The following is a 57,671-nucleotide window of genomic DNA, read 5'->3' on the forward strand; positions in this document are numbered from 1 at the left end:
ACCGACGTATTTTATGGTATTCTTCATAGTAACAGCTCCTTTCGCATGTAGCTCTGAAATGGTGGTTTTCACTTCCATTTTAACCTACGATGTGCGAACAGGGGCTGCCTTTCGTTCATCATAACTTCATGCTGTTTAGGGAGCCGAAAAAGCTTCGATTAGTATTACTTTTTCCACTTAGAACCTGGTGCAGGATGGCGCCAGCACTGAAGGCTGACAACCATCAGGTTTTTAGCTTGTCCCCCTCTTCCGCATGATCTTCAGGGCGGCCAATTTGTGCGCAGTTGACCTTCTATAACGAGTGTAAGTACCCGTTAGGAGCTCCCGTTCATGCTGGATGCTGTTCTCAATCCACTCCCGCAGCCAGCCAAGCCTAGCCCAATTGCTCCCGCAGCCAGGCGAACGCCGGACCGCCATGAATCTCATGGCCGCCGTCAAAGAGATCGGCAGTAACAGCGCTTACGCCCGCCGGATGGCTCCGGGCCGCGGCCGCATAAATCTCCTGCAATCTGGCATAAGCCCCGCGGGCCGCTTCCGGCGGGAACAGATGGTCCTTGTCCCCAACTTCAAGAAACAGTCCCCTTGGCGCGATCAGCCCCAGCAGGTCCGGCATTTCCGCATCATTCAGGAGGCCCGGAATATAATTGTCCAGGCAGTGGCTGCGCGACAGGATGCTTGCGGCAAAGGTGCTCGTATAGCCGCTGACCACCGCGCAGCGGAACCGCTCATCCAGCGCCGCTGCAAATCCGGCCACCAGCCCGCCGCCGGAGATTCCCATGATCCCGGTCCGCTCCGGAGCCGCATCCGTCCGCGACTGCAGATAATCCAGTACCCGGAGTGTCTCATACACCCGGAAGCCCGCCATGGTCTCCCCGGTCATCAGCAGCTGAGCGGACAGGCGGAAGCAGGAATTCCGCCCCGGCTCTCCGGCAAGCTTATCCTCAATGAGACGCCGGTCCCCGAAGCCGAACATCTCCGGGGCGGCGACCACAAAGCCCCTGCGGACCAGTGAAACCGCAAAGTCCTTATGCAGGCCCGGGGTATCCGTCCGCTCCGCGCCGTCCGGAGTCAGACCTACAATCTCGCGGCTGCCATAGCCATGCCCGTGAACCGCCACTACTGCCGGAGCAGGAAAACTAAGCGGCTGCTTCGGTATCATAAGATAGACCGGCATGCGAAGTCCTTCGTAGGTCGTAATCTCTAGCCGCTCCCGGATATAATCCGGACGCTCTGTCCGTTCGAGCAGCACCGGTGCCAGAGAAGCACGTACCGGCGGAAATCCGCCCAGACGCTGCAGGAACCGGCCTGACAGCGCTTGTCTCCACGCTGCGAAATCGCCTCCACTATGAAAGGCCAAGCTCCGGGGCGCGCCATTCAGCCTTCTTAGCATATAATTCTCAATTTCGCCGGTCATGCCAATCCCTCCATCATCGATATTGTAATGAATCACCTGATTAAAGTTGAGTGCTTATGCCGATAGGGAGCTCCGTAAATAGAGGTTCAGAGTATCCCGTTGCACTTTATGCAGCAGATATCCCCTAAATTAGCTGAATCACAGAAGCTATTGCACTTTGTACATCATAATCTCCCGAGAAAGCTGTTTCTGCCCCCCCATTGCCGAAATCTGTTGCACCGGATACAGCAGAATGCAATTCGTCGCCGAACCCGGACCGTTCTATTGCACAAAGTACAGTCATGCAACAGACCTCTGCTTGATTATCAGACTACAAATCTTTTTTCATTTAGATGTCTGCACACCCGGCAAGCTTTAGACCAGCCTCCTGTTCTCAGGAAGCCTTCGGCTTGCGCCACGCTCTCCTTCTAATGAACAGTGTGACGGCGGCAGCCAGCAGCAGCAGAATTGCACCTCCGGCAATCGCGGTATTTTTGATATTCGGTATGTACAAGACAAGACGCAGCGGTTCGGAGTCGGCCATGGTAATATGCCAGGTCAGCGTATTCCCGTCCTGCTCGGCAGCATTATTGGGACCATACAGATCATAGGGCACCGTGAGCCTGAAATCCAGCGCCAGGCTCTGCAGCAGCAGCCGGACAAGCGATTTCGGCACGCTCAGCGTTCCGAGGCCATCAATAATCTCCTCGGAATAAGCGTTCAGCTTGGGCTGGACCACCACATCATATCGGGTATACAGCCAATTGTTGTCGGTGACTGCCTGTGTGTCCACAATATCCAGGCTTCCCGCATTCAGCTGCAGATCCTCCAGTGAGGCATAGGATTTAAGAAATTGATATTCCGTAGCTTGGCCGACCTTCGTCTTGTGCAGCTCAATGCCTGCTGACTGCAGCCTGCTGCTGAGCAGCTCCTCTATTTTGCCGCCGGCCAGCGAATCCACGCGCGAATTCAGCTGGAGACTGAATGAGATGTCTATGCCCCCGTCCTTCTTCACCGTAACATCCGCCGTCCCACTGGCGCAGCCCGTCAGTAGAATAAGTAGCAACAGCATGCATCCCAAGCTGCCTAATCGCGTTCCCTTCAACACTGTTCCCCCGTTCCTGCAACATACTGCTATTGCTTAACCCGACCATCCGATAGCGAATCGTTTATTATATCCCCCAGGAATCCTATGCCGTCAGGCCCCCTGCTGTCAAGCAGCGGCTTGAACCTCTTGGCAGCCTGGATATCAGGCGCTGATTATGTAGTGCTTAATTTGTTGCATTAATATATTTCCAGCTTACCATACACGGTCTTTCCTTGTGCAGACTAACCTTGCTTTGCCCCTTGGCTGAGCCAGGAAAAGCGGCCGCTGGGTGATCAGACACTCCGGCATCTCGGCATAATGAAGCAGGCCGGGTGTGAAATTGCAGCCGCAGTGGAAGACAGCGGTGACGCTGTCCTTGATGGTGCTGGGAAGCCGGTCAAGGCGACCGCCTTCAGGCGTTCATCCAACACAGCTGCCGCCGGAGAAGCCAGGGATGCCGATACGCTCGGCACCGGGGCGGGCGGACAAATAGCGCCGCAAGCAGCTCGTTACGCGCAACCCGGTCAGCGTCTTGCCTGCGGCAGCTGCGTGGACATGCGGTAGGAGGATGGCGCAGCCCGGTTCTCCGCCAGATCCTTCAGCACCCGCTCGCCGAATCCGACAATATCAGGCGTGTTAACGACCAGCCCCCGCCGCACAAATTGCAGGGGTGAAATGCTGCTGAGACTGAAATTTGTGACGTCGGGAGAAGAGGGCAAGCGGCTCCGATTTCTTTTGATACACAAATCCATAAAATGATTTAAACTTATTTTTTATTTCGAAATAGTGTTAAAATATGGATGAGGCCATTCATGGCTATCCGGCCTGCTTGCGGCCATAAGGGGGAATGCTCTGAAACAGGATGAAAGCTATAAGCGCCGTTTGGCAGAAGCTAGTTCAGCTCCCGTAGAGCACGGGCAATTGTAACCGCATTCAAGTTAAAAGGAGAGTGAATTTTTATGAAAAAATGGACAAGAGTCCTGCTGCTGACCGCAGCGATGTCAATGTTTGGAGCAATTTCAGCCTTTGCCGCCGCTGAGGTCGAACCCAACAATGACCTTGGCTCCGCGAATACGGCCCATTACGGCGGCGATTACAGTCTCGGCTACATTTCTTCCATCTCGGATATGGACTGGTGGGTGCTTACCGCAAACCGGACCGGCAGCCATTCCATTACGTTCAGCCGCAATAACCAGCCCTTCAATCTCAATATCTATTCGCCAGCCGGCACCTTACTCTACAGCGGCGACGGCAGCTCCATCATCACATTGAACCTGGTGGAAGGACAAACCTACCGCTTTTTGGTGTACGCCACATCTGTTCCGACCAACTACTATTATCCTTATTCTATTGTAGTGAACTAATCGGCAACCCTCCGCATTGGCATCGAACCGATTCTTGAAATTAACGGGCTGCTCTCCTTGACAGTAAAATCTGTTTAGGAGGGCAGCCTGGTCCATGTTCAGCCGTTCAGCCGCTGCGCTTTCTCGAAGCCCATATCGGTAAGATGCTGCAAAATCAATTCCCGCCCCGCGATCCCGGCTATCCCCTAATTTCGCGGTTCCTTTTTCAAAACATAACTTATACACAACAAAAGAAATTCATAATTTCCTAAAAAATAAAAAAAGCATCCACATAGCATGCAGGCGCAGCGCGGATGCTCCTAACCTCTGATTATTTTGCCAGGGACAGTATGAAGACGCAGCCTCAAGGATACCCCCTGAAGAGCTGTTCGCTAATCTGAAGTTCATTAATCCGGATCTTCGGGCCTTCTCTTCGAAGACCCCTTAACCACCAGCGTAGATTTCAGCTCAATCAGCCGGTGGCCTGAGCTGACATTGCCGTTCATACGGTCAATCAGCCTCTCTGCGAGCCGGACTCCCATTTCATAGAGCGGCTGCTCCACCGAGCTGATCTTCGGCTCAACATAATGGGTCAGACGGATGTTATCCACACCCACCACTGCCATGGCATCCGGGATGTTAAGGCCCAGCTCTGCGCAGGCCTTGTAGACACCGAGCGCCATCTCGTCATTGGCGGTGAAGACCGCAGTGAACCCGGAAGGCTCCGCATACAGCCGCTTAAATGCTTCGTATCCGCCTTCCTCGCAGAAATCCCCGTTGCCGGTCAGCTGCGGCTGGTATGGCAGCCCCGCTTCCGCCAAGCCTTCACGGTAGCCTTCCAGCCGCTCCCGGCTGTCGGGCGCATTGGCATACCCGCACAGGCAGGCGATCATCCGGTGTCCGTTCTCCACCAGATGCCGCACCACCGTCCGGCCAATCTCCCGGTTGTCGGTGAAGGCGCAGGGGATGTCAGCATGCTCCAGCCTCCGGCCGATCACTCCCAGACTGTAGCCCGCATCGGCAAGTACGGTTATCTCGCCGTCAGGCAGCTGCGGAGCCACCAGAATCATGCCGTCCGCCGTACGGTTCTGCAGCAGAGACAGATACTCCAGCTCCTTGTCCTTCTCGTTCTGCGCATCGCAGATCAGAATCTTGTAGCCCAGCCTGTTGGCGGAATTCTCGATTCCTTTGATAATCTCCGCATTATAGGACACGCGGATATCCGTCACGACAACCCCCAGGGTCATCGTCTTCCGCGAACGCAGCTGCTTGCCCATGGCGTTCGGGGTGTAGTTCAGCTCCCGGATGGCCTGCAGCACCTTCCGGCGCGTCTTCTCCGTAACCAGCGGGCTTTCGTTCAGCACGCGGGAGACGGTGGCGGAAGACACCTGCGCCTTCTGCGCCACATCAATGATTTTACTGTCCCTCATAGACTCACGCTCTCATTAGTTGATAACGCCATTATAAGGGCTATTGTCTTATCCGGTCCATTCCTGCGATATGCTGTTCATGCGCTCCGCTGCCGGTGGAGCATAAACATATACGAAAGGATGTATAGCGGATAGCTATTTCTTCAGATGATAGGGCACCGTTGTAATGATAACATCCCGGCGGTACAGCAGATGTGCGCGGAGCAGCAGGCTGGATTGGTTATGCAGGATATTGTGCCAGCCCTTCTTCGGAATGAACTGCGGCACGACCACCGTGACCTGGTAATGGGATTCGCTTGCCTTGCGCTGGACCGTGTCGATGAACTTGGCCAGCGGGTGAATGATGCTGCGGTACGGCGAATACAGCGTCACCAGCCGGATCTCGGGATGGAATTTTTTCCACTTCTCTTGGAATACCGCATCATCCTCCCGTTCGAACGGGACATGCACGGCAATAATCTGCTCGGCGGACAGCGATTTGGCATACCGGAGCGAATTCTCCACCACATGTGTAATCCCGGCAACCGGCAGGATAATGATATTCCCCTCAATCGCCAGCGGCGGCTCTTCGCAGGTGGAGATCCGAAGCTGGTCAGCGACAGCCTCATAGTGCTTGTGAATCCGGTAGAACAGCAGAATGATCAGCGGCAAGAAGATCAGAACGGGCCAGACCTGCGGAAATTTGGTCAGAAAGAACATCAGCGTAACAATAAAACTGATCAATGCGCCCGCTGTATTAATCATGAACTTGGCAGCCCAGCCCGGAGGCTTCCGGGTAATCCACTTGACCATCATCCCGCTCTGCGAGAGCGTAAACGGAATGAACACGCCAACGGCATACAGCGGGATCAGGTGCTCGGTCCGGCCTTCGAAGGCAATGATCAGCAGAATCGACAGCAGGCCCAGAATCAGAATGCCGTTGGAATATCCCAGCCGGTCTCCCCGGACTGTGAACATTCGCGGAATGAACTTGTCTTTGGCCAGATTTACCGCCAGCAGCGGAAACGCGGAGTAGCCGGTATTCGCTGCCAGCACCAGGATCAGCGCAGTCGTTCCCTGCACAAAAAAATACATGATATTCCGGCCAAAAACCTGCTCGGCAATGATAGAGACCACCGTTGCATCTTCCCTGGGAGTAACTCCAAAGTAATACGCCAGGAACACGATTCCAGTAAATAAGACCGCCAGCAGTGCGCCCATGGCGGCAAGCGTTTTGGCCGCATTGTTCGGCGCAGGCGCCCTGAAGTTGGGAATGGCATTGGAGATCGCCTCCACCCCTGTCAGCGCCGAGCTGCCCGAGGAGAAGGCCTTCAGCAGCAGGAACAGGCTGATTCCCGCAACCGGAGTGCCGATAGGGGCGTGCAGGCCATCCGGGACGCTGCCGCTGAGGATTTTGAACAGGCCCAGACCAATCATGATAAATAATACCAGCACAAACAAATAGACCGGATAAGCGAGGAAGGACGCCGACTCCGTAACGCCGCGCAGATTCAGAGTCGTAATGATCAGAACGAAAATAACGGCAATCAGCACATTAAACGGATGCAGGCCCGGAAAAGCCGAGGTAATCGCGTCGGTTCCGGCCGAAACGCTCACAGCCACGGTCAATATGTAGTCCACCAGCAGCGAGCCGCCGGCCACCAGTCCGGGATACTTTCCCAGGTTCTCTTTGGATACCACATACGCTCCGCCGCCCTGGGGATAGGCAAATATAATCTGCCGGTAGGATAATATCAAGGCCAGCAGCAGAACCAGAACCCCTGCAGCAATGGGAATGGAGTACCAGAACGCCGCCGCGCTGAGAGTAACCAGTACCAACAAAATTTGCTCAGGGCCATAAGCGACCGAGGATAAGGCATCTGAAGAAAGAATCGCCAGCGCTTTGGTTTTGTTCAGTTTCTGGTCGCCGAGCTGATCCGACTTCAGCGGCCGCCCAATCAGGAATCTTTTTACCGAAGACATCATCAGCCTCACCCGTCACTTTTTTAAAGTTATATTACCCTTGGAAGCAAGGAATTATCTCAGTGCCCAGTTCCCTATTATACGCTCCTTAGGCAAATGCGGTTGAGCTTCTTTTCAGTTCATATTCCTCCAAAAAACGGCGTCTGATGCAGATGCATCACTGCACAAGCTCGCTTTTATTCTGAAGCGTGTAATTCCGTTTGTCTTCTGCGGCGGACGGTCCTCCTTCAACCACATTCCACTGCCGGTAAATAAGAGCACGCAGCAGCTCCGCCTGTTCCCCGGTAAGCTCAACCCGCTTCAGACTTGCGCCCTCATGCACGTAATCCTCATTCTCCAGCAGCTTAAACCGGAACCGCAGCAGCTTCTTCAGCCCATTGGCATGCAGAAATCCGAATTCATAGCCTTCAAGGACCGCCTGCTCCCAATTCACATGCATGTCTTCAGCGAGTTGCGCGCGCTCTTCGAGATCCATGCCGGGTTCGGCCAGCAGGCTCTTCAGAGCTGAGAAATTCTTATTTGTCAAAGCTTCAATAACAGCCGTATCCGGCACACCGCTGCTGAGGACGTTCTCAAGCAGCAGCGCGAACGGCAACGGCAGCCGCATCCGTGGCATCATATCACTCACCTCCGGCTAAATATTGCTTGAACCAGGCATTGACTTCCTGCAGGGCCCCTGTGCGGTAAGATGGCTTGCCGAGCTTCAGGAACGTATGGCCTGAGCCCGGATAGCGGAGCAGACGCGCCTTCTTCCCGAGACGCTTCAGTGCGGTATACCATTCATCCGACTGTCCGGGAGGACAGCGGAGGTCCTGCTCCCCATGCATAATCAGCATTGGAATCCCCACCTGCTTAACGTGGGCCAGAGGGGATCTGGACCACAGCAGCTCCGCATGCTCCCAAGGATTTCCCCCGGCGATTCCTTCTGTATAGGTGATGCCAATATCGCTGAGCCCATAGAAGGACAGCCAGTTGGAGATTCCACGCTGGGAGACCGCAGCGCGGAACCGGCTCGTATGCGAAACAATCCAATTCGTCATAAGTCCGCCGTAGCTCCCTCCCATGACTCCAAGACGGTTCACATCAATGCAGCTGCAACCGGCAACCGCCGCATCCACAATATCCATCAGATCCTGATAGTCTCCGTTGCCGAAGTCCCCCCGGCAGGCCCGGGCGAAATCATGGCCGTAGCCGAAGCTGCCCCGGGGATTGGCGAACAATACCGCATAGCCTTCAGCAGCCAGAACCTGCAACTCGTGGCTGTAGGCTGGCGAATACATGGCGTGCGGACCGCCGTGAATCACCAGAATAAGCGGAACCTTGCGGCCCGCCTTCAAGCCCTGCGGCTTCATGATCCAGCCATGGATCTTATAGCCGTCTGCTGTATCTGCGGTTATCGGCTCGGGCCGGCTGAGGCTTAATTTGCCCATCAGCTTCTTGTTCATGCTCGTTAATCTGAGCACCTCCCCCGTCCGGATATCAATACGGATCAGTTCGGCAGGCCCGCTCATATCCATGGCGGCAGCCACGATATAAGAGCCTTCCGGTGCAGCGGATATCTGGTGTACATCCAGCTCACCGGCTGTAACGGCTTCAGGCGCTTCATTCCTGCTGAACCGGCACACATGGGCCTGGCCCCGGAATGTCGCCAGCGCATAAATAACCGGTTCTCCGGCCAAAAATAAAGGTCCGGGTGCTGCCATGCCTGACTTCACATCATTCAATATGAAATTACCGAGCTGCATTTCCGTCTCCGTGTGGAAGACCTCCGGCATCCCGCCTCCGGCCGGGAGTGTGTAGAGGCGGTTCTGCGTTCCGCTCCCATAGGTCCGGTCATCTCCGATAAGCGCAAAGCTGCTGCCGTCAGGAGAATAAGCAAACTGGGCAATATTCAAGGTGGAAGCGGATCTCTTCTTCCCCTTCATATGGGTCAGGTTAATCGTATACAGATCATTGAAGGGAACCAGATCGGGGTCCGGCGCCTCTTCGTCCACAAGCTTTGACAGAAATGCAACCTCCTGTCCATCCGGCGACCATGCAGGCTGTGCGGCATTATATTTCCCGGAGGTTAGCTGGGTAACCGCACCGCTTCCGGTGTAGAGCAGGAAAAGGTGGGAATATAAGCCATCCCACCAGCCTGCGCCCTCGGCCTTGGGAATCGTGCGTTCATATGCTTTGCCGCGGATGTTCTCCAGGGCCTTGGCCTTCTCCGGTGCCAGCGATTCCACATGAGCGTCATTGCTGACCTTGGCTGTATATACAATCATCCCGCTGTCCGGCGACCAGGAGAAGCTGCCGACTCCGCGCCTGGCATGTGTCAGCTGTGCAAGCCCTTGCCCGGAAGGGGACACCGTCCATACCTGCCGGCCATCCCCGGCGATCCGGATAAAGGCAAGCCTGGTCCCGTCAGGCGACCACTGCGGAGCACTGTCCTTGTCGCCCTCCGTAAGCGGAATATCCGACTTTCCGTCCATAGATACCGCCCGAATATAGGTGCGGTAGTCATTGTTCACCGGATTTATCTCTTTTACCATATAAGCAGCAATGAGCCCTGCCGGATGTACCGCCGGATCACTGACCAGCCGGTATTGCATCAGAGTCTCAGGTTTAACCGGTTTTACTCCCATGGGCATGCTCCTCCTTATGCTGTAATTGACCGAGTGCCTGCTCAAGGTCCGCAATGATATCCCCTGCATCCTCCAGTCCCACGGACATGCGGATCAACCCGTCCGTAATGCCGAACTTCAGCCTGTCCGCAGCAGGGATCGAATAGTGGGTCATCGTGGCGGGATGCTGAACCAGCGTCTCCGGATCACCGAGGCTGAATGAAATCATAGCGAGCTTAAGGCTGTCCATGAACTTCTTGCCTGCGGCAAGGCCCCCCTCCACCTCAAAGGAAACGATGCCGCCCATTCCCTTCATTTGCGCTTTTGCCAAGTGATGCTGCGGGTGTCCGGCCAGGCCGGGATAATGAACCTTGCTGACGGAAGGATGATTCTGCAAGTATTCGGCGATTCTCTGCGCATTCCCACAATGTGTGCGGACCCGCAGGCCCATTGTTTTCAACCCTCTCAGGATGAGGAACGCTTCCCAGGCATTCAGGTTCTGTCCGAGATCGCCCGTAATCCGTTTGCGGATAAAATCAATGATCCTTTTGCAGCCGACTACAAGCCCCGCAACAACATCTCCGTGCCCGTTAATGTATTTGGTTGCGCTGTGCACGACGAGGTCTGCCCCAAGCTCCAGCGGCTTCTGGAGGCATGGTGTCATGAACGTGCTGTCCACAATCAGCGGCAGCCCCCGGGAATGGGCCAGCCCGGCCAACGCTCGCAGATCAAGCACGGTCAGCAGCGGATTGGAAGGTGTTTCTACAAATAAAGCTTTGGTATTGGGCTGGACAGCCGCAGCTACGGCTTCAAGGTTGGTGCAATCCACAAAAGAATGAGTGATTCCGAACCGCGGAGCCGTCAGAGCTACAAAATTGTAGGTGCCCCCGTAAACATCCCGGGTAACAAGCACATGATCTCCTGCCTGGAGATAAGCCAGCAGTGCGGCAGAAATTGCAGCCATGCCGCTGCTGAGCCCGATGCACTCCTCCCCGCCCTCCAGCTCGGCAATCTTCCGTTCCAGCGTCTGCGTTGTCGGATTGCCGTACCTGCCGTAATAGGCGCCTTCCCTCTGACCCGCAACCACTTCGGCAGCGGTGTCCGTATCCGGGAAGGCATAGGCCACGGCGGGAATAATCGGCTGCGAGACAGCTCTTGTGCGCTCATCCGGCTGGTGGCAGCCATGAACAGCCAAGGTGTCGAAGCTCCAGTTTGCATGTGCCATCGTACAGTCCTCCTTCGTCATTCTCCCGTCTGTGCCTCCTGCCGCTGGGCAGTGTCTTTCAATCCCCACTCCTCTTGCAGGAACTGTACCATCCGGTCAACTGCCCGGTTTACGAGCAGCTGCCCTTTTTCTGCCGTTGCCAGCGCCGAATTGCCCATGGTGCCCCATTCACTGTTGTCAGACAGCTTGCCGTACTTCATAATCTCGGGAAAAGCATCCGGCGACTTGCGTTCCACGCTGCGGGTCAGCTCCCGGTTAACCAGCTCCGGGTACAGCGCCAGCATTACCGAGGTGCCCGCCTCTCCGGCATGGGAATGCGCCAGCCCTCCTGATTGCAGCACATTCTGGTCCACTGTTTTCATGAAGCGCCAGATATCAATCTGCGCTTTGCGGATCTCCTGGCGCTCTCTGAGCGAATAAGCGATTTGGCTGATAATGCCCACATTGCCGGCATGGCCGTTCAAGAACAGAAAGTCCTTGAACCCCCATTTCAGCAGACTGTTGACCACATCGTTCAGATAGCCCTTGAAGCTCTCGGGAGAAATTGTGATGGTGCCCGGAAATTCATCAAGCATCGCGGAATCTCCGGCCTCCAGCACCGGGCCGATGACAGCGCCGGTACGGGCAGCTACAAGCTCTGCCAGTCTGCCTGCGACCAACGTATCGGAGCCCATAGGCAGATGATGGCCGTAGGGTTCGATGGCTCCTACCGGAATAATAGCCAGATCCGTTTCTTTCTTACGCTCGGTGAAGGCAGCCCAGCTCATCTCTTTCAGGTAATTACTTTGCGGCATCTTCATGCTCCTTTCGATGCAGGGGGTAATGGCAAGCGGAATAATGGCCCTCCTGATGCTCCAGCAGCTCCGGCGCTTGTTCCCGGCACAGCCCGGCAGCATAGGGGCAACGCGGATGAAAAGCGCAGCCGCGCGGCGGGTCCGCCGGATTCGGAAGCTCGCCGCTGAGCGGTGTCCGCTTCTTGCGCAGCCTGGGATCGGACACCGGAACCGAGGCCAGCAGCGCTTCGGTATACGGATGGTCCGGCCGCTCAAACAGCTCGTCACGACCGGCAATTTCCACAATCCGTCCCAGATACATGACCGCGATCCGGTCACTGATATGCTTGACGGACGGCAGGCCGTGAGCAATAAAGATATAGGTCAGATGGAACTGCTCCTGCAGATCCTTCAGCAAATTAAGAATTTGCGCCTGAATGGATACATCCAGCGCGGATACAGGCTCATCGCAGACAATCAGCTTCGGATTCAACGCAAGCGCCCGGGCAATGCCGATTCTCTGGCGTTGTCCTCCGCTGAATTCATGCGGGTAGCGGCTGGCCTGGTTCTCGTTCAGCCCCACGGCCCGGAGCAGCCGGTATACTTCCCGTTTCAGTTCGGCACCCTTGGCTTGGCCGTGCACGATCAGCGGCTCTGCCACAACATCGAAGACCTTCATTCGCGGGTTGAGTGAGGAATACGGGTCCTGGAACACGAATTGCAGGTCCCGGCGGACCTCTCTCATCTCTGCTTCGCTGAGTGCGGCCAGATCTCTGCCTTCAAATATAATCTGCCCTTCGGTAGGCTCCTGCAGCTTGGTGACCAGTTGTCCCATCGTCGATTTGCCGCAGCCCGATTCCCCGACTACTCCCAGTGTTTCACCCGGAAATACATGGAAATCAAGCCCGTCCACCGCCCGCACTGCACCGGTGTCTCTTCCCAGCCAGCCCTTTTTAACCGGATAATGCTTCTTCAGTCCCCGCACCTCCAGCAAGGGAGGCTCTTTGTGCTGACAGCTCATGGCTGCACCCCCTCTGCTTTCAGACAGCTGACGCGGTGTCCTGCGGATTTCTCTTCAAGACGCGGCTTGGTCTGTGTGCACCGTTCATCCGCATAGGCACACCTGGGATGGAAGGGGCAGCCTGCGGGCATGGAGAGCATATTCGGCACCGAGCCGGGAATGGAGTCCAGACGCTCTCGCTGCTCATTCATCCTGGGCAGCGAGCCCAGCAAGCCAATGGTATAGGGATGCTTGGGGTGCTCGAACAATTCATAGACCGGGGCCTCTTCCACAATTTCACCGGCATACATAACCGCCACCTTGTCGGCCATTTCGGCTACCACCCCAAGATCATGCGTGATGAGAATAACACCGGCGTTCTCCTCTGTGCTGAGGGTTTCGATTAAATCCAGAATCTGTGCCTGGATCGTGACATCAAGCGCAGTTGTAGGCTCATCCGCAATGAGCAGCTTGGGGCGGCAGGCCAGGGCGATAGCAATCATGACCCGCTGGCGCATGCCGCCGGAGAGCTGGTGGGGAAAGCTCCGGGCAATCTTGCTGCCGTTGGAAATGCCGACCTTTTCCAGCATTTCAACGCTTTTATGCGCAGCGGCCTGCTTCCCCAGTCCCTGATGCTTCCGCAGCACTTCGCTGATCTGATTGCCGATAGTGAATACAGGATTCAGCGAAGTCATCGGCTCTTGAAAAATAATAGAGATATCATTGCCCCGCAGCTTGCGCATTTCGCTCCTTGGCAGCTTCAGCAAGTCTCTGTCTTCAAACAGGATTTCTCCGCCGGCAATCCGTCCCGGCGCAGCCACCAGGCCCATAATGGACATAGACGTTACACTCTTCCCGCTGCCCGATTCCCCGACAATCGCCAGAGTTTCACCCTGGTCTACGGAGAAGCTGACACCGTTCACCGACGGAATCAGGCCCTCATCGGTTTTAAAATACGTTTTTAAGCCGCGGACCTCCAGCAAATGGGTCATGCCAGTCCCCCCTTATCCTTTCGCTTTCATGCGCGGGTCCAGCACATCACGCAGCCAGTCTCCCAGAAAAATAACGCCAAGCACGGTAATCGTGATCGCGATCCCCGGAAATGTCGCAACCCACCAACTGGTAGCTATATATTGCCTGCCGTCGCTGAGCATGCCGCCCCAAGATACGGCCGGAGGCTTAATGCCAAGGCCCAGGAAGCTGAGAGAAGCCTCCAATATAATAGTCGTCGCCACGTTCATTCCTGAAATGACGATAAATGAAGAAACTACATTGGGAAGAATATGCTTGAACAGAATCCGGGAATTTCTTGAGCCGACAGCTTTGGCGGCTTTGACAAAATCCCGCTCCTTCAGGCTGAGCACCTCTCCCCGGACCACTCTGGCATAGGATACCCAATTGGTAATGCCGATGACAAAAATCAGAGTTGTAAGACCCGGCCCGATGACAGCGAGCACAACGAGCATCAGCAGAATGGTCGGAATCGCCAGGAAGGAATCGGCGATCCGCATAATCAGGGCATCGATCCATTTGCCGTAATACCCGGATACAAGTCCGAGAACCGCGCCGATAGCACCGGATACGAGAACCGCGCCAATGCCGACAATCAGGGAGACTTGCGCTCCGTATACGATACGGCTGTAGATATCCCGCCCCAGATTGTCCGTCCCCAGCAGATGGTCAAGGCTTCCCCCGTCCATCCAGGCCGGAGGCTTCAGGCGCAGCATCGGGTCCAGCTCGGCCGGATCATAGGTCGCCAGCAGCGGAGCAAACAGCGCCACCAGAGAGACCATGAGGACCAGTGCCGCACCGACGGTACCTGTCTTGCTCCGCAGCAGCAGCGCAAGCAGCCGTCTGCCCCTGCCGGCCCCCGCTTCCCGCTTTCCAAGCTCCGCAGAGGGGCGGCCGGTAGGCGGACTGTCTGTTTTCTGCATGGTTCACACGCCCTCTCTGTAAATTAGCTGTACTTGATACGCGGATCAAGAAAACGGTACACGAGATCAGTCAGAATGTTCCCGGCAATAACAATAATGGCAATGACAAAAACAGCGGCCTGCACAATCGCCATATCGTGGTTGTTGACGGAGGTCACCAGCAGCTGGCCGAGACCCGGCCAGGCAAAAACCGTCTCCGTAATCAGTGTGCCGCCGATCAGACCTGTAAACTGCAGGCTCATCACAGTCACCACAGGAATCAGCCCATTGCGGAAGGCATGCTTGCCAACCACAAGGATCTCCAGAATCCCTTTGCTTCTGGCGGTCCGGATATAGTCCTGGTTCAGTATTTCCAGCATATTGGAGCGGATCAGCCGGGTCATCTGCGCAGCCAGGCCGACAGCCAGTGTTATAGCGGGCAGCACAAGATGGGTGATTCCGCCTCTGCCGGAGACGGGCAGGAACCCCAGAGTTACGGAGAAGAGCAGAATCAGCATAATGCCCATCCAGAAGTTCGGCATCGCCTTCCCGAGCACAGACACACCGGAGATGATCAGATCCGCAAAGGTATTTCTTTTTACGGCTGACCAGATCCCCAGTGGAACGGCAATCAGAACCGCCAGCAGCATCGCCGCCACCGCAAGCTCAAAGCTGGCCGGAAGACGCTCCAGAACCAGCGGCAGCGCGGATTGCCCGTAATGAAAGGAGGTGCCGAAATCCCCCTGAACCGCACTGGCGATAAAGATGGCATATTGTGTGTAGAGCGGCTTATCTAAGCCCAGCGCCACGGTTAGCGCCTGCCGGTCTTCCTCGGTGGCTGTTTCCGGAAGCATTAGCGCTACCGGGTCGCCGGTCACCCGGACAAGCACGAACACAATCAAAGAAATGAAGAACAGCACGGGTATCATTTGAAGAAAAGATTTCGCAACATATTTCGCCAAGTGCAGTGACCCCCTCCCGTATTCATATCAAGGGGAGTCTCCCATATCCGTTCCCCCGGTGTTATTTTCAAGCTCTAGTTCTTGGGTGTAATCTCTTCGGCGTAGAACATTTCATCCTTGCCCGGCTTGTAGTCGATCCTGGAACCGACACCATAGACTGCTTCCACCTGGAAGAGATACACGGCCGGACGCTCCTCGGCAAGAATTTGCTGGACCTGCTGATATTGCCGGGTCCGCTCTTCAGCATTCATATTTGTCAGTGCCGCCTGCAGCAGGGCTTCAACCTCGGGGTTGTTATAATCCGTCTCCCCTTTGGCTCTGTCCAGCAAGAAGCGGTTGTAATTGTTGGAGGCATCGTTCAAGGAATTGCCGATACCGATCATGAACATCTCCCCGAAGGTTTTGGAGCTCATTTTCTCACTGAAGGCGCTGGCTTCCATCACATCCAGATTGACGGTGAAGCCAACCTTGGTCAGCATGGCGGAAACGACCTCTGCATACTCCTTATATTGCGATTGAACCGACAGGGAGAGCGCCGCCTCCCCTTCTCCATATCCGGCTTCTGTCAGCAGGGCTGCCGCGCGGTCCGGATCGTAGAGAGTCTGCTCATACAGGCTTGGGTCTGCACCGAAATTGCCGGGGGTTACTGAAGTGCGGGTCACTACACCGGAGCCGCCGGCAATACTGTCAACAATGGCTTGCTTGTCAATGGCCAAATCAATGGCTTCGCGTACCTTAGGATCAGCGGTTACACTGCCTTCGGTCATCCGCAGAATCAATTGCAGCACACGCTGCACCGGTGTTATGGCGATGGAGGTATTTTCCGCCGCTTCAATCCGCTCCACATCGGTGGATGGAACATCCGAGATCAGGTCAACGCCGCCGGTCAGCAGTTCGGATACCCGGGTGGAAGCTTCGGGAATCGTCCGGAATACAAGCTCATCCCATTTGGGAGTGCCGCCGAAGTAATCATCGTTGCGCACCAGCTCAATCCGGTCATCCTTGGCCCATTTCTGGAATTTGTACGGACCTGTGCCTACCGGAGCCGCGAGGAAAGCTTCCATCCCCTGCTCTTCAATATATTTGGAAGGCAGCATGCCGGAGCCCATACGGGACAAGCGGTTTAGAAAGATCGGATCAGGACCGTCAGTGATTATATCCACCGTGTAGTCGTCAATAATGTTAACGGCCTTAATTTGTTTGTACAGGGAGTTCTGCTTCAGCGCGCTGTCTGTCGCGATCCGCTCAAGCGTATACTTGACATCCGCAGCAGTAAAGGGATCACCATTGTGGAACTTGACATCACTGCGCAATTTGAAGCGCCAGGTGGTGTCGTCTACCTGCTCCCAGGATTCGGCAAGCACGGGAACCTTGTTTCCGTCCACATCGTTGCGCAGCAGATAATCGTACATATTGACAAGGACAGCTTCGCTGACCGTCGTATTGTTGTTATGGACATCGAAGCTTTGAATATCCGCAGGAATGGCAATCGTCAGTACCATGGGAGAAGTATCCGCCGTACTGCCTGCATTGCTGTCATTCCCGGTGCTGCCTTCCACCGCTGCCGTATTGTTCCCTCCGCCACAAGCTGTGAGCAAGAGCATCAGCACCATCACAACTGTCATTCCTTTAACCTGCCATCTGCGCAAGAATAATCATCTCCTTGATGTTTTTATGATGTATGACCACTACCGGATAAATAATGTAAGGCAACTGCGGATAGCATCGCGACACCGTAAGGCATTGCGCTCTCATCCAGATCAAACTGCGGATGATGAAGGGGATAACGGGTCCGCTCCTCATCATTGCCGGTTCCCAGCCGGAAGAACGCACCCGGAACAGCTTCCGCATAAAAAGCAAAATCCTCACCGCCTGTTGAAGGCTTAATGTAGCTCCACCGCTTGTCCGCAAACAGAAGATCGCTGGCTTCCGTCACCCGTTCAACCATGGCTTCATCGTTGATTACAGCCGGATACGACTTGATATAATTCAGCTTATATTCTGCGCCAAAAGCCTCGGTCACCCCGCGCACCACCTGTTCGATCAGCTGCGGCATTTGTTCTCTTACAGCCGGTGACAAGGTGCGTACCGTTCCTGTCATCTTCACATCGGGAGCAATGGCGGCGCCCATATACCCTCCTTCAATGCGGCCGATCGTAATGACTGAAGTTTCGAGCGGGTCGATCATCCGGCTGGGAATATTCTGCAGTGCGGTGATCACCTGGGCGGAAACAGCGATGGCATCCACCGCCTCATGCGGACGGGCCGCATGTCCCCCTTTACCGATAATGTCAATTTCGATACTGTCTGCCGAGGCAAAAGCAACACCTTTGGCTACCCCCAGACTTCCGGTGGACAATCCGGGAAATACGTGAATTCCGGCAATGGCATCCACCCTGGGGTGTTCAAGCACTCCGTCCTCCATCATGGCCTTGGCCCCCGCCAGCCCTTCTTCGGCCGGTTGAAAGATAAATTTAATATTCCCCTTCTGCGGTTTCCCCAGACCGGTAAGCAGTTCCGCGGCGCCCATCAGCATGCTGGTATGTGCATCGTGCCCGCAGAGGTGTGCTACACCCGCATTTCGTGAAGAATATTCCGCTTCCTTCCGGTCCTGGATGGGCAGAGCATCCATATCAGCTCTCAGGGCGATCGTCGGTCCCTCCCTTTCCCCGCGCAGCAGCCCAACAACGCCGGTGCCGCCGACCTGTGTGATAATCTCCAGTCCCAGACGCTCTAAATGCTCTGCCACTATGGCCGCTGTCCGCATTTCCCGGTAACCAAGTTCAGGATGACGGTGAAAGTCGCGCCGCCAGCTGATTAGCCGGCTGCACAGTTGCTGCGACAGGCTCAGGATATGATCGTAAGTCATAACAGCTCTACCTCCCTTCTTCCCCGCCAAAAACTCTGGAATAAATGGCTGCCGCAGATTTTCCAATATGCTGCCGCATGATTTCTTTGGACAACCCGGCATCCCTGGCCTGAATCGCTTCAAGCAGCTTGCTGTGCTTCTCATAGTTCACAGAGCGAACCTCGTGATTATAGGGCATCAGGTCAAGTGCGGGATTGATTTGCGTCCGGATCTGGCGTACAGCTTTCTCGAAATACTGATTATTGGAGGCCTTCGCAATGCTCAGGTGAAACTTCACATCCAGCGCCCGGAATAATTCCCGCGGACAATCTTCGGCTCTGCTCAAATCCAGAAACTCCCCGAGCTGACCAAGCTCTGCCGGGGTAATCCGCTCAGCCGCCAGAAAGGCCGCTTCCGGTTCGATCAGTGCTCTGAACTCGAATACCTTAAGCATCTTGTCCCAGTCCCGCTCGATTTCCTTTCTTGTGCGGCGGTGGGAATTCATTGTGACCGGAAGGACAAAGGTTCCGCCTTTGGCACCCACCCGCTTCTCAATGAGCCCCTTGGCTTCAAGCTGTCCCAGCGCCTCTCTCACGGCCAGCCGGCTGGCGTTAAAGATCGTCGCCAGCTCCCTCTCGGTTGGCAACTGCTCCTCAGAGAGCAATTCCTTCAGAATGATAGCTTCCTCTAACTGCTCGAGTATAAAGTCGCTGACTTTTTTGGAGTTCACTTTTTCGAATTGCAATGGAAATTGAAGCTGCATTCATTCACACTCCATTTCATCAACTCTAATGTTATATGGTTCAAACCTTAGACCTTTAAAAAGATCAAAAAAAAAGATGTTTATTACGCTAACTATACGATCCGTCCACAGGCATGTCAATATACATCACGCAAATTTTAATTAATTAATAACTGGAAACAGCGAATGTTATAGAAGATTACATATAAGAATTCCGCTCTGTTTAGTATACAACATAGAAGCTAAAAGGAGAATCCCCCTCACGGTAGAGCGGCATGGATGTCTATTTTTCTGCAATTAAAACGGCATCTGATCGCTTGTTTCGGCTGCACTTATCACACAACAAATAAATCCCGGGGTTCAGGATTTCCTGACACCCGGGATTAGGCTGGTTCCGGCTTCATGCTGTGGATAATTTAGTGTACGATCTCCCCCCCATATGGCTAAGCTGATTAATGCATGCTCTCTCCGGCCTGCCAACCAATGATTTTCATGCTTGCGCTTACGCCTGCTTGCGGGAATACCCTGCCGCTTCCATCAGCCCCAGCAAATAGCCGTTGCCGAACAGGCGGCCCAGAATTTCATAGCCCGGATTCCCGTTGCTCTCTCCCGCCATCGTCGGCACATGGTCCGCCCGTACGGGACCGTCGAATCCCACCTCATAATAAGTCTTCATAGCTGCGAACATATCGGTTTTGCCGTCATCATGAAAGGTTTCCTGGAACTTCTCCGGTGTTCCCGAGACATCGCGGAAGTGGACGAAGAAGATTTTCTTCTGCTCCCCGAACTGGCGGATCACTGCCGGAATATCGTCCCCGCTCGTAGCGAGCGTCCCCTGGCACAGGGTGATCCCGTTACAGGGGCTGGGCACCAGGTCAATGGCCCGCTGGAGCGCTGCCCCGCTCGTCAATATCCGCGAGATGCCCCGGATCGGAGAAATCGGCGGATCATCGGGATGCAGCGCCAGCTTGACCCCGGCTTCCTCAGCCACCGGCACCACTTGTTCCATGAAGTACTTCAGGTTCTCCCACAGGCGTTCCTCACTCACCATTCCCTGCTCCGTCAGCGGAACCGTGCGCATTCTCTCATGCTCATAGCCCGAGACCAGCGCCCCGCCGCGGGCCGGCAGCCCGACAGAGGTGCGGAACCAGTTGAATTCGGCCATGAAGTTGTAGCACAGCACCGGAATGTTCAGCCTGCCCATATTGCGGATCAGCGTTTTGAAATACCCGATTTCCTCATCTCTTCCCGGCAGTCCCAGCTTGATGCCGTTGGAGGGCGGCATGTTCTCGATGACGGTAACACGCAAGCCTTCCTCAGCGTACATCCGCTGCAGCAGAACCATATTGTCATAATCCCAGGGCTTCCCGTCCGTCAAGGCAGTCAGCGGAATCACGGCATCGGTAATGCCCATCTGCTTGCAAAGTGTCCAGAAATTGCATTTATAATCATGATAAAAATAAGCCTCGGCTACCTGCATTCTTCATCACCCTTGCGAAGAGATTTTGTCCTGCACTTCCTGGCCTTTTTTCATAATGGTCTCATAGGCTTGATCCAGCGTCTGCTTGTTGAACATCACTTCGGTCATCGTGTCGCTGTAGGTTTTGACAAAATCAGACCAGCCGGAGGGCGCCGGGGAGAATGGCATCGCCTTGGGGGCCGCCAGATCGTACATTTTTACCCCAAGCAGCTCGCCGGGAGTCAGATCGTCCTTGATTGATTCAAAGATAACATTGCTGATCGGGATGCCCCGCGTGGTCCCCAGCAGCTTGCCCGCCTCCTGATCGCTGATGAACCATTTCAGGAACTCTTTGGCTGCCGCCTTATTGCCTGAATTCGTGCTGAGCGACAGATACATCGTGGATTGTGCCCAGCCGCCGCCGGAAGGCCCGGAAGGTTCACGATTTCCAGCTTGCCGGGCATTGCGCTGTCGAGTGCCCCTACAGCTCCGACAGGAACGCCGCGCGTCATGACGCGGCCGGAGATCAGCGGATCGGAGGCCGGATCATTCTCGATCATGGAGAAGGTGGTCTGGGCGTCCGGAATGATGCCGCCCGCCCGGAAATCCACATAAATCTGCTGGAATTTATACCAGGTCTCCTTGTCGATATTCAGAGTGACACCGTCAGCGAATACCGGGCCTTTGCCGTAAGCCATTTGATAGGCCTGGTACGTATCCCAGTAATTGGTGTAATCGCCGATGCCGTACTTGCCCTTGGGGAGCTTGTCATGCGCTTCCTCGGCGAAGGCGAAGAACTGGTCATACGTCCAGTCTTGTACAGGCAGGGTAACGCCCGCGGCTTCCAGCTCAGGCTTGTTGTACACGAAGCCGTTGCCGTTATAGCTGAGCGGGATGCCGTAGAGCTTGCCGTCGATCTTGGATTTCTCCAGCACACCGCTGTCAATGACATCGCTAAGCTCCATGTCCGACAGGTCCTCAAGCACACCTCTGGCTGCATATTCCTGTATGTAGGTGGCATCCATTTGCAGTACATCCGGCAGCGACCTGGAAGCGGCAAGAGTCGGAAGCTTCTTCCAGTATCCATCCCAATCCGTATATTACGGGGTGAAGGTGATATTGGGATGGATTTGGGTATACAAGTCCACCGCTTCAAGCGTCGCATCATGGCGTTCCTGCGAGCCCCACCACATAATTTCCAGATTGGCCTTGGCCGAGGCCGGAGCCTGACTGCCGCCTGAGGCAGCCGGCTCTTCTGTCTTTTCTCCCCCACAGCCTGCCAGGCTGCTCCCCAATACCATGATTGCCGCCAAGCCTATGACCGCTCTTTTTTTTACATTCATCTATATCATCTCCTCGGTTAAATTAACCCTTGATGCCGGTAGTTGCTATTCCGTCAACGAAATATCTCTGCGCGAACAGAAAAATAAGCGCCGAAGGCAGGATGGACAGCAAAGACATCGCCAGCAGTTGCCCCCACTGAATGTCGAATTGATCGATGAACATCCGCAAGGCCAGACCTACCGTGTATTTATCAATCGTATTGAGATACAGCACTTGGGCCAGGAAATCATCCCAGCTCCAGATAAAGGTGAAGATCGCCACGTTCATCAGCGCGGGAACGATAAGCGGCAGAATGATCCTGTAATAAATGCCGAACGTTGAAGTTCCGTCAATTGTGGCGGCTTCATCCAATTCCTTGGGAATCCCGCGGATGAATTGTACGACCAGAAAGATAAAAAATGCCCCGCCGCCCAGAATATGCGGAATAATTAATGGAATGTAACTGTTTACAAAACCAAAGTTATTAAACAGAATGTACTGCGGAATAATCGTCACCTGTGCCGGAAGCATCATGGTCATCAGCAGCACAGCGAACCAGAAATTGCTGAGGGCAAACTTGATTCTTGCAAACCCGAAGGCGACCAGCGAGCTGCTTATAACTGCTCCCAGCACATTCCAGAACTCCATGACAAGCGAGTTTTTGAAAAAAGTGGCAAAGCTGTAGTTGTTCGAAAAGTTCCAGCCGTCAATGTAGTTGTCCCAAATCAGCCGCTTCGGCCAAATCGTGGGCAGCCCCATCTCGGCCGGTGACTTCAATGACGCCCCAATCCACCACAAAACGGGATACAGCATCAGTATGGAAGCCGCAATCATCACCGCATGGATCCATATGCTATTCTGTTTCACCTGCAGCTCCATCTTTATTTCCCTCCCGTTTCGTAGAATACCCAGTATTTGGAGGCCGTGAAATTAATGGCGGTGAAGACGCCGATGATCACCAGGAGAATCCAGGCCAGCGCCGAAGCATATCCCATTTGAAATTGGCTGAAGGCCTTTTCGTACAGGAACAGCGCGTACGTATAAGTCGCATTGGCCGGCCCGCCTCTGGTGACAATGAATGCCGAGGTGAACATTTGAAAAGAGCCGATAATGGCCTGAATCAGGTTGAAGAACAGCACCGGCGACAGCATCGGCAGGGTAATGCTGAAGAATCTGCGGATGGCTCCGGCACCGTCCACTCCCGCCGATTCATACAGCTCTTTGGGAATTTGCTTAAGGCCGGCCAGAAAAATGACCATCGTCGAGCCAAACTGCCATACGTTCAGCAAAATCAGCGTGCCCAGGGCAGTTTCCGGATTGGAGATCCAGCCCATTCCCTGTATGCCGAACATGGCCAGTATCTGGTTGATATATCCGTCCATCCCGAACATATTCCGCCACAGCACCGAGACGGCAATGCTCCCCCCGATTAGCGACGGAAAGTAGAAGGCGGTGCGGTACAGGTTGATTCCCCGGATGCTCCGGTTGAGCAGCATGGCGACCATTAAGGAAAACGCCAGCTTCAGCGGCACGGAAAGGAATACGAACAGAAAGGTGACCCGCAGCGATTTGTAGAAAAGCTGGTCATGAAAGATATCCCTGTAATTCATTAGCCCGATCCATCCGGGAGCTTCCAGCAATGAATATTCCGTAAAGGATAGATAAAGCTATTGCAAAATCGGCCATAACGCCAGCAGCAGAAATCCGGTCAGCCAAGGTGAAATGAACAAATAACCGGCGATATGGCGGGAGAGTGATTTTTTAAGAGAAAGATTGCTCATTTCAAGAACAACACCCCGATTCATGTAATATGGCGAGTACTCCCCATTAATATAGCACCGGCATCAGAGGCTTAATAGCAGACATACTTATGATGGCATACGATGATTTTACGACTTGAAAACGGCATAATTTCCAGATTATAACTTAAATTGAACAGCGCCTTGCCAAATGAAAATTCAGGGGGGTGTAATCTACAATCCGCTGAAAAATAGTATTGATTCTGCTGATAGACCGGCTTTTGCAGCCTGGGTATGATGAATAGGGATCAGAGATTATGGGCTCAGGAGAGGATGGATACGCATGTTTGACCGCAAGGAAGATATCATCAAATGGACCGGGAAGTGGACCGGTGAGCGGTACGGAAACGGCAGGCCCAAGGTGCCGGATAACATTTTGGAGCGCATGAGAAAGATCACGCTTGAAGAAGCATGGATGCCTCTATGGAACAATGGCTACCGCTTTCAATTCGAGGGAGGCTTCAAAACCGTACATCCCGATCAAATTATGATTGGCCGCGCCGTCACGGCTGTCATGGTGCCAACCCGTCCGGACCTTCATGAAACGCTGGTGGCGGCTGGAGCCGATGAGGGCAGAAAGGGCTTTTACAATCAATGGGTCATTGACGTGCTCGGGGAGAACGACGTTGTGGTCGTGGATATGTTCGACAAGGTGCATTTGGGGACTTATGTCGGAGGGAATTTGTCTACCGCAATCGCCACGCGCACCAAGAACGGAGGAGCCGTAGTCTGGGGCGGCATACGCGATAATGAACAGGTCAGCAAAATCCGGGATATCAACGTCTATTACCGGGGTTCGGACCCTACAGCCATTGCGGATGTAGTAATGACAGGCATGAATGTGCCGTGCCGTATCGGCGCTGCCATTTGTCTGCCGGGAGATATTGTCTTCGGCACGCCGTACGGGGTAATCTTTATTCCGCCCCATTTAGCGGAACAGACCGTCATAGAAGCAGAGAAGTCGCAGATCAGGGATGTGTTCGGCTTCATCAGGCTGCGTTCGGGCACCTATACAACCGCGCAGATTGACTCGCCGTGGACAACGGAGCTGTGGAGTGACTTCGAAGAGTGGTTCCGGAACGGCGACAGCGCCAGGGAATTCCGGCATCTCAGCTGGGAGAAGGAGATCGGAGAGGCGCGGAGCCTGCCGGCAGGGGATTCTGGGCAGGTCAGACCATAGGCAAACCGGCTGAAGGGTAGGGGCTGCCGGCCTCTATCCCAAGCGCCGGTGCAGCAAGCCGGTCTTGCGCTCACGGTATTCGCTTGGCGTCAGCCCTACCTTCTGCTTGAACAGCTTGCTGAAATAGCGCGGGTCCTGATAGCCGATATGCCGGGAAATATCCATGTTTTTTAGATTAGTTTCTGTAATCTGCCGCTTGGCCTCGTCAATTCTAAGGTCGGTCAATGTCTCAATGAAGGTTTTTCCGGTACGGATCTTGAACAGCATGCTCAAGTAATTGGGCGTAACGAACACCTCGGCCGCGATGCTCTGCAGAGTGGCATCCGCAACATTCTTCTTCATATGCGAGATAGCCAGCTCCACAATATTTTGATCCTCCTGCTGTCGGTATTCCCGGTGCGCCTTATGCATTTCCAGCAAAATGCCGCATACCCTTTCTTCCAATTCGGACAGCAAACTGATATTTGTAATCTCAACCAGCGACAGATTGAACAGTGCGGGCAGATCATTTTCGCCGCGCACAGACTGCTCCACCGAGACAAGCAGGCGAATCGTCAATGAATAGACGGTTTCCTTCTCTACAGGCCCTTTAACATACAGGGAGTTATAAAAAGAATGTACAAGGGATTGCAGCGCTAAGGCATCCCCATTGCCGGCGACTTCTTCAGCAACCGATTTCTCATAAGTGTAGGGATAGTCTACATGTTTGTTGCGTCCCAGGTAGGGAAGTCGGCAACCGCCCAGTCGTTTTTGGCCGGAAACTGGTCGTTGAATACCCCGATATCCCAGGTTGCCGCAGACAGCATGCCGATATTTCCTTCCGCGAACTGGGCACGGATCATGTCATTGTCGTAGGTTCCCACTCCGGGGAAGACGCTGCCGTCCTTGTTCACATCAATCCACCATTCCACGTATTTGGCAAACGGCGAGAAATCGTATTTTCCGGTGACGGCGTTCCAGCCCTCGCGTCCCATGATGTCGCCGGAGACTGCCGACGGATAAATCACGTAATATCTCCATAAGGCCGTCTGCTTCACAGGAAGCCCGAGGCCGAACTTCTGTCCGCCGCCGCTGGCCGTGATCTGCTTGGCATAATCGCTCATCTCCTGCCAGGTAGCAGGCGGCTTTTCCGGATCAAGCCCCGAAGCCTTGAACAGATCCTTGTTATAGATCAGCTTGAAGGTGGTTACATTCTCGAATACCCGGTCCAATTCGCCGTTTTTGGCGGTTGGCGGAACTGTGAGAGCGGATTCATCAAAGCGTTCGCGAATCTCCGGCGTAATCAGAGGGTTCAAATCGAGCGGATAACCCGCATTCACCAGATCGGTGGAAATATTATAGGCAATATCCGGCAGATTGCCGGCGTTCAGTGCCAGCTTCAGCTGCTCCTCGTAATTGTCGGCAAATACCTTATAGCTGATTTCGATATTGTCGGGATTGGTTTCATTGAATTTTTTGACCAGGGCCTCACGCACTTCCAGGTCATGCCGCGAGTTGACCCATACCTCTCCGTCGCATTATTCGGTCCGCCGTTCGTCAGCACCAGGAAAGGGCCCATGGATTTGAGCGTGCCCAGAATGGACAGGAACAGGATCATCTGCAGAATACGGCCCATCATCGGAATCGAGATGTAACGCATCCGTTTCCAGCCTGTGGCTCCATCCATATCGGCGCTCTCATAGACATCCTTCGGAATACTGGTCAGTCCGACCAGGAAGAACAGCATGTTGATCCCGAAGTTCTGCCAGGCATCCATCACCATCCCGCTGGCAAAAGCGGTCCAGCCGCCCGACAGGAACTGGACCGGCTGGTCAATCAGGTGAAGCTTCAGCAGCAGCTGGTTCAGCCCGCCGTTATAGGGATTCAGCAAAATGTACATAACAAGCGCCATCGTGGAGCCGGGCAAAATATACGGCATGACAAACATCGCCCGGAAGATATTCCGTCCCTGCAGCCTGGAGTACAAGAGCAGGGCCAGCACAAACGCCAGGGGCAGCTCAAGCAATATTTTCAGAGAGAACAGCGCCTGCTTCCACAGGGAGGCCCAGTAAATCTGGTCGTCCATCAGACGCTTCAGATTGGCAAGTCCGGTGAACCGCTCCGGCATCACGCCGTCATAATAGTAGAATACATATTTCAAAGCCCAGCCGATCGGATACAGTGAAAAGACCACAAAAAAGCAGACCGGAACCAGCAGCATCAAATATGCGGGGCCATACTTTCTCATAAACCGGGAGAAGCGCCCAAGGCTTCCGGTATGGAGAGAAGCGCCGGTAAGTCCCGGCTCTGCGGACAGCCTGCTCATGCGCCCACTCCACCCTTCATGCTTATGCCAAGGAACAGGCGCGGGAATATTTGCGGTAAAGGATGCGGCAGTGACGGACTCTTGTCGCCGGATTTCATGGGTCATGCCCCTTTCTTTCTGTTGGTACCGCCATTATAGCACCGGCTTTTCCCGCCTTCGCCCCCTTGGACTTTGGAAATACTGCATTTTATGGGGCGGAATTTCGCGGGGGCTGCCTCACACCAAAAAAGTGGCCAGCAGTCAGATGACGGTTAAATTACAACTTTCCATTCCCTCCGTCCCCTAGCGGACCGGGAACACCCTTATTGCAAGCGGGAGCTTTGCCATTAAGCACCTGAAACCAGGGCAGCTGAGGCAGGCCCTTCCTTAAAACAAAAAAAGAACCGCTATGCAGCGGCTCCTTCGCATCTGTCCCTCTTATTTCGTAAAAACAACCAAAGCGGTGTACTTGCTGTCCGACTGTACTCCGTGCTCTGAATTTGTGGTCACAGCGGTAGGAACAACCTGATATTTGATATCTATAAGCTGTCCCTGCTCCATTGCCGATATGAATTCATCTATCATATCACTAAGCTCCGTTATGTTGTGAGCTTCAAAGGCCTCAATTGCATAATATGCCATTTAAATCACCTCCCCATATCAAAATTCGACATAAGGAATTTTTTTCCTTCTTTTACTTTATTATTTTTCCATTATAAGAAAAATCAGCCTTCCTAATTTAAATAAAATAATTCAATTTTCCAGGGTGCCCCGCTCACACAGCGGAACCTCCTCCAGCATGCGGGACGACAGCTGCACACGGTAAGTTCTGATCTCAAATCCGTTCAGGCTGACCGCCTGGCGGATGCCGAGCTCCGGGAGACTGACCATAGTTGCGCCGCCGCTTCCGGTTGGCTCGAACAGGCGCAGAATGAAGCCGCCGCCGTCTTCCTCCTTCTTAAAGGCGCTGAGCTGAACGCTGTCATCCTCCAGAATGACACAAGGTCCGGGCTGCTCCCCTTCTCCTGACGGAAAGAAGGACAGGGCATAAGGCCGTTCATTATGAACCAGCGCTTCCCGGTCCACCCGTGCTCTCCGATCTGCAAGCCCACCTGCATTCAGCCAAAAGGTGTAGCAGCGCTCCCCCTGGTCCATGCGCGGCTGGAAGCGGTCCTGGGGCATAATCGGACGGTCGCCAATTGGATGCGCGCAATATCCGGCGCTCCGCAGGAGGGACAGGCGCACCTCGCCGTCGCGGAAATCCCCGCCATAGCTTCCGTTGTTGATGCAGGTGACCGCTAGCTTCTGCGCAGCATCCTCCACCGAAATCCATTTCTGTGCCACCGTCTCCTGGCCCTCCCGGTTCAGCGGATTCACGCCAAAGGCGGTCTGGCCCATGTAATCCCCCTGCTCCAGGACGGTTGGAATGGACAGCTTGAGCAGCTTATCCTTCTCATTCCAGTACACCCGCAGTTCGATCTCAACCTCCGTCCCCTGCTTGGGCAGCTTATAGATCTGGCATATGCTGGAGCTGCCGTACTTCAGGACCGCTTCGATCACAGTGCGGACCTCCCCGTCCTCGATCACCCGCACAGCCGCAAGCGGATGCTTTACGCCGGAGAACAGCGCGCTTTCCTCCGCATTCATCAGCGAGAACCGGCCTTCGGGCTCGTCAAAGGCCGTGATGTCCATTCGCCACGGATCTTCATTATCCTTCAGCACCAGGGGGGCGAAGGCGCCCGGATGCAGATACGCGGTTCCCCGCACAGCATACTCATCCATAAGTCCGGTCTGCGCATTAATGACCACCAGCAGCTCTGCGGTCTCAAACCGGAAGCCTCCGTTCTGCTCCTTGAGCAGAGTCAGCGGCTTGAAGGGCAGCATGGCAATCCGGCAATCGAACCGGTTCATGGAGGAAGGGGCCAGTTCCGCTGTGAAGGCTGCTCTCTTTCTCCAGTCCAGCGGAATATTGCTGCGCTCCTTCTCCGGCTGGCAGGGGAGACGCTTCTCGTCCTGGTAAACCACTGGCATGGAGAACTCTTCCTTCCAGTTCTGGTCCTCCAGCATGAATTCGCATTCCCATACCCCCTTCACCGCAAACGGATGCGGATTGTAGATCAGGACCGGATATTCTTTCGGCGCAGCCTTGGGCTGGCCGGCGGCCAGGGCAAAGAACGCTCTGGCCTTCAGCCGGGCGAGGATTTCAAGCCCATGGCCGAGCTGCCGCAGCGAAGCCTCCTCGGCGTTTTGCACCGAGGAACCCGGCAGAATATCGTGAAACTGCACAGTCAGCAAATCCCGCAGAGCTTCATGCAGATCACGGTCGGGATAGGGCAGGAGACCCTGCAGCGCAGCCGCGGACAGACGCATGAAGATGTAGGAGTCATAGCCCGCCTGCTGGAGAATCTGCACCAGCCCGCGCGTATGTCCGAAGGAATCGAAATTGATCGCCGTGGTCGGCTCCGCCCCGAACTTCTCGCGGAAGTAGGCCTTCCCAAGCAGAATCTGGCGGACAAAGGACTCGCCGGAGATCATATTGCAGTCGGGCTGTAAATACCAGCCGCCCATGATCCTCCATTTGCCTTCCTGAACGAGCCGCTGGATGCGCCCAAACAGCAAGGGCTCATATTCTTCAACCCACTGATAGAGAATAACCTCGTTATGGTTGAAAATATACCCGTCATGCTCCTCGCAAAATTCTGCCGCGGCACGGAAAGTGGATACGGCTGCAGCCGCCCCTTCCTCCCATTCCCACTGCCAGACCGGGTCCAGATGGGCATTGCTCAGCAAATGCAGTTTTTTCATGTATTGCAGCCTCCTCTTAACCTATAGGGATGTCTCGCTTCTTCCTATATTGTGAGGCAGGACGGCAGGGGAGTACATTTCCAATTCACACGTTTATTTGTCCGATTATGATATAATCAGCAGCAACCAACGGAAAGACGCCCAGAAGAGAGGAATTTGGAGAATATGAAAATCAGTGAATGGAAAACTGTTCTGCCTCCTGTATTCAATGCATTATGCCGTGAAATCCGCATTCAGGATGCTGTAGTTGATTGGGTAGATATCATTTTTGAACAAATTGGCACAGCCAGTAAATGCCCGTCCCATGCCCATACCTGGTTTGAGTTCAACTATGTGCTGGCCGGTCAGCTGGAGACGCAGTTCGGAGCAGATTCCATCTCTGTGCAGGAGGGGGAATTCTTCCTGATTCCTCCGGGCATGGTGCATTCCCATTCCTATACCCGCGGCAATCCGCATGAAGGACTCTGCTTCCGGTGGCGGATTGCCCGTGCTGAGCCGGAGAATGACGGAGAGAAAGCTTTTGGCTTGACGGGCGGCGGGGAGGCTGAAGGCTCATTCTATGCAAGGCTTCAGCGGCTGCATCACTGGAGGCCCGGGTCATACCGGGATGAAGAAGGCTTCGGCAGATTGCTGAAGCAGTTCCTGGAGGAGGCAGCCGTAAGCCGCTCGGAGCTGGGACTGCAGCTTCTGCTCGTCCGGCTGCTGGATCAGCTCAGCCGCCTGCAGCAGGAAATGGAGGGAGATGCGAAAGCCGTCCGGACCCCGCAAGACCCCATCGTCCGCAAGGTGGATATCTATCTGGAGGACTTTCAGGGCAGCCGCCTGAGCGTAGCCGGGCTGGCCGCCTCGCTGCATATGAGCTACGGGCATTTGTCGCGCGAGTACAAGAGGCTTACCGGATACACCATTGTAGAACGGATGAACCAGATCCGCCTGGAAAAGGCCCGGGAGCTTCTGCTCCTTCCCGGCATCCTGATTTCCGAAGCCGCAGAGCAGGCCGGCTTTGCGGATTTAAGCTACTTCAGCAGAACTTTCAAGAAACACTATGGACAAGGGCCGCAGAGCTACCGCCGGGAGTATGCCGCAAGCATAATTCCGGCTGCGCCGGATGCGGACAGCCTTGTATAAAATAACCCCACAAAGCCATCCATGCCGCTGACGCGGCACCACAGATGATGGAAATGGGGGCGTAAAGTTATTTCCAGGGGAGTGGGGCCTTGGCTTCGATGATTTACTCAGGTACTTTTCGGGGACCCCAAAACATATAAATTCTTATCTTTCATGCAGAAACGGCTGCGCCGTCCTTAACCGTGCAGCGCAGCTGTTTGCATTTCAGGTGTAAGGCTGGCTGCTGAAGCCAGGCGGGAAGCCAAGTGGAAAAGGTCACTTCATACTCCCCTCAGCCGCTTTTTCGCTAATCGATCCGTTTCACCCCCTTACTAAGGAATACGCCTAAATTCAGATGAACTTGAACCATTCATCCAAAGGGCAGCCATTTTAGTGGTAAAAAGGATAACTAATCCACCGCATTCGGAGACTGGATCATCCCTAGTGGGAAAAAGTATAACTAATCCGGCTGAAATCAGCCATATGGGGGGAGAAGGCCTCCATTAAGTGTACAAAATCCCACTAAAGCCCGTTCAAGCCAGAATTTCAGCCCATTAGTGTTACTTTTTCCACTTCGCTTCCGTTCCCTATGAATCTCTTCCTTGCGTTCCGCCAGCTTGTTCAGATTCTCCGGTTCAATTCAGGATAAATTAGTTTCTTTAGTTACTTTTTCCACTTCGCTTCAGTCCCCTATGAATCTCCTCCTTGCATTCCGTCAGCTTGTTCAGGTTCTCCGGTTCATTTCATATACATTAAGTTTCTGTATTGTGTTTTTTAAAGATTACAGACCCGCCTCCCGCTTAAACAGCGGAGCGGATGGACGGACCCGCGGAACAGCGGCAGCGGCCGCCTGGGTCTCCGGATTTTCACCGCTAAGAGACTGCGGCGAAATAAAGTACCGCTACATTGTTGACAAAACTCCCAAAACCGTGGAGCTTTTGTCAACAAAAGCGGGTACTCATTTCCTCGCAGCTCCTAAGGGGAATGAAATAAATCTGGAGAGCACAGCGACCCGGACAACGCTCCGTTCGCGGAGCGGCCGCTCCAAAAGCCTGAACATATCCTGCGCAAAATAACCCCACAAAGTGGGGCCTTGGCTTCGATGATGTCTCAGGTACTTTGCGGGGACCCCAAAACATATAAACCTGAATTTCGAAAGTGAATTGAACAAATCCAGATCGGACAAGGGATAGCCCCGCTTTTTCCATCACCCATTGGGTGCAAGTTGTTTTTCACAAAAAATCCCTTCGTGTAGAGCCTTTTAGATGATTTGTAGATGCTTACTTTCGAATTCAGGATAAATTCTTATCTTTCAAGTGGAAACGGCTGCGCCGTCCTGATAGGACGGTATCCGTTACAGCGAGAAAAAATCCTGACAAATCAAGAATTTCTTGATTATCAGTATTGGCGGCAGCAGGATTCCGCTGCTTGGCAATAAACGCTGCAGACCAGCTGGAGTCCAGCCTGTTAAGCATAATTCCCGATTCTATCAGGCGTCCGAATCTCTTTGATGATTCCGTGCTCCAGACGGATTTGCCGCTCGGCCAGCTCGCCTACCTCAGGCGCATGAGTGACCATAATAATTGTATGGCCTTCTCTGTGCAGCTCCTGGAACAGCTCCAGCACAATCTTTTCATTGGACTCATCCAGATTCCCTGTAGGCTCATCGGCCAGAATCAGCGCCGGGTAGTTAATCAACGCTCTGGCGATGCATACCCGCTGCTGTTCCCCCCCGGAGAGCTGGCGCGGCAAATGCTTCGCCCGGCCCCCCAGGCCGACCCGGGCCAGGGCTGCCGCAGCCTCCTTCTCGTCAGGCATGCTGTGATAATACTGGGCCACCATCACATTCTCAAGCGCCGTGAGATGGGGGATCAGGTGAAACTGCTGGAACACCAGTCCAATCTTGTCCTTGCGGATTTCCGTCAGTTTCTTGGAGCCCAGCGAGCTGGTGACAATCCCGTCGATCTTCACCTCGCCGCTGGTTGGTTTGTCCATCAGCCCGATCATATTCAGCATCGTGCTCTTTCCCGAACCGGAGGAGCCCATGATCGACAGCCATTCCCCCGGCTCTACAGAAAAAGTGATATTCTGCAATGCATGCAAATTCCCATATTTTTTGCCCATTCCGGAGATTTCCAGAATACTCATTGTCCTGTCCCCTTTCTGTGCTATTCCCCTTTGAGAACAACAGCCGGCTCTATGCCGATGACGGATCTTAGCGGAATCAGAGAAGCCAGTCCGGCTACGAGCAATGCGGTCACCGTGACCAGCGGAATCACTGCCCAGCGAAAGGAAATCGGGGAGTGGAATACACTTTGCCCGATAATCTGGGCCAGAAAGTAGCCGAACACCAGACCGGCCAGTGTACCTGCCAGTGCCAGCACTCCTGCTTCGCTCAGAAATTCCAGGGAAAGAGCTTTATTGTGGGCTCCCAGCACCTTTTTCAAGGCGATCTCCTGCTTGCGCTCCATGACCATCGTCATCATCGTTGTGGCTACGCATAATAAAGTGGACAAAAGAATAATCACAACGACGATATATACAAGCGAGCTGATCTTATCCAGCATGACTGCCTCGGAGCCGGAAATTTGCTTGATCGGGCTAAGCTTCATTTGCGGAAATTTGACATCGGCGGCAGAGGCCGCGGCATCCAAGCCCTCCCCGGCAACACTGAAGTAAGCCGCATTGGCCATGCCTTCCTGCTGAAACAGCTTCTGGGCATCCGCAAGATTGATAAAAATCTGGTTATCTTCCGTCCCGCCGCTGCTGATGGTGCCCGTCACCGTGACCTTTTGCTCATTTCCCGTTACTTCGTCCTGCAGCGGCAGGACCGTTCCAATCTTGTAACCCAGCTTCTCGGCTAATGCCTTTCCGACAAGCACCGTCCCGGAAGCCTTGCGGTCACTCTCTATTGTGCCGGTAATCTCCCAATAGGGGGTGATTTTGGAGATTTGATCAAACCAGGTGCCTACCACCACAAGTCTGCGGGAATTAATTTTCACCAGCCCGTACAGGTTCGATGTGTATCCCACTACATCCTCCTGCGGGAATATGCCGGCAATCTCCTGGGCGGTGCTCTCCGGAAATACTTTTTGCTGGGATTCCGCAGTAGGGGTGAGGATTAGATTGGCACCGTAGGACCGGAATTCCATCCCCATTTTAATGTTGATATCGTAATATACGCTGAGTAATCCCGAGATCACTGCAGTTCCGACAATGATGGCGAACAAAGCAATTAACATTCTCGATTTTCTAAGCTGAAAGGAGCTGGCCAGCATTCTGAAGAACATCGCTGATTTACGCATGCTATCTCCCGCCTCTCATTACATTGGCAGGCTGAAGCCGGATAACCATCCGCATTGCCGAGAAGCTGCCCGCCAAGGTGAGCAGCACAGAGAGCAGCAGGACCAGCGGCAGAACCAGCCCTTTGAAGGTAAGCGAAGTATCAAATACAGTCCGGTCTATAATATGGGCAAAGCCAAGTCCCGCCCCGTAGCCGAGAAGTCCGCCTACAACGCCGGATATTACGGCTTCCATTACAAACAGCAGCAGAACCGCGTGGCTTTGGGCCCCCAGCGCCTTCATAAGGCCAATCTCTTTGCTTCTTTCGAGTACCTTAGTGGTCATCAGGCCCGAAATGCCCAAGCCGGAGCTGATCAGTGCGGCAGCCGTGAGAATAAACATCAACAGCTGGATTTTGGTCAGAATCATGCCTTCGGATTCGGCAACCTGCCGGATCACCTTGGCCTCGGAGCCGGGCAGAGCCTTCTCAATCTGATAGGCAATGGCGCTGACATAGGCGGTGCAATACCAGGTCTCGTAATCCTTGGCGGAGAGCCGTTCCGGATTCAGCGCCGCTCTTCTCGCCAGCTCGTTCTCCGGAGTCGTCAGTGCACTCACCTCAACCCTGCCCACTTTGCCGGATAACCCTGTCGTTTGCTGCAAGGTTCCGAGAGAGACAAAGATTTTGTCGTCATCCGTTCCGCCGCCGCTTAAGATTCCTGCTACCTTCAGCGGCAGGCTCTTGCCGCCGCCGTTCACATCGACATTGACCTCAAGTGTCTGCCCGGGCGCCAGCCCGAGCTGATTGGCCAGTGCTGCGCCTACCAGCGCAGTGTTGCTGTCATCGTCCTTTACCCATTCCCCTTCAACCTGCCACCAGGTTTTGAGCTGCTCTATTCCCGTATTAATCCGTTCTCCCGTTGGAAGTTCCAAATCTTTGTTGAACCAGGTACCTACCACTGCTACAGGATGATTCACCTTAGCTACATTGGCGGAGGCTTCCAGATAAGGGGTAAAGGCAACAATGTTATAGGCCCAGAAGATCGTCTTAATCTTCGGCAGTTCTTCCTCTGCAATGAACTCTCTGTCGGCAAGCGGATTGAAATCCACCCCGTCTATTTCCGCAGGCAGGGCATCCATTTTTGGAATGACCTGCAGGTTGGCGCCATAGGTTTTTAATTCCCGGTTCATTTTATCGCCGACATCCAGAGACACGTTCAGCATAGCCGTAGCGAGGGACGCCCCGAAGGCAATCGTAACGATGAGCAGAATCTTGCCTTTGAAGCCAACGGTAAACGCTTTGGCGAGCATTCGAAAAAACATCATTCCATCCCCAATCTTTTAACGCTGTCAGCCCTTAATGCTGGAAAAGATCCTCCTGGTGAAACGTAGCGGTTTCCTGCTCCAAGTCACTGCCCGCAATGACCAGATTGCCTTTATCCATGTGATACGCAAGCGGGATCGGATTACAGCCGCCCTCGAAGCCAATGGTTGGAATATTCATGATAACATCGCATTTCCGGCAAATGACCTTGTTATTCTTCTGGTAGTATCCTGAAGAGCCACAGATTTTGCAGGCATCGAATCCGACCCCGTACATCGTTTCGGATTTGCGGATAATAATGAACCGGACAATCGTTCCGTCCGCAGCCGTGTACCCGAACCGGTGGAGATTCCGGTCATCCACGGACGCAGCCGGAATGACAATCTGCCGGCTTGCGTCAGGAGTGACCGGCTCCGCCGGGGATAATTCAATCGTCTGATTGGCCAAAACCGCCTCTACACTGAGCAAGGAGGGAACAAGCACCATCAATCCCGCAATGGAAGCCAGCCAGCGTTTGTCGTTGCGCACCCGCGCCTTGAACTTCCGCTGAACCGCAGGATTCCAGGTCTCGGACAATTTTTCTTTTCTTCTCTTAAACGACAATAGGACCGTTACGGTCCAGATCAACGAGGCTCCAAGCAGCACGTAAAGGTATTTATCCATGTTATTAATAATGGGGACCAGGATCTTCATCGTCAGCGGAGTTAACGGAAATACGCCTCTGGCGAATAGAATCTGTGCGACAGTAAAAATCTGATTGAGCATCATAGCCGCCAGTAGCAGTACACTTCCAGCCACTGAGCTGCGAACTGAAAGTGTACGTGTGCTTCTTAGAAAGGACATTGCAAAAAGGAAGCTGAACACCAGCCCCAGCAAGCCGCCCGTGAACTTAAGAATAAGCTCAGTGTTGACTACACTGTAAGTCTGGATAAAGATACTGCTTGGAAACTGCAGCACGCGCATCAGCGGCAGCACCGTCAGCGAAGCGGCAGTGAGGAAAATAAATATTTTCCCCACTGTACCTCTGGTCCACAGCGAATGCGCTGTATGTGCAGCTGCCGAGTCCACTTTTCTGGCCTTGCTGATCCAAATCAGATATAGAACCTCCAAAATAAAGCACACTGCCATTGTCCAGCCTGTAAAGCTTTCCTTTTTCGGCCCCGACCATTTCAATGCATACAGCACAGCACAGCCGGCAATTGCGGCAAATCCGGCCCCGCCGTATACCCATCTGGATAAAGCACTGCTCCCCGCATGCCGGAGCCACACGATAAGGACGGAAATAATCAGCGCAACCTCAAATCCGTTTCCGAGCGTAATCGAAATCGCTTTTAACAATTTTTTCTCACCACACTGTTCTGGTTACAATCCCCGATTATGCTTGCGGACGCTTGTCTGTACTATGTTTTACCAGGTTCTTGGCACCCATGAGAATTCCCAGGTTAAGTCGATCGGTTCCTGCCAGAAACGTCCCTCTACGCCTGTCGCGTCATCCGTATGCAGCAGGTAGTCCATTTTTTCCGGTGATTCCACCACATAATTCAGAACATATTCCCCTGCACCGTCAAGCTTTACATTGGCTCCATAGTGGGCACCGTCAGAAGCATTCATAGGCATAAAGGTCCCTTCGGAAACCACTTTATCTGTAGCTTTGGCTTTGATCTGATAATGAACGGTCAGGTATGGGATAAACTCGCCAATCCCGAAGCCTGTCTGATTCCCTTCCAGCGCGGCAATATCCGCTTCGAGGTGGAAGTCGGACTGGGCGGCAGGCAAGCCCGCTTTGTCCATTGGTTCCATATCTACCGGCTGCAGATACAGCGCTCCAACCTTCAGGCCTTCGACTTCCTGCTCTTCACCGATCGGGAACTCTTCAAAGGCTGCCGCTTCATCCGACGGAGCATTGACTTCCGTATTGTTTCCTGAAGCAGCTGCGTCATTGCCGCTGTTGCCCGTCGAATTGCAGCCCAGCATTAATGAAGACATAGCCACTGCCATTCCTGTGATCATCAAGATATTTTTGATTTTTTTCATTCTCTTTACACCCCTATATATTTGTTATAAATCTGAAAAAACATCATGAACGCCATTACCCCTGCAATTGCCTTCCTTCCGGTTTGAGCTTGCCTTTGCGGGTGGACAGCATATACCAGACAAGACCTATGACCGTAGCCAGCAGCAGCAGCCCCTGTGCGGTCAGGCTTTCTACCGTTGGATAGATCCCAAAAAAGCTTATAATCGGAAATCCGGAGACCGTTGTTGCGCTAACCATAGTTCCGGCCTGCAGCTCCGTAATGGCTTCCCCGGCAAAAACAAAAGCCAGATAGTACATCAGAATGCTGGTTCCGATAAAGAAGGGCTTAAGCGGAATGCGAAGACTCCCGTAGCGGATAATCAGGAAAATCACAACCAGCCCCACAGCTCCGGCGGCAATTCCGAGCCCGATCATGCTGACCCCTGCCCGATCTTGTCCACTCACCAAGGCCTGATAGAAAAGGACCGTCTCGGCGCCTTCTCTATAGACAGCAAGAAATGCAGCCAGCCATAGAGTCAGAGTGTTGCCCGTCGTTATCGAGGTCTGAATCTTACCCTCAATATAATTCTTCCACCGTTTGGCATCGGCTTTGCCGATTAACCAGAAGCTCATGGAGAAAAGCACAACTACGGCCAGCAGCATCGTAATGCCCTCCAGATTTTCCTGGCTGGCCCCGCTGATATTAAATAAATATTTGAGGCCAATCGCGGTCAGCACGCTTGCCCCCAGAGCCACTAATGAGCTCTGATAAATAATCTTGACCTTGTCCCCATTTCCCGACTTGATCAGATACGCAATGATGGCGGCGATCACGAGAATAGCTTCAATGCCTTCCCGCAGGATGATGGCCAGTGAGGATAAGAAAATCCCCCATGGAGTACTGTCAGACTTGCTGAGCGTAGCCGCATCCTCCTGCAGCATGTCCACCAGCTCCGACATCTGCTGATTCACCTCAGCCTTGGAGGCTCCGGCAGTCATCGACTTGCGGATCAGGCGGAACTCTTCCTCGATGATGGCGTTCCGCTTCGATGAAATATTATATTTCACCGCTTTCTCCATCTGTCCGCTCTCATAAGGTCCATAATATGCATTATTGACCTGATTCTTCGCCTCTGCGACATCCCCCTTATCATATGTCTCCAGTGCTTGCTGCAAGGTATCTTCTATTTGGTCTACCACCTTGCGCCAATTGCCATCCGCTGCATGGGCTTGACCTGGAATGATCAATACCATTAACAGAATAACTGCCAAACCTGTCCGCCAAAATCTCCCCTGCAACCGAATCCCCCCACTTTTGAGCAAATAGAAGAAACAAAATCCGCATTGATTGATAATGATTATCATGATCATTATTTGCTCTAGTGTAATGAATAAATCCGCTTAAATATATGATATTTATCATCTTCAACTCTTTTTCAGAGCTGCCTGTTGCTTTTTCAAATTAATTTTCCAACAAGCAGAAACGGCTGCGCCGTCCTTATAGGACGGTATCCGTTACAGCGAGAAAGAGAAGGCTAATTGATAGCGTGAAACCTATAAATTCTCTTATAAAAAAGCCGCCCAATAATGAGCGGCTTTTTTATAAACAAAATTTTTTCCGGCTATTAAATTGAGACCCTTGAGAGAAGATTCACGGAAAACATCCAAGTGGTGTTCAATTCATTTTTCTCATATTATTGCGATAACCCTTCTACAACTTTATCAATATTCCATTTAATCATCTTAATATATGTGTCCCCGTCTTCACCTTTTTTTGCTAAAGAATCGGTAAAGATCTTGGAATGTATAGGTACTCCCGTTTCATTAGAGATGGTTTCCATTGTCTTGGGATTAACGCTCGTTTCCAGAAATAGCGCAGGCACCTGATTTTCATTGATAATGTTAATAATTTTCTTCATTTGCTCAGGCGTTCCCTGGCTGTCCGTATTAATCTCCCAGATAAAAGCCGATTCAAATCCATACGCCTTCGAGAAGTATTTGAATGCCCCCTCGCTGGTGACCAGAATACGTTTCTCCTGGGGGATCGCAGTCACAGCATCCTTTGCATACTGATCCAGCTCATTAAGCTCCTTAATATACTCTGATTGATTATTCAGATAGTACTCCTTGTTGTCCGGGTCTTGTTCAATCACACGTTCGGTGATGAGGTCCACATACTTGATGGAATTTTGAATATCCAGCCAGGCGTGGGGATCTACTTGGGTTTCCTTGCCTTTTTCGGTTAAATACATGGGGGTTACTTCTTCCGAGACAGCAAAGGCAACCTCATTCTTATTAGTCACCTTCAGGAGGTCCTGGAACCATCCCTTCCCCGTCTCAAGATTCAAGCCGTTATAAAAAATCAAATCCGCACCGGATACTCTGCTGGTATCTGCAGGCAGTGGATCGTACATATGCGGGTCCGTTCCGATGGGAACCATGCTGTAGACTTCTGCCTTATCCCCCACTATATTTTCTGTCATATCCGCGATAATGGAGTACGTGGCAACAATCTTCAGCTTATCCTCACCCGCTTCCCCTTCACCAACGCTTGAACATCCGGCAAGCAGCAAAATGAACATGGCCATAGATAGAAGTTTGGATTTTTTCATCCTTGTTTCAGCCCTTTCCTCAGAAAATTGTTTTTAGGCGATAAAATAAATGAGATCCCGAACACGCTTACCCCAACCAGCACAATCGTGGCACTTGTCGGCAGATTGAAGCTGAAGCTCACAAACACTCCTGCGATTCCCGATACGGCACCGACCGCGGAAGCCAGCACAATCATATGCAGTAATGTATTCGTCCACAAATAGGAAGTCGCTGCCGGAATAACCAGCATGGCGATTACAAGCACAATGCCTACTTGGGATAATGAGGATACCGTGACCACTGACAGGAGCATCATCAGCAAATAATGATAAAAGCCTGTTTTTAATCCATACGCTTTGGCAACTACCGGATCGAACGAACTGATTAAGAGCTCTTTATATAACAGAACAATGACCGCAAGTACAACAAGCATAATCACAAAGGATTGCGTAAGCTCAGACTGCGGGACGGCCAGAATGTTGCCAAATAAAATATGGGTCAGATCAAGCCCGCTTTTGGCAAAGGTAATCAGGACAATGCCCAGGGCAAAAAATGAGCTGAGAATAATGCCGATCGAGGTATCGCTTTTGATATTGCTGCGGCTTGTAATAAACTGAATGAGAATTGCGGCCAGAAGCCCAAACAGCGAGGCCCCCAGCAGAATGTTGATTCCCAGTATGTACGATAGCGCCACACCGGGAAGTACTGCATGGGATAAGGCGTCTCCCATCAGCGACATCTTTCTGAGCACAATAAAGCTTCCAAGCGCTCCCGAAACAATTCCAAGTATGATCGCAGATATTCCGGCGTTAAGCGCATATATTGGAAGGTTCAGCAAGCCTGACACATAATCAATCATTCCCGCTCCCTCCCATCCCTCTGATAATCACATTTCCCAGGGAGGCACCGTACGCCCTGCGGATATTTTCCGTCGTGAACGTGTCTGCCACATCGCCAAAAGCAATCAGTTTCTTATTGAGAATGATGATTTTGTCAAAATATTCTTCGACCTCATGCAAGTCGTGGTGAACGACGAGGATCGTTTTGCCTTCTTCGCGCAGCTGCTTGAGCAGATTCACAATGATCTTCTCACTGACCAGATCTATGCCGACAAAAGGTTCATCCAGAAAAAAAACATGGGCTTCCTGGGCGAGGGCCCTGGCAATAAAAACCCTTTGAAGCTGTCCCCCGGACAAATTGCTGATCTGCTTATCCGCCAGGTCACTGATATCCACCATGGCCATGCATTGCAAGGCCCGGTCCCGCTCTTTTTGCCCGGGACGCCGGAACAGCTTCAAGTTCGGGTAAGTTCCGGTGAGCACTGTATCCTTCACGGTGATTGGAAAAGAAAGATCAATGTCATTTTTCTGCGGTACATAGGCGATCTTCCGTCTATATTCAGAAATATCTTTTCCCCCGACCATTACCTTTCCTGTTCTCTTTTTGATAACATCCAACAATGACTTAATAAATGTAGATTTACCTGCACCGTTAGGACCGATAATGCCCACCGCATGCCCAAAGGGTATATCCAGATTCACATTTTCCAATGCTGAATTCCCGAAATAATCCACGTTTAGGTTCCGAATTTCAATCATTTACAAATCCCCCGTCTCCTTCTGATAAATCTGCTATCCGTATAACCATGCAACGTATTTCCTGAGTGAAACAAATATTTTCATCTACATATATGTTTCCTTAGGTAAACATTTATTCTTATGAACAATATATTTAACCATAGGCAATATGTCAACAGAAATTTAAATTTTATTCATTTGGCGGAGGGATGATGGAGACTCTATAGAAGGGATTATGCAATGTTGGAGAAACGGGAAGCAGACATAAAAAATCCTGATAAATCAAGGGTTGCTTGATTATCAGGACTGGGATGACTATGAGAATATGGTGTTATACAGCGGTGACAAAGTGAAACCCCGCTCCCACAGATTAGCAACTAATCCTTTTATGACCCTGTACTTTGATATTGATTAATGCCCAAATCCCAAACCCTGTAAGCCAACAGTATAGAAATTAAGCCGATAATTGGAGCGCCATATTGTAGTAACGGATGAAAAAGCATACCCCCTTCTTTTTGAAGCAAGTACTGGGCAGGGAAAAAGTTAATGAAGGCAAACGGTAAAAAGAACGTCAACAGAATTTGTATCCATTTCTGATATATCGTAATTGGATAATTCAAAAAACTTCTAAGGTCATATATTGCTAATTCCAGCACTGCAGATGACTTAACAAACCAAAAGCTAATACTTCCAGAGGCAATCATAATTGCAGAATGAATTAGGACAGCCCCCAGTAGAAGTAGCACAAACCATAATGCCTTAAAGATTGTCCAGTCGATACTCAGCTTTGGAATTGAGATACAGAAAATAATTATTGATAGTATAATATGTCCCAAAAAGGTGTATTCGAACTGTCTTGCTATAATATGGACCATTTTGCTTCTCAAGTAAACGATTATGAACCTGATATATATTTTTAAAGGATTCATCTTATCCCCCTTGAATAACCAGCTTATTAATGGCTTTACTCCATACCAACCTCTCTCCAATCCATAGCACTATTATCCAAAACCATTGCTGAAGCATCAGGATAACGATATCATTGATCTCTGTCTTACCTAAATAAATGGATAGCGGAACAAAGTAGATTAATCTAAAGGGAAGGTAAACTGAAATTTGCTGCAAGAAATCAGGGAAAAACCATAACGGTATAATGGACCCCGATAAAAGACCGATTAAATCACTCAAGAATCTTTGCAAATGCCAGACAGCCATATACCAAAACGCCAATAAACCAATAATAAAGGTTATCAAAAAATAAATAATAGCCGCATTAATTAATGAAAGAAGAAAGAACGGTAAAATTTTCAATTGGACCATTTGAAACCCAAATGCAATAGATCCGACTGCTAAAAGCGGGATGAGTTGAAAACTTAACCTGAATATACTATTCCCTACTGTATCGCTAATAAATATCAGTTTAAAATTCATAGGTTTAATTAAATCCATTGCAATTTCACCGCTTCGGATCTTTCTTTCCATCTGTTTGATGACTTCGTTTTTTATCAATAGAGAAATTGTAGTGCTTATAATAACGTAGGTAACCATCTCTTTTAAGCTAATATTGCCTACGTTCCAGTAACCATGTAATAACCACTGTTGAATTTAGTTTTTTTTTGTCATAAATAATATGTAGTTTTGTCCCTTCATGATGAATGTGGGTTACGCCTAATTGATAGAGGTCTTGAGTATTCTCTGCCATTTCATCTGTTTCAACAATCATTACTTCTTCTGAATCATATTCATTTTTCAATTGTTGAAGATTCCCGTCATATATAATTCTCCCATGATCAATAACTACTACACGAGAACAGAGTTTTTCTATGTCTGACATGTCATGAGTCGTGAGAATAACTGAGGTATTTATCTCTTTGTTCATCTCTTTGATAAATTGCCTGATATTTTCTTTGACTACCACATCCAATCCGATTGTCGGCTCATCCAAAAATAACACTTTAGGATCATGAAGCAACGCAGCGCAAAGATCAGCTCGCATACGTTGTCCTAAACTGAGTTGCCTCACGGGAACGTGGATGAATTCACCTATATCCAAATAGTCCATAAAGATATTCAAACTTGGCCCGATACTGTTTTTCCGAAACATTATACATATATCTCATTAAATTTAATGATTCAGATACTGGAATATCCCACCATAGCTGTGTTCGCTGACCAAATACTACTCCAATTTTGCTGGCATGCTCTTTTCGGTTTTTATAAGGAATTAACCCGTTCACCTCTATATTTCCGCTCGTCGGCAATAATATACCTGACAGCATCTTTATCGTTGTCGACTTCCCCGCCCCATTCGGACCCAAATAGCCTATAACTTCACCTTCATCAATTTGGAAAGATATATCATTAACCGCTGTTTTTATCTCATATTTTGCATTGAATAAATTTTGCAGCGAGCCGACGAAACCTCCATTTCTGATTTGTCTCCGATAATTCTTCGTAAGATTCTCTACCTTGATTATTGGCACTGAATCACATCCCATATCCACAAAATTTTATTTTTGGCCTAAGCATTCAAACTTCAATACCCCCATACAACAAAATATATTTGCGTTGTTATAAGAATTCCCCAGAAAAAAATGTATGCAGCCTAGTGCCAATCAGATCAGAAATATAATAATAAAACTGCTATTCACCCTTTTGTTTTTTATATGTATAAATCATTTTGTTATATCATTAAATTTAATGCTACTACAATTTTTTTACAATCTCAATACATAAAAATACATTTTCAGTGACCTTCGAAAAATCTTATTCTCTACCTCTGCTGCCTTCATTTGCAAAACAACGGGCTTTTAATTATTATTTTGTCCCTGCTGGATTGCGGCGTATTTACCAATAATTTTTCACCCAGAACACATACTAAACCTAACATTTTGAAACTTGCTACAGATTGAATCGTAAGCTTTAAGATCAGTCCTCAAGTCTATTCCTTTGACGGACGGTATACCGAAGACACCGTACAGCAGAGAGGAGCTATCATTAGTGGAGTACTACCGCAACAGTGTAGCAGACAGTTTACAGGATGTGCAGAGTTCAACTAACGGACTTACGTCGGCAGAGGTCGACAAACGATTGAGAAATGATGGCTACAATGAGTTAAAAGGAAAGAAAAAAGATCCCGTCTGGAAGCTTTTTCTTGAGAATTTCAAGGACCCTATGGTGGTCGTACTGCTTATCGCGGCCATTGTCCAGATTGTTATGGGACATGTTATGGAGTCGCTTATCATTTTCCTCGTGTTGATTCTCAATGCAGTTATAAGTGTCATCCAGACCCGTAAAGCGGAAAGCTCACTCGATGCCCTGCAGCAAATGTCGGCGCCTGAGGCCAAAGTGCTGCGGGATGGTGAATTAAAAACTGTCCCCGCAAGGGAGCTTGTTCGTGGTGATATTGTATTGCTGGAAGCCGGGGATTTTGTACCCGCTGACGGCCGCATCATAGAATCGGGAAGCTTGAAGATAAATGAAGGCATGCTGACCGGGGAATCCGAGGCAGTTGAAAAACATACAGATACCATCCCTAAGGAATCTCCGCTCGGCGACCGGCGCAATATGGCGTTCAGCGGTTCCCTGGTTGTATATGGCCGTGGAACCCTTGTGGTAACGGGAACCGCGCTGACTACCGAAATCGGAAAAATTGCTGAGCTCATTGAAAGCGCCGAAGCCAAGCAGACACCGCTGCAGCGCAAGCTTGAAGCATTCAGCAAGCAGCTGGGCGTAGCAATTATCCTGCTGTCCATTTTGATCTTTGCCATCCAGACCGGACGTGTCTGGCTGTCGAATGATGCAGTGGATACAACGGAAGCCATCCTGAATGCGCTAATGTTTGCAGTCGCTGTTGCAGTCGCCGCTATTCCCGAGGCGCTTTCCTCGATCGTAACGATTGTCCTGTCCGTAGGCACGAACAAGATGGCTAAGCAGCATGCGATTATCCGAAAGCTTCCCGCCGTCGAGGCCCTTGGGTCAACCAGTGTCATCTGTACAGACAAAACCGGCACCCTGACCCAAAATAAAATGACGGTTGTAGATTACTTTTTACCGGAAGGTGACCGTGATCAATTCAGCCAGGAGCCTGAAGAATGGTCTGAGGAAGCCCGGCGCCTGCTGCATATTGCCGTGCTCTGTAACGACTCTAACATTAATGAGGATGGTAAAGAGCTGGGGGACCCGACCGAAGTGGCGCTTATTGCCTTCAGCAACAGCAAGAATAGAGATTACAGGGAAATACGCGACAATTTCCCGCGTGAAGCCGAACTTCCTTTTGACTCGGACCGCAAGCTGATGACTACCCTGCATACGTTTGACGGACAAAAAGCAATGATTACCAAAGGCGGGCCGGATGTGCTCTTTGGTCTGTGCACGCATGTACTTTTAAGCGGAAAAGAAGTGCCGGTGACTCCGGAGGTCCTTGAACGTTTCATTGAAGCCAATGAGGATTTCTCCAGAAGAGCACTGCGTGTACTTGCCTATGCTTACAAATCCGTGCCAAATACAGTCACTGAAGTCGGACTGGAAGATGAACAAAATCTGGTGCTCGTAGGTTTGACAGCTATGATTGATCCTCCCCGTGAAGCCGTCTACGGAGCGATTGCAGAATCCAAGAAGGCTGGAATCCGGACCATCATGATTACCGGTGATCATAAGACAACCGCGCAAGCGATCGGCCGCGATATCGGCCTGATGACTGAAAATGAAATTGCTGTAACCGGCCAAGAGCTTGATGCCATGTCCGAAGAAGAGCTTGACAATAAGCTTGAGCAGATTGGTGTGTACGCCCGCGTCTCCCCGGAGAACAAGATCAGAATTGTCCGGGCGTGGCAGCGGAAAGGCAAAATAACAGCCATGACCGGCGATGGCGTAAATGACGCTCCTGCCTTGAAGCAAGCAGATATCGGAGTTGCCATGGGCAGCGGAACCGATGTTGCCAAAGATTCGGCTGCCATGATTTTGACCGATGATAATTTTGTATCTATTGTCAATGCTGTATCTGTGGGCAGAACGGTGTTCGACAATATCAAGAAAGCGATCGCCTATTTGTTTTCAGGCAACCTGGGTGCGATTATCGCTATCCTCTTTGCCCTTATCTTCGACTGGATTAATCCTTTCACGGCGATTCAGCTTCTGTTCATCAATCTGGCGAATGATTCTCTGCCCGCCATAGCTCTGGGTATGGAAAAGCCCGAGCCTAATGTGATGAACAGAAAGCCAAGAGAACTCAAGGAAGGAATATTTGCCGGAGGAATGATGCAGGCCATCATTACCCGTGGTCTGCTTATAGGTATAGCCGTAATTATCTCCCTGTATATCGGGCTTCAGAATTCACCTGATATGGGCGTGGCTATGGCATTTACAACCCTGATCCTGTCCCGTACGCTTCAGACCTTTGCCGCCCGCTCGAACAGTCAAACTTCTATTGAAGCCGGCTTTTTCAGCAACAAATACGTCCTTGGAGCCGTACTGGTCTGCTTTGCCTTTTACGGCATTGCGGTTCTGCCCGGGGTCAGAGAAATCTTCTCTATTCCGGCTTCGTTCGGGATGTCAGAGTGGCTGATTGCAAGCGGCCTGGCACTCGGCGCCGTCATCCTGATGGAATTGACGAAGCTGGTCCGCAGAGCGTTCACGCCCAAATCAATTGAAGCAGCCCGCTGACAGGGATGCCCCAACAACTATTTAAATTCCACTGAAGCAAGCTGTAATTGGCCAAAAAACAGAACAGAGATTCCTCTATGACAGGAATCTCCGTTCTGCTGTTTTAGCTCACCTGTTTAATATCTACGGTTGATTAAAGAAACTAACACCAATACTGTTCAACTTATTCACGATCGGTGAGAGTACATGGGATAGACTTTCATTTAATAGAAGATGTACATTTTCGTCAAACAGCATCAGTTCCTTATACGGTGCTTTAATCATGTCATATATTTGTCGAGTATAGGCCTCTGGAAATAAAGGATCTCCCTTTGCCGCCAAGACGATAACGGGACATTTAATACTTCCATCCTGAATCGAGCTAAGGTCAGCACTAAATAAGCTGGATAAGAAATAGAGCGGATAACTCATGAATCCGATAGGATCGTTGTAAAATTGCTGAATTATTTTTTTATCGCTTGATACCTTTTTCAAATCAAGATAAATGCTCACAGGAACAGGAAGTTTCGGAAACATCTTAGCCAAGCGGTTCATTAAATGAATACAAAACTTATAATTTTTCTGGAGAAATCCAGGAAATCTCGTAACTACAATGGAGTCAGACACTTCTGGAATAAGGATATTGTGAGGAAAAACAGCTTGAATGCGATCATCCTGGCCAGCAAGTGCTATCGCAACAATCCCCCCTTGACTGGAGCCCATAACAATAACGTTTTTATTAAAATTCTCAAGAGCATAGGTTACAGCATCCTTGCCATTTTGTACAATTTCATCAAATGAAAAGAGTTTTTTTACGCGGGGGCTTTTCCCGTGGCACACAGGGTGCACACCTATGACATTAAAGCGATTCTCCGCAAGTGAGTGTAGAAATGCTTCATAGAACAATGGATGGGTTGCTGTACCCGGTAAAAAAACGATGCAGCTGTCTTCCTTGCGGTTTCTCCAAATAGACAACACAATCGGAACATGATTCGATTCAATAGTAACCTCTTCATATTCCACATTTGTCTTACGCTGCTCCCCTGAATTATCCAATAGAAGTATCTCCTTCATTTATATTCAGACTTATAACCAAGCCACTTAGCGATAGGCCCAAAAAGGTTAATATACAGCTTCTGTAACACGATGAATTTTGGATAGAATGTCTGGTTTTTCATTTCATAACTAATAACCGCCAGTTGCAGTAACCCCGGCACACCTTGCTTATTGGTTTTATTCTGCTTTGACAGATAAAAGACCGTCCTGTAATATTCTTCAAACTTCATGCCCGGCGATATTTTTGCTCTGAGAATTAATTCACCGGTTCCGCTATTCCACCCTGTATGCCTTATGCCCGGCGGTATAATGGCTTTGTCCCCACCGTTAAACGTCCGTTCGATCCCATTGATTCGACAGGTCATTATACCCTGGACTACTTCAAAAGCTTCCTCCGCCAAAGGATGAAGATGTTCTGGAGCAATGGGCGTTCGAGGCAGACACACGTATTCGTAAACGAAATCATTGCTGCCATCTCCCGCAGACCCAATAATTGTTAATCGTTCCCCTGTGAGAGGATTTTCAATAGTGTTAATATCATTCAATTTATGATCCCTCCTACAAAAAGCCCACCTGTGTACAGTAATCTGTCATTTTTCGAATATGTTCTTCATTCACTTCTGGCCATTCAAATCCTAATTGTTGTAATATACTAGCCGTTCTCTCTGAAGTCATAACAAAGAAGGTCTCTTCGGTATTCAGAATTCTGGAGTGTAACAGGATATTTTCCACATGTTCCTCAAACCTTTTTTCATTCCGGTTGATGTACAAAAAGTCGAGAAAAGCTGTTGGGGAAATTGCATTGACATCAAATCCGCTTTGATTAAGCATTTGGTTCAATTGCTGTAAGCTGGTGTATTTATGATTAAAAACATGATAGGTCGCCTGTCTTTTACCTTGGATTTTCATAAGGAGTACTATTGCCTTGCTTGCGTAATTCACAAATGTAAAATCAATGAAATGTGGACTTTGTTCAGGCATTTTCTCCAATCTGATAAAAGATTTCAGCGTTTTATAAAAGCCGTTCTCTTCAATATTCTCTTGAAATTTCCCCGATTCCGAATGACACACCAGATTACCCACTCTATATATATTCGCAGCTAATCCAGCTTTTTGTGCGTTCACTACTTTTAGCTCTGCTTCGAATTTGGTTTGAGTATAAAAGTTATCGATTTGTTGCCCAACATTACAATCATCCTCGGTAAACAAAAATTGAGATTTGTTATTAATTCTTCCGCTTGCTACACCTACAGTCGATACAAAATGCAAACTCTTCTGCCGCTCTGAGAAAGCAAATTCAATGATATGCTCTGTTCCCAGTACATTGACCTTATAAAAATCATCAAATGCACCATAATGCTTTACATTAGCCGCTGCATGAACTATGGTATCCAAGTGCACTGCAAGATGAGCATAGTAACTGGGATCCAAACCAAATTGTACTTGAGTTAAATCTCCGCAAATCACATGTATCCGATGTTTATTGCGTTCGTATAGATCCGTACCAAAATAGAAGTCTAATCTATTGATTAATATATTTTCCGCTTCAACTACATTAATTCCCCGCTTAAGAACATAAATATGGTCCTCTGACACGTTTAGCATTTCAAACAATAGGTGAACACCCAAATATCCCGAAGCACCCGTAAGCAGAACATGCTTTGGCAGATCATAATCAAATTGGATTTCACCTTTATACAATTCATCATAAGCATTGACTGAGTAAAGCCTCATTTTCTCAGTGATTTCTTCAGCTTGTATAACACGATCACGGGAATCAAGAATAAATCGTTTGGCTTGTTCCATCTTTTGTTCTAATGAAATATCCTTTACATGAATCTGTGCAGCTAAAGCTTCAACTGTAGGATATTGGAACAACTGATTGATTCCAATTTCAAATCGCTCGGATAGCTTCGAAACCACCCTAACTGCCTTAAGTGAATTCCCTCCAATTTCAAAAAAATTGTCCATAACTCCAATTTTCTCAAGCGCCAATATGTCCTGCCAAATTCCACACAGAATTTGTTCAGTTTCATTCATAGGCGCTTTATAATTTTTCAACTTGATAAGCAGCTTTTCCTCCGGCTCCGGCAACTGCTTCCGGTTTACTTTGCCACTTGAATTCAGAGGCATTGTATTTATTGCCACAAAGTAGGCAGGAATCATGTAATCCGGTAATTCTTTTGCCAAGTCCTTTTTGATGTCAGCTACTTCAACTCCTGCATAGTCAGCTACATAATAAGCACATAAATAACGGTCTCCCCCTTCTTCCAACCGGTCGATCACGACAGCCTCTTTAATATAAGGCAGCTTAAGAAGCTTATTGTCGATCTCGGAAAGTTCTATTCGACAACCTCTTATTTTCACTTGATAGTCGGCTCTTCCGAGAAATTCAATGCTCCCTTCTGGCATCCATCTTCCCATGTCGCCACTTTTAAACATTTTGGTTCCAGGAACAAATGGATTATTGATATATTTCTCTGCTGTCAAATCATCTCTATGCAAGTACCCTCTGGAAAGGCTATTTCCTGCGATGAATATCTCACCTGAAGCCCCAATAGGCTGCAAGTGGCCATAATCGTCCAGAATATAGACTGAAACGTTGGCAATCGGCATACCGATAGGAATAATCTTGTATTGTGCATCTAACTTTCCGCTTGTAGTAACTACCGTATTCTCCGTTGGACCATAATTATTCACAATTTCATATGGAGTCGGTTTGAGAACTCTAAGTGCATCTCCTCCCGTTAATAAATATTTAAGGGAATGATTGTCAGCTTCCATGAATTGCTCACATATTTGGGTAGGTAAAAAACTGATCGTGATCTGCTTCTCTTCAAAGAAATCGTTAAGCTTCTGAATATCCAGCTTAAGACGAATGTCGATAAAATAAACCGCTGCACCACTTATCAAGTACGGAAAAAGTTCCCATACTGAAGCATCAAATCCAAATCCCGCATATCTTGTCGCATTATACTGAGAGGTAACCTTAAAACGGTTGTTATGCCACTCGCATAAATTAGCAAGTCCGCGATGCTGGACCATGACACCTTTGGGAGTTCCGGTGGTTCCGGATGTATAAATAATGTATGCTAGATGATCAAGCTGGGGCTTACAGTTCGGGTTAGGGAATTCTTTTATCAATTCCAGGTCGCTGCTGCTGAACTGATATTTATTCTTCAACTTTTTCTGAGCTCTGCTGCTCGAATTCGTTTTGTTGATTACCAATAAAGCGTCATATCTATATTCCGTAAGCTCATTTTTAATTTTGCCCAGCTTGCCGGTAAATTCGATGCTTTCAATTCCCCTTATTTCACATTGCAAATCTTCAAAAAACGTGCGGGATAAAAATAATTCTTCATCCCATTCCATTTTCAAAGCAGGGTGTTGTTCAAGATGCTGGTTGGCATAATCACGAAGGGAATGAATAAACGCTTCCTTGCTGTCCAAATCCATGATATCCCCGATGAAGACAATTCCTTGCTCAGGTATCTTTTCAATTGCTTTTCTCAACACTTGGCGAAAATAATTATGACCATGGAAGCACTGTACTACGCTGTTCATAATAATAATATCAAAGTTACCCGGAATGGAATCCACATCATGGGCAGGCAACTTCATCAGGCGGATATTCTCGGTTTCCAGCTGTTCTACCCTAAACTGGTTTTTTGCCAGGATGGCACTCGAAAGGTCTGTACCATAATACTCGCCAACTAGGGGAGCAACACGAAACATCGTTATACCCGAAGCACAGCCAATTTCCAGCACCTTCTGATGCCTCTTTAAATAGGGCTGCAGCTTAACCAATACATTATCGCCATACTCGTCCATTTCTGCTTGGCTAAAATTTACTCCTGTATAACTATTGACCCAGCCTCCGCCCGTGATTTCGTCTACAGCCACACTCCCCATATATTCCCAAAGATTCTCATCCATTAAACTGTTGGACTCATTTTCTTCTTCTTCGTATACATCCAAACTATCCAAACACAGAAAACTCTTCATTAGAGGACAGTCCCACTGAAGGCGGTTTAACTTACGAATGTACTTTTTTGATGAGATAATAAAGCTGATCCCTGCATCTTTGACTATTGCCTGGATTCGCTCTTCAGGATTATCCACGTCTAAAGGGACAAAAGCTGCTGCAGCTTTTAATACTCCCAGCAGCGCTATCGCTTGCTCAACGGACTGTGGAAGAAGAATACCTACCGGTTCCTCCAATGCTATATTTTGCATGAGTAGAAAATGAGCCAATTGATTGGAACGGACATTCAGTGCAGAATAAGAAAGAGATTGGTTATCGTCAATTACTGCAGGCAGGTTTGGATATTGCATTGCCATTACTTCGAAACCTTCAACTACTGTGGCTAACTCGGACGCTGTTGTTCCACCTCCATTGCTGAACTTCTCCAATAATTCATTCTGTTCCGCCGGAACCATTAATTCGGCTCGTTCCATTGGTTCATCCGGATAAGAGCTAAGCCAATTCAGCAAATGACTTAAGTGTCCAGCATATTGCTGTATCATCTGGAGAGCATGAAATCCACTATTATAATGAATGATGAGGGCAAGACCTTCCTCTTCAGCTTTTAAGAGAAACAAGAGTTCCGACCCCATAAACTTTAATGCTACTGAATTATGTATATTCTCCAGCATAACAATTGTCTTAAATTCATCAGGAGTATTACTTGAAGACTTATAGAGAAATTCAGCAAACGGAAGGTCTTGATGCAAGTATGCTTCAGAGACTGTTTGTTTAACTCTGGCTAAATACTCTTTATAGTTTCCTGTCCAATCCACTTGTGTTCGAATCGGCAGCAGCCTTGCGGACGAAACCTGCGATTGTTTCGCATCGTCTTTAAGTGGCGGTATGCCCACCAATATATCTGTATTACTGGTATATCTGCTTAATAACAACTTCAGTGCCGACAATATAAATATAAAAAGTGCATACTGATTTCCCCTGCACTGAGACATGATCCGCTGGGTCAAGTTTTCGTCCAGATTATACTTGAATTGCTGCTGTTCTGAGCTTGATTCGTGCATGAACATGGCCTTTGCAGCAAAACCGCTCATTTGCAGATCATCCTCAAGTTTTGTTGACCAATAACGAATGTCATCCTGATTTATGGATTCAGAGCTATTTAATGATTGATTAATCAAATTAAGCACTCCAATCTGAATATTTCTTTTCAAAAATTAAAATCCATCTCCTGAAAGACTTTTGCCGACTCGGTTTGATTTACTCTCTTGATTTCGAGTTCCTTTATGAGCTGATTACGATCTTGCGTCATTTGAGCCAATAACAATAAATAATTCTTAGCCATATTTCTGATCGTTTCTTCTTGAAAGAGCTGTGTGCTGTATTCAAATGTAAACAGAATATCTTTATCACTCGCAAAAGCCTGTAGAGTAAAATCAAATTTAGAGTTTGGGTTGATATTATTGGAACTTAATTTCAGATCTCCGCATTGAACCGAAGTCATGCTTCCGTCTTGCAGAGCAAATACCACATCGAACAAAGGATGACGGTTAACACTTCTCGGGAGCCCTAATTGATCTATCAAGTCTTCGAACTGAAAATCCTGATTCTGATAGCCGCATAGTGCAGTTTCTTTAACTTCTTCTATAAAGCAAGCAATCGATTTATTGTCCCCCGGGAAATTCCGCAGAGCCAGCATGTTGACAAACATCCCGACGATCTTCTCCGTATCAGCATTCCTTCTTCCGGAGATTGGCGAGCCCACGACTATATCTTCCTGCCCCGAATATTTAAAAAGCAGTAAATAATATGCTGATAACAAGATCATAAATAGTGTGGATTGGGTCTCCCCACACAGTCTATTAATATTTCCAAACAGTTGTTGATCCGCACTAAATTCAATAATATTCCCTTCATTGCTTTTTATGGAAGGGCGCGGGAAATCTGTAGGGACATAGAGCATCGGAACAGTTCCCTTATATCTGTCCAGCCAATATTGACGCATGGCCTCCATTTCATCCGATTGCAAGAAGCGGTTATGCCATCCGGCATAATCTTTATATTGAATATGTAAAAAATCCGGCTTTAACTTGTTATAAAATTGAATGAAATCCTGAAGCAATATCGACAATGAGGTGCCATCTGAAATGATATGATGCATATCTATTAACAGGACATGCGTTTCAGCATTTATACGATACAGATTAGCACGTATTAACGGGCTTTTATCCAGCTCAAACGGCAAGATGAAGCTTTGAACACACTTGGGTAACTCCTCCAGGGTAGTTCTCTGATGATGCAGAGTGAAAGGGGTATGGTTGGAAATTCGCTGTACTAGCTCCCCGTCTACGTTATGAAAGGACGTTCTGAATACTTCGTGCCTATTGATGAGTTGAAGCAAAGCATCTTCAAACCTGGTGTAATCTATAATTCCCTCTACTCTGATTGAAAATGGCATATTATAACTTGTTTCTCTATCAAGCAATTGCTGAAGTATGTAGATTCTCTTTTGTGCTGACGATATCGGATAATATTCTTGTTGAGGCAGGAGTTCGATCTTATAAGCATTTTGATTCTTTTTTTCAGAAAGTTCCCTTTGATCTATAAAATATGCGAGTTCTTTAACCGTTTGCCATTTCAGGACATCGGCAATTGTAATAGGTGAGGAACAAGTGCGGTTGTATCTATTAACAAATTTGGTAGCAAGGATGGAGTCACCGCCCATCTCATATAAAGAACGATGAATATTAATGCTGCTATAACCAAGTTCCTCAGACCAAATTTGTCCAAGGAGGTATTCAGTTTCGGAATAATCCTCGGAATTTTCTTTTCCTTCAAGGGAAAAGCCTTTTACAGTGTCAGAAGGGGCAAGGAAAGCATCAGGAATATTGATCCAGCAGCTTTCTTGTTCAAAGGGATAGGTGGGTAAAGGAATGGTATAACGTTGCTCCTTATTATAAAGTCTGTGCCATCTCACGCATTTCCCCTGAGTAAACAAATGGGCTAATTTCACATGATCATCTGAATCACAATCACTTGTGGTCTCATCCCCCTCCTTGTCCCCATAAAAAATTGGCCCATCGCCATTACGATAAACGTCAAAGTTCCCCATGAGTAAGAGGTTTAAATGTTCTCTCAGTTCCACTATGCTTTCAGTTACGATTGCAACCCGGAATGAATGAAATTGTCGTCCAGTATTAGCCGTGTAACATAGATTTCCAAGGTCAGTATCCTCATGATCTGTCAGAAACTGATAATAGCGGTCTATGTACCGAGCTAATGCCCTTTTAGACTTAGCTGAAATTATGAATACTTCAGTTGCTGTTGCTTTCTTTGTCGGACGTACTTGCACAGGAGAGGCTTCTTCAACAACAATATGACAATTAGTTCCGCTAAAACCAAAAGAACTTATCCCCGCTCTTAAGGGGAAAGCCTTGTCCCATTTCTTCTTACGATTAACGAGATACACGGGGGAACCCAGAAAATCAATATTTCGGTTAGGCGTGTTAAAGTGGAGGCTTGCCGGAATTTCCCGATGCTGTAGAGAAAGCACCAGTTTAATCATGCCTGCAATGCCTGCGCAATCATACAAATGGCCAATATTGGATTTTAATGAGCCAATTCCACAGAATTGCTTGTTATCCGTATATTTTCGAAAGGCTGCATTAATTCCTTCGATTTCAATAGGATCTCCCAGATTTGTGCCAGTCCCATGTGATTCAATGTATGAGATCGTCTCTGGATCGATCCCTGCATCCTTCCATGCTTTAACAATAACCTCTGTTTGAGCCGTAACATTGGGTGCGGTAATACCAATAGAATTACCGTCTTGATTTACAGCCGTTCCCTTGATTACAGCATAAATATGATCCCGATCTTTCAAGGCTTCATCCAAGGGTTTGAGCAATATTGCTGCTGCCCCTTCACCTATGCCCGTACCATCTGCACTATCATCAAATGCTCTTGTCCGTCCATCCGATGATTCAATGCCAATCTTCTCTTGATGATCAAGAGGAAGCAATGTAGTTCTCACTCCTCCGGCCAGCGCCATGCTGCACTCACCATTCCTAAGGGCACTGCATGCAAGATGAATAGCGACCAGTGATGAAGAGCAAGCGGTATCAACTAACAAGCTCGGCCCCTTTAAGTCAAGTAAATAAGAAATTCTGCCTGGAATAATTGAAGCCAAATTACCTGTAACTCCAGCCGAATAATGTTGTTTACTCGTATCCGATACGATTTGTCGATACTGGCTCCCTTCAGAGTCTGCAATATAACCTACATATACTCCAGTATCAGTGCCTTTAATTTTTTCACCGCCATATCCCCCGTCCTCCAGGCACTCCCATGCGGTCTCCAGAAAAATACGCTGATTAGGATTCATCATCCTGGCTTCTATGGGTGTTATGCGAAAAAAATTATAATCAAATTGGTCAACATTATCTAAATAAGCTCCCTCTATGAATTCAAAGCCTTGCTCAGTAGGACGAATATACTTCAAATATTTTTCGGCATCTTCTTTTCTTGCGGCTGGAAAAGGACGAATACAATTAGCCTCGGCAGACAGCATATCCCAGAAGTCCGAATAGTTATCTGCAATTGGAAATCTGGAAGATAACCCAATGATAGCTATATCCCTACTGCTAGCACTCACCACATTCCCACTAGCTTGTTTCTTAGAATCATAAGTATTTGCGTTTGCTAAAAATGAGAATTTTTTCTTTGACATTTCAACACTCCCTTTATAATTGAGAGAGAAGCTTTTTAATCGGGATTAACCTTTCTCCAATTTCCTGACTATCAACTTTTTTAACTATTAAAATCAACTTTAGCAATTCTATTGCATTCCTCCCTTGCTCTCCGAAACTGGATATTTTCTCTTTATAAATTTGTTCCTTCATTTTTTCCAGCTTTGTATAAGGAGGAACAACTGAGGTTATATATTCTTTACCATCATTAC

At 49.9% G+C, this 57,671-nt stretch carries 49 protein-coding genes and 1 pseudogene (1 of these 50 running past the window's edge); 5 read left to right on the plus strand and 45 right to left on the minus strand.

Going from position 1 to position 57,671, the window contains the following annotated elements; translation table 11 throughout:
- Positions 1-373: 373 nt before the first annotated feature.
- Complete coding sequence (locus tag HYD27_RS15125; RefSeq protein ID WP_219216481.1) at positions 374-1,414, minus strand: alpha/beta hydrolase family protein; 1,041 nt, start codon at positions 1,412-1,414, stop codon at positions 374-376.
- A 373-nt stretch (positions 1,415-1,787) separates the two neighbouring features.
- Positions 1,788-2,459, minus strand: coding sequence for a hypothetical protein (locus HYD27_RS15130; protein ID WP_219216482.1), 672 nt, complete (start codon positions 2,457-2,459; stop codon positions 1,788-1,790).
- Positions 2,460-2,814: 355 nt separating this feature from the next.
- On the opposite strand from HYD27_RS15130, the gene HYD27_RS15135 reads away from it, so the two are divergent.
- Positions 2,815-2,973: a hypothetical protein gene (locus HYD27_RS15135; protein WP_219216483.1), complete on the plus strand. Its 159-nt coding sequence runs from the start codon at positions 2,815-2,817 to the stop codon at positions 2,971-2,973.
- A 31-nt stretch (positions 2,974-3,004) separates the two neighbouring features.
- Here HYD27_RS15135 and HYD27_RS15140 read toward each other — a convergent pair whose 3' ends face one another.
- Positions 3,005-3,199 carry a hypothetical protein gene (locus HYD27_RS15140; RefSeq protein ID WP_219216484.1) on the minus strand — a complete coding sequence of 65 codons (195 nt, stop codon included), beginning with the start codon at positions 3,197-3,199 and terminating at the stop codon, positions 3,005-3,007.
- Positions 3,200-3,439: 240 nt separating this feature from the next.
- Between HYD27_RS15140 and HYD27_RS15145 the strand changes: the two genes are divergently transcribed.
- Positions 3,440-3,844: a hypothetical protein gene (locus HYD27_RS15145; protein ID WP_219216485.1), complete on the plus strand. Its 405-nt coding sequence runs from the start codon at positions 3,440-3,442 to the stop codon at positions 3,842-3,844.
- Between the two features lie 386 nt (positions 3,845-4,230).
- On the opposite strand, the gene HYD27_RS15150 is transcribed toward HYD27_RS15145, so the two are convergent.
- The 19 genes and pseudogenes from HYD27_RS15150 to HYD27_RS15240 all read right to left on the minus strand — a co-directional run bounded on the left by HYD27_RS15150 (position 4,231) and on the right by HYD27_RS15240 (position 23,847).
- Positions 4,231-5,253: a LacI family DNA-binding transcriptional regulator gene (locus HYD27_RS15150; RefSeq protein ID WP_219216486.1), complete on the minus strand. Its 1,023-nt coding sequence runs from the start codon at positions 5,251-5,253 to the stop codon at positions 4,231-4,233.
- Positions 5,254-5,388: 135 nt separating this feature from the next.
- Entirely contained in the window at positions 5,389-7,218 is a 1,830-nt protein-coding gene (locus tag HYD27_RS15155; RefSeq protein ID WP_219216488.1) for an APC family permease, read from the minus strand.
- 154 nt (positions 7,219-7,372) lie between these two features.
- Positions 7,373-7,834 (minus strand): hypothetical protein, encoded by a 462-nt coding sequence (locus HYD27_RS15160; protein WP_219216491.1) that lies wholly within the window; start codon positions 7,832-7,834, stop codon positions 7,373-7,375.
- A 1-nt stretch (position 7,835) separates the two neighbouring features.
- Positions 7,836-9,842 (minus strand): S9 family peptidase, encoded by a 2,007-nt coding sequence (locus tag HYD27_RS15165; RefSeq protein WP_219216492.1) that lies wholly within the window; start codon positions 9,840-9,842, stop codon positions 7,836-7,838.
- Complete coding sequence (locus HYD27_RS15170; protein ID WP_219216494.1) at positions 9,823-11,046, minus strand: trans-sulfuration enzyme family protein; 1,224 nt, start codon at positions 11,044-11,046, stop codon at positions 9,823-9,825. The genes HYD27_RS15165 and HYD27_RS15170 overlap by 20 nt, the downstream gene beginning before the upstream one ends.
- A 17-nt stretch (positions 11,047-11,063) precedes the next feature.
- Entirely contained in the window at positions 11,064-11,840 is a 777-nt protein-coding gene (locus HYD27_RS15175; protein ID WP_219216496.1) for a creatininase family protein, read from the minus strand.
- On the minus strand, positions 11,827-12,840 hold the full coding sequence (locus tag HYD27_RS15180) for an ABC transporter ATP-binding protein (protein ID WP_219216498.1): 1,014 nt from the start codon (positions 12,838-12,840) through the stop codon (positions 11,827-11,829). The genes HYD27_RS15175 and HYD27_RS15180 overlap by 14 nt, the downstream gene beginning before the upstream one ends.
- On the minus strand, positions 12,837-13,811 hold the full coding sequence (locus tag HYD27_RS15185) for an ABC transporter ATP-binding protein (protein ID WP_219216500.1): 975 nt from the start codon (positions 13,809-13,811) through the stop codon (positions 12,837-12,839). Before HYD27_RS15185 ends, HYD27_RS15180 begins: the two co-directional genes overlap by 4 nt.
- A gap of 12 nt (positions 13,812-13,823) precedes the next feature.
- Positions 13,824-14,753 carry an ABC transporter permease gene (locus tag HYD27_RS15190; protein ID WP_219216502.1) on the minus strand — a complete coding sequence of 310 codons (930 nt, stop codon included), beginning with the start codon at positions 14,751-14,753 and terminating at the stop codon, positions 13,824-13,826.
- A 23-nt stretch (positions 14,754-14,776) separates the two neighbouring features.
- Entirely contained in the window at positions 14,777-15,694 is a 918-nt protein-coding gene (locus tag HYD27_RS15195; RefSeq protein ID WP_219216504.1) for an ABC transporter permease, read from the minus strand.
- A 74-nt stretch (positions 15,695-15,768) separates the two neighbouring features.
- Positions 15,769-17,319: an ABC transporter substrate-binding protein gene (locus HYD27_RS15200; RefSeq protein WP_219216680.1), complete on the minus strand. Its 1,551-nt coding sequence runs from the start codon at positions 17,317-17,319 to the stop codon at positions 15,769-15,771.
- Positions 17,320-17,366: 47 nt separating this feature from the next.
- Positions 17,367-18,563 carry a M20 metallopeptidase family protein gene (locus tag HYD27_RS15205; protein WP_219216505.1) on the minus strand — a complete coding sequence of 399 codons (1,197 nt, stop codon included), beginning with the start codon at positions 18,561-18,563 and terminating at the stop codon, positions 17,367-17,369.
- 7 nt (positions 18,564-18,570) lie between these two features.
- Complete coding sequence (locus HYD27_RS15210) at positions 18,571-19,305, minus strand: FadR/GntR family transcriptional regulator (RefSeq protein ID WP_219216507.1); 735 nt, start codon at positions 19,303-19,305, stop codon at positions 18,571-18,573.
- A 481-nt stretch (positions 19,306-19,786) separates the two neighbouring features.
- On the minus strand, positions 19,787-20,764 hold the full coding sequence (locus HYD27_RS15215; RefSeq protein WP_219216509.1) for a mannonate dehydratase: 978 nt from the start codon (positions 20,762-20,764) through the stop codon (positions 19,787-19,789).
- 6 nt (positions 20,765-20,770) lie between these two features.
- The gene (locus tag HYD27_RS15220) at positions 20,771-21,142 is read right to left on the minus strand and encodes a type 2 periplasmic-binding domain-containing protein (RefSeq protein WP_219216511.1); all 372 of its coding nucleotides are present in this window, start codon (positions 21,140-21,142) and stop codon (positions 20,771-20,773) included.
- Positions 21,085-21,786, minus strand: a complete 702-nt coding sequence (locus tag HYD27_RS15225) for an extracellular solute-binding protein (protein ID WP_228745160.1) — start codon at positions 21,784-21,786, stop codon at positions 21,085-21,087. Before HYD27_RS15225 ends, HYD27_RS15220 begins: the two co-directional genes overlap by 58 nt.
- A gap of 57 nt (positions 21,787-21,843) precedes the next feature.
- A complete protein-coding gene (locus tag HYD27_RS15230; RefSeq protein WP_219216513.1) occupies positions 21,844-22,086 on the minus strand; it encodes a hypothetical protein in 243 nt (80 codons plus the stop codon).
- A gap of 22 nt (positions 22,087-22,108) precedes the next feature.
- Entirely contained in the window at positions 22,109-22,945 is an 837-nt protein-coding gene (locus tag HYD27_RS15235; protein ID WP_219216515.1) for a carbohydrate ABC transporter permease, read from the minus strand.
- A 2-nt stretch (positions 22,946-22,947) separates the two neighbouring features.
- Positions 22,948-23,847 (minus strand): annotated as a pseudogene (locus HYD27_RS15240) (carbohydrate ABC transporter permease).
- A gap of 301 nt (positions 23,848-24,148) precedes the next feature.
- Between HYD27_RS15240 and HYD27_RS15245 the strand changes: the two are divergent.
- Positions 24,149-25,045, plus strand: a complete 897-nt coding sequence (locus HYD27_RS15245) for an RraA family protein (RefSeq protein WP_219216517.1) — start codon at positions 24,149-24,151, stop codon at positions 25,043-25,045.
- Between the two features lie 33 nt (positions 25,046-25,078).
- On the opposite strand, the gene HYD27_RS15250 is transcribed toward HYD27_RS15245, so the two are convergent.
- From HYD27_RS15250 to HYD27_RS15270, 5 genes are all read right to left on the minus strand, one after another.
- Entirely contained in the window at positions 25,079-25,603 is a 525-nt protein-coding gene (locus tag HYD27_RS15250) for a helix-turn-helix domain-containing protein (RefSeq protein ID WP_219216519.1), read from the minus strand.
- A 140-nt stretch (positions 25,604-25,743) separates the two neighbouring features.
- Positions 25,744-26,520: an ABC transporter substrate-binding protein gene (locus HYD27_RS15255; RefSeq protein ID WP_219216522.1), complete on the minus strand. Its 777-nt coding sequence runs from the start codon at positions 26,518-26,520 to the stop codon at positions 25,744-25,746.
- The gene (locus HYD27_RS15260; protein ID WP_219216523.1) at positions 26,424-27,350 is read right to left on the minus strand and encodes a carbohydrate ABC transporter permease; all 927 of its coding nucleotides are present in this window, start codon (positions 27,348-27,350) and stop codon (positions 26,424-26,426) included. Before HYD27_RS15260 ends, HYD27_RS15255 begins: the two co-directional genes overlap by 97 nt.
- Positions 27,351-27,767: 417 nt before the next feature.
- Positions 27,768-27,971: a sporulation protein Cse60 gene (locus HYD27_RS15265; RefSeq protein WP_219216525.1), complete on the minus strand. Its 204-nt coding sequence runs from the start codon at positions 27,969-27,971 to the stop codon at positions 27,768-27,770.
- A 111-nt stretch (positions 27,972-28,082) separates the two neighbouring features.
- On the minus strand, positions 28,083-30,134 hold the full coding sequence (locus HYD27_RS15270) for a glycoside hydrolase family 38 N-terminal domain-containing protein (protein WP_219216528.1): 2,052 nt from the start codon (positions 30,132-30,134) through the stop codon (positions 28,083-28,085).
- A 165-nt stretch (positions 30,135-30,299) separates the two neighbouring features.
- Here HYD27_RS15270 and HYD27_RS15275 point away from each other — a divergent pair, with 165 nt between their 5' ends.
- Positions 30,300-31,262 carry a helix-turn-helix transcriptional regulator gene (locus HYD27_RS15275; protein WP_228745162.1) on the plus strand — a complete coding sequence of 321 codons (963 nt, stop codon included), beginning with the start codon at positions 30,300-30,302 and terminating at the stop codon, positions 31,260-31,262.
- Between the two features lie 1,446 nt (positions 31,263-32,708).
- On the opposite strand, the gene HYD27_RS15280 is transcribed toward HYD27_RS15275, so the two are convergent.
- From HYD27_RS15280 to HYD27_RS32425, 13 genes are all read right to left on the minus strand, one after another.
- Complete coding sequence (locus HYD27_RS15280) at positions 32,709-33,389, minus strand: ABC transporter ATP-binding protein (RefSeq protein ID WP_219216531.1); 681 nt, start codon at positions 33,387-33,389, stop codon at positions 32,709-32,711.
- A 20-nt stretch (positions 33,390-33,409) separates the two neighbouring features.
- Entirely contained in the window at positions 33,410-34,546 is a 1,137-nt protein-coding gene (locus HYD27_RS15285; protein WP_219216533.1) for an ABC transporter permease, read from the minus strand.
- Position 34,547: 1 nt separating this feature from the next.
- Positions 34,548-35,846: an ABC transporter permease gene (locus HYD27_RS15290; RefSeq protein ID WP_219216534.1), complete on the minus strand. Its 1,299-nt coding sequence runs from the start codon at positions 35,844-35,846 to the stop codon at positions 34,548-34,550.
- A gap of 34 nt (positions 35,847-35,880) precedes the next feature.
- A complete protein-coding gene (locus HYD27_RS15295; RefSeq protein ID WP_219216536.1) occupies positions 35,881-37,185 on the minus strand; it encodes a Fe-S-containing protein in 1,305 nt (434 codons plus the stop codon).
- A gap of 69 nt (positions 37,186-37,254) precedes the next feature.
- Positions 37,255-37,881, minus strand: a complete 627-nt coding sequence (locus tag HYD27_RS15300) for an iron transporter (protein ID WP_219216538.1) — start codon at positions 37,879-37,881, stop codon at positions 37,255-37,257.
- A 55-nt stretch (positions 37,882-37,936) separates the two neighbouring features.
- Positions 37,937-39,160 carry an FTR1 family iron permease gene (locus HYD27_RS15305; RefSeq protein ID WP_219216540.1) on the minus strand — a complete coding sequence of 408 codons (1,224 nt, stop codon included), beginning with the start codon at positions 39,158-39,160 and terminating at the stop codon, positions 37,937-37,939.
- 395 nt (positions 39,161-39,555) lie between these two features.
- Positions 39,556-40,473, minus strand: coding sequence for a metal ABC transporter substrate-binding protein (locus tag HYD27_RS15310; RefSeq protein WP_219216542.1), 918 nt, complete (start codon positions 40,471-40,473; stop codon positions 39,556-39,558).
- Positions 40,470-41,309 carry an iron chelate uptake ABC transporter family permease subunit gene (locus HYD27_RS15315; protein WP_375373921.1) on the minus strand — a complete coding sequence of 280 codons (840 nt, stop codon included), beginning with the start codon at positions 41,307-41,309 and terminating at the stop codon, positions 40,470-40,472. Before HYD27_RS15315 ends, HYD27_RS15310 begins: the two co-directional genes overlap by 4 nt.
- Positions 41,305-42,048: a metal ABC transporter ATP-binding protein gene (locus HYD27_RS15320; RefSeq protein ID WP_219216682.1), complete on the minus strand. Its 744-nt coding sequence runs from the start codon at positions 42,046-42,048 to the stop codon at positions 41,305-41,307. Before HYD27_RS15320 ends, HYD27_RS15315 begins: the two co-directional genes overlap by 5 nt.
- Before the next feature lie 368 nt (positions 42,049-42,416).
- A complete protein-coding gene (locus tag HYD27_RS15325) occupies positions 42,417-42,959 on the minus strand; it encodes an ABC-2 family transporter protein (RefSeq protein ID WP_219216546.1) in 543 nt (180 codons plus the stop codon).
- 1 nt (position 42,960) lies between these two features.
- On the minus strand, positions 42,961-43,578 hold the full coding sequence (locus HYD27_RS15330) for an ABC transporter permease (protein WP_219216548.1): 618 nt from the start codon (positions 43,576-43,578) through the stop codon (positions 42,961-42,963).
- Positions 43,579-43,588: 10 nt separating this feature from the next.
- Complete coding sequence (locus HYD27_RS32420; protein ID WP_219216549.1) at positions 43,589-44,092, minus strand: AAA family ATPase; 504 nt, start codon at positions 44,090-44,092, stop codon at positions 43,589-43,591.
- Complete coding sequence (locus tag HYD27_RS32425; RefSeq protein ID WP_219216550.1) at positions 44,070-44,513, minus strand: ATP-binding cassette domain-containing protein; 444 nt, start codon at positions 44,511-44,513, stop codon at positions 44,070-44,072. Before HYD27_RS32425 ends, HYD27_RS32420 begins: the two co-directional genes overlap by 23 nt.
- A 517-nt stretch (positions 44,514-45,030) precedes the next feature.
- Here HYD27_RS32425 and HYD27_RS15345 point away from each other — a divergent pair.
- A complete protein-coding gene (locus HYD27_RS15345) occupies positions 45,031-47,694 on the plus strand; it encodes a cation-translocating P-type ATPase (protein ID WP_219216551.1) in 2,664 nt (887 codons plus the stop codon).
- 123 nt (positions 47,695-47,817) lie between these two features.
- Here the strand turns inward: HYD27_RS15345 and HYD27_RS15350 are convergent, their stop codons facing one another.
- The 5 genes in view from HYD27_RS15350 to fabD are tightly spaced (at most 14 nt apart) and all read right to left on the minus strand, a layout consistent with a single transcriptional unit that may run on beyond the window.
- Positions 47,818-48,729 (minus strand): alpha/beta fold hydrolase, encoded by a 912-nt coding sequence (locus HYD27_RS15350; RefSeq protein ID WP_219216552.1) that lies wholly within the window; start codon positions 48,727-48,729, stop codon positions 47,818-47,820.
- A 14-nt stretch (positions 48,730-48,743) separates the two neighbouring features.
- The gene (locus tag HYD27_RS15355; protein WP_219216553.1) at positions 48,744-49,274 is read right to left on the minus strand and encodes a cupin domain-containing protein; all 531 of its coding nucleotides are present in this window, start codon (positions 49,272-49,274) and stop codon (positions 48,744-48,746) included.
- 13 nt (positions 49,275-49,287) lie between these two features.
- A complete protein-coding gene (locus HYD27_RS15360) occupies positions 49,288-53,925 on the minus strand; it encodes an AMP-binding protein (protein WP_219216554.1) in 4,638 nt (1,545 codons plus the stop codon).
- Positions 53,922-57,440, minus strand: a complete 3,519-nt coding sequence (locus HYD27_RS15365; RefSeq protein ID WP_219216555.1) for a condensation domain-containing protein — start codon at positions 57,438-57,440, stop codon at positions 53,922-53,924. The genes HYD27_RS15360 and HYD27_RS15365 overlap by 4 nt, the downstream gene beginning before the upstream one ends.
- Before the next feature lie 13 nt (positions 57,441-57,453).
- Positions 57,454-57,671, minus strand: the end of a protein-coding gene (fabD, locus tag HYD27_RS15370; RefSeq protein ID WP_219216557.1) for an ACP S-malonyltransferase. The gene runs 1,003 nt beyond the window's last position; the window shows 218 of its 1,221 coding nt (coding positions 1,004-1,221); its start codon lies beyond the right edge, outside the window; its stop codon occupies positions 57,454-57,456.

The sequence above is a fragment of the Paenibacillus sp. S150 genome (assembly GCF_019352175.1).
Lineage (GTDB): Bacteria > Bacillota > Bacilli > Paenibacillales > Paenibacillaceae > Paenibacillus_AQ.

Bases quoted from the DNA above. Each gene is read 5' to 3' on its own strand.
- HYD27_RS15125 (WP_219216481.1), bottom strand. From the start codon at position 1,414: ATGACCGGCGAAATTGAGAATTATATGCTAAGAAGGCTGAATGGCGCG.
- HYD27_RS15145 (WP_219216485.1), top strand. From the start codon at position 3,440: ATGAAAAAATGGACAAGAGTCCTGCTGCTGACCGCAGCGATGTCAATG.
- HYD27_RS15150 (WP_219216486.1), bottom strand. From the start codon at position 5,253: ATGAGGGACAGTAAAATCATTGATGTGGCGCAGAAGGCGCAGGTGTCT.
- HYD27_RS15155 (WP_219216488.1), bottom strand. From the start codon at position 7,218: ATGATGTCTTCGGTAAAAAGATTCCTGATTGGGCGGCCGCTGAAGTCG.
- HYD27_RS15160 (WP_219216491.1), bottom strand. From the start codon at position 7,834: ATGATGCCACGGATGCGGCTGCCGTTGCCGTTCGCGCTGCTGCTTGAG.
- HYD27_RS15165 (WP_219216492.1), bottom strand. From the start codon at position 9,842: ATGGGAGTAAAACCGGTTAAACCTGAGACTCTGATGCAATACCGGCTG.
- HYD27_RS15170 (WP_219216494.1), bottom strand. From the start codon at position 11,046: ATGGCACATGCAAACTGGAGCTTCGACACCTTGGCTGTTCATGGCTGC.
- HYD27_RS15175 (WP_219216496.1), bottom strand. From the start codon at position 11,840: ATGCCGCAAAGTAATTACCTGAAAGAGATGAGCTGGGCTGCCTTCACC.
- HYD27_RS15180 (WP_219216498.1), bottom strand. From the start codon at position 12,840: ATGAGCTGTCAGCACAAAGAGCCTCCCTTGCTGGAGGTGCGGGGACTG.
- HYD27_RS15185 (WP_219216500.1), bottom strand. From the start codon at position 13,811: ATGACCCATTTGCTGGAGGTCCGCGGCTTAAAAACGTATTTTAAAACC.
- HYD27_RS15190 (WP_219216502.1), bottom strand. From the start codon at position 14,753: ATGCAGAAAACAGACAGTCCGCCTACCGGCCGCCCCTCTGCGGAGCTT.
- HYD27_RS15200 (WP_219216680.1), bottom strand. From the start codon at position 17,319: ATGACAGTTGTGATGGTGCTGATGCTCTTGCTCACAGCTTGTGGCGGA.
- HYD27_RS15205 (WP_219216505.1), bottom strand. From the start codon at position 18,563: ATGACTTACGATCATATCCTGAGCCTGTCGCAGCAACTGTGCAGCCGG.
- HYD27_RS15210 (WP_219216507.1), bottom strand. From the start codon at position 19,305: ATGCAGCTTCAATTTCCATTGCAATTCGAAAAAGTGAACTCCAAAAAA.
- HYD27_RS15215 (WP_219216509.1), bottom strand. From the start codon at position 20,764: ATGCAGGTAGCCGAGGCTTATTTTTATCATGATTATAAATGCAATTTC.
- HYD27_RS15220 (WP_219216511.1), bottom strand. From the start codon at position 21,142: ATGTATCTGTCGCTCAGCACGAATTCAGGCAATAAGGCGGCAGCCAAA.
- HYD27_RS15230 (WP_219216513.1), bottom strand. From the start codon at position 22,086: ATGAATGTAAAAAAAAGAGCGGTCATAGGCTTGGCGGCAATCATGGTA.
- HYD27_RS15235 (WP_219216515.1), bottom strand. From the start codon at position 22,945: ATGGAGCTGCAGGTGAAACAGAATAGCATATGGATCCATGCGGTGATG.
- HYD27_RS15245 (WP_219216517.1), top strand. From the start codon at position 24,149: ATGTTTGACCGCAAGGAAGATATCATCAAATGGACCGGGAAGTGGACC.
- HYD27_RS15260 (WP_219216523.1), bottom strand. From the start codon at position 27,350: ATGAGCAGGCTGTCCGCAGAGCCGGGACTTACCGGCGCTTCTCTCCAT.
- HYD27_RS15265 (WP_219216525.1), bottom strand. From the start codon at position 27,971: ATGGCATATTATGCAATTGAGGCCTTTGAAGCTCACAACATAACGGAG.
- HYD27_RS15270 (WP_219216528.1), bottom strand. From the start codon at position 30,134: ATGAAAAAACTGCATTTGCTGAGCAATGCCCATCTGGACCCGGTCTGG.
- HYD27_RS15275 (WP_228745162.1), top strand. From the start codon at position 30,300: ATGAAAATCAGTGAATGGAAAACTGTTCTGCCTCCTGTATTCAATGCA.
- HYD27_RS15280 (WP_219216531.1), bottom strand. From the start codon at position 33,389: ATGAGTATTCTGGAAATCTCCGGAATGGGCAAAAAATATGGGAATTTG.
- HYD27_RS15285 (WP_219216533.1), bottom strand. From the start codon at position 34,546: ATGCGTAAATCAGCGATGTTCTTCAGAATGCTGGCCAGCTCCTTTCAG.
- HYD27_RS15290 (WP_219216534.1), bottom strand. From the start codon at position 35,846: ATGTTTTTTCGAATGCTCGCCAAAGCGTTTACCGTTGGCTTCAAAGGC.
- HYD27_RS15300 (WP_219216538.1), bottom strand. From the start codon at position 37,881: ATGAAAAAAATCAAAAATATCTTGATGATCACAGGAATGGCAGTGGCT.
- HYD27_RS15310 (WP_219216542.1), bottom strand. From the start codon at position 40,473: ATGAAAAAATCCAAACTTCTATCTATGGCCATGTTCATTTTGCTGCTT.
- HYD27_RS15325 (WP_219216546.1), bottom strand. From the start codon at position 42,959: ATGAATCCTTTAAAAATATATATCAGGTTCATAATCGTTTACTTGAGA.
- HYD27_RS15330 (WP_219216548.1), bottom strand. From the start codon at position 43,578: ATGGTTACCTACGTTATTATAAGCACTACAATTTCTCTATTGATAAAA.
- HYD27_RS32420 (WP_219216549.1), bottom strand. From the start codon at position 44,092: ATGGACTATTTGGATATAGGTGAATTCATCCACGTTCCCGTGAGGCAA.
- HYD27_RS15365 (WP_219216555.1), bottom strand. From the start codon at position 57,440: ATGTCAAAGAAAAAATTCTCATTTTTAGCAAACGCAAATACTTATGAT.